Annotated in this window: 47 protein-coding genes and 2 tRNA genes (1 of these 49 running past the window's edge); 26 read left to right on the top strand and 23 right to left on the bottom strand. The window is 46.3% G+C overall.

All coding sequences use genetic code 11. From position 1 onward, the window contains the following. From B3157_RS08565 to B3157_RS08550, 4 genes are all read left to right on the top strand, one after another. Positions 1–1,118 carry the end of a PolC-type DNA polymerase III gene (locus B3157_RS08565; protein ID WP_292590111.1) on the top strand. The gene continues 3,121 nt to the left of window position 1, outside the view, so only the last 1,118 of its 4,239 coding nucleotides appear in the window; its start codon lies beyond the left edge, outside the window; it ends in the stop codon at positions 1,116–1,118. 8 nt (positions 1,119–1,126) lie between these two features. After that, positions 1,127–2,173 (top strand): hypothetical protein, encoded by a 1,047-nt coding sequence (locus B3157_RS08560; RefSeq protein WP_292590109.1) that lies wholly within the window; start codon positions 1,127–1,129, stop codon positions 2,171–2,173. 99 nt (positions 2,174–2,272) lie between these two features. Continuing rightward, positions 2,273–3,619 (top strand): ATP-binding cassette domain-containing protein, encoded by a 1,347-nt coding sequence (locus B3157_RS08555; RefSeq protein ID WP_214061429.1) that lies wholly within the window; start codon positions 2,273–2,275, stop codon positions 3,617–3,619. Then, entirely contained in the window at positions 3,610–4,611 is a 1,002-nt protein-coding gene (locus tag B3157_RS08550) for an alpha/beta hydrolase (RefSeq protein ID WP_292590108.1), read from the top strand. The genes B3157_RS08555 and B3157_RS08550 overlap by 10 nt, the downstream gene beginning before the upstream one ends. A gap of 289 nt (positions 4,612–4,900) precedes the next feature. On the opposite strand, the gene B3157_RS08545 is transcribed toward B3157_RS08550, so the two are convergent. Further along, positions 4,901–7,672, bottom strand: coding sequence for an HD domain-containing phosphohydrolase (locus tag B3157_RS08545; protein WP_292590107.1), 2,772 nt, complete (start codon positions 7,670–7,672; stop codon positions 4,901–4,903). 158 nt (positions 7,673–7,830) lie between these two features. On the opposite strand from B3157_RS08545, the gene B3157_RS08540 reads away from it, so the two are divergent. Next, positions 7,831–9,027 (top strand): alpha/beta hydrolase family protein, encoded by a 1,197-nt coding sequence (locus B3157_RS08540; RefSeq protein ID WP_214061425.1) that lies wholly within the window; start codon positions 7,831–7,833, stop codon positions 9,025–9,027. Between the two features lie 166 nt (positions 9,028–9,193). Here the strand turns inward: B3157_RS08540 and B3157_RS08535 are convergent, their stop codons facing one another. From B3157_RS08535 to B3157_RS08510, 6 genes are all read right to left on the bottom strand, one after another. Continuing rightward, the gene (locus B3157_RS08535) at positions 9,194–10,030 is read right to left on the bottom strand and encodes an MBL fold metallo-hydrolase (protein ID WP_292590106.1); all 837 of its coding nucleotides are present in this window, start codon (positions 10,028–10,030) and stop codon (positions 9,194–9,196) included. A 386-nt stretch (positions 10,031–10,416) separates the two neighbouring features. Next, the gene (locus B3157_RS08530; protein WP_292590105.1) at positions 10,417–11,982 is read right to left on the bottom strand and encodes a tetratricopeptide repeat-containing diguanylate cyclase; all 1,566 of its coding nucleotides are present in this window, start codon (positions 11,980–11,982) and stop codon (positions 10,417–10,419) included. A 14-nt stretch (positions 11,983–11,996) separates the two neighbouring features. Beyond that, positions 11,997–13,568, bottom strand: coding sequence for a tetratricopeptide repeat-containing diguanylate cyclase (locus tag B3157_RS08525; RefSeq protein ID WP_292590104.1), 1,572 nt, complete (start codon positions 13,566–13,568; stop codon positions 11,997–11,999). A gap of 94 nt (positions 13,569–13,662) precedes the next feature. Continuing rightward, entirely contained in the window at positions 13,663–14,004 is a 342-nt protein-coding gene (locus tag B3157_RS08520) for a DUF4258 domain-containing protein (RefSeq protein WP_214060304.1), read from the bottom strand. A 41-nt stretch (positions 14,005–14,045) separates the two neighbouring features. Then, entirely contained in the window at positions 14,046–16,556 is a 2,511-nt protein-coding gene (locus B3157_RS08515) for an alpha-amylase family glycosyl hydrolase (RefSeq protein ID WP_349680381.1), read from the bottom strand. A gap of 13 nt (positions 16,557–16,569) precedes the next feature. Next, positions 16,570–17,130 (bottom strand): 5' nucleotidase, NT5C type, encoded by a 561-nt coding sequence (locus B3157_RS08510; RefSeq protein ID WP_292590136.1) that lies wholly within the window; start codon positions 17,128–17,130, stop codon positions 16,570–16,572. 223 nt (positions 17,131–17,353) lie between these two features. Here B3157_RS08510 and B3157_RS08505 point away from each other — a divergent pair, with 223 nt between their 5' ends. The 7 genes from B3157_RS08505 (at position 17,354) to B3157_RS08475 (ending at position 22,700) form a co-directional block, all read left to right on the top strand. Next, positions 17,354–18,022 (top strand): ABC transporter ATP-binding protein, encoded by a 669-nt coding sequence (locus B3157_RS08505; RefSeq protein ID WP_292590102.1) that lies wholly within the window; start codon positions 17,354–17,356, stop codon positions 18,020–18,022. Beyond that, entirely contained in the window at positions 18,015–20,189 is a 2,175-nt protein-coding gene (locus B3157_RS08500; protein ID WP_292590101.1) for an ABC transporter permease, read from the top strand. The genes B3157_RS08505 and B3157_RS08500 overlap by 8 nt, the downstream gene beginning before the upstream one ends. An 8-nt stretch (positions 20,190–20,197) precedes the next feature. Further along, the gene (locus tag B3157_RS08495; RefSeq protein ID WP_292590100.1) at positions 20,198–21,193 is read left to right on the top strand and encodes a P1 family peptidase; all 996 of its coding nucleotides are present in this window, start codon (positions 20,198–20,200) and stop codon (positions 21,191–21,193) included. Between the two features lie 79 nt (positions 21,194–21,272). Further along, a complete protein-coding gene (locus B3157_RS08490; RefSeq protein ID WP_292590099.1) occupies positions 21,273–21,524 on the top strand; it encodes a hypothetical protein in 252 nt (83 codons plus the stop codon). Then, the gene (locus B3157_RS08485) at positions 21,484–22,068 is read left to right on the top strand and encodes a PAS domain-containing protein (protein WP_292590098.1); all 585 of its coding nucleotides are present in this window, start codon (positions 21,484–21,486) and stop codon (positions 22,066–22,068) included. Before B3157_RS08490 ends, B3157_RS08485 begins: the two co-directional genes overlap by 41 nt. 99 nt (positions 22,069–22,167) lie before the next feature. After that, on the top strand, positions 22,168–22,449 hold the full coding sequence (locus B3157_RS08480; RefSeq protein WP_292590097.1) for an HD-GYP domain-containing protein: 282 nt from the start codon (positions 22,168–22,170) through the stop codon (positions 22,447–22,449). Then, positions 22,446–22,700 carry an HD-GYP domain-containing protein gene (locus B3157_RS08475; RefSeq protein ID WP_292590096.1) on the top strand — a complete coding sequence of 85 codons (255 nt, stop codon included), beginning with the start codon at positions 22,446–22,448 and terminating at the stop codon, positions 22,698–22,700. The genes B3157_RS08480 and B3157_RS08475 overlap by 4 nt, the downstream gene beginning before the upstream one ends. Position 22,701: 1 nt before the next feature. On the opposite strand, the gene B3157_RS08470 is transcribed toward B3157_RS08475, so the two are convergent. The 4 genes from B3157_RS08470 to B3157_RS08455 form a co-directional block, all read right to left on the bottom strand. Further along, positions 22,702–23,058 (bottom strand): hypothetical protein, encoded by a 357-nt coding sequence (locus tag B3157_RS08470; protein ID WP_214060222.1) that lies wholly within the window; start codon positions 23,056–23,058, stop codon positions 22,702–22,704. Between the two features lie 27 nt (positions 23,059–23,085). After that, complete coding sequence (locus tag B3157_RS08465) at positions 23,086–24,123, bottom strand: L-threonylcarbamoyladenylate synthase (RefSeq protein ID WP_292590095.1); 1,038 nt, start codon at positions 24,121–24,123, stop codon at positions 23,086–23,088. Between the two features lie 14 nt (positions 24,124–24,137). Continuing rightward, positions 24,138–24,377 (bottom strand): DUF2905 domain-containing protein, encoded by a 240-nt coding sequence (locus tag B3157_RS08460; RefSeq protein WP_214060224.1) that lies wholly within the window; start codon positions 24,375–24,377, stop codon positions 24,138–24,140. A gap of 266 nt (positions 24,378–24,643) precedes the next feature. After that, positions 24,644–25,111 (bottom strand): GNAT family N-acetyltransferase, encoded by a 468-nt coding sequence (locus B3157_RS08455; protein ID WP_214060225.1) that lies wholly within the window; start codon positions 25,109–25,111, stop codon positions 24,644–24,646. Between the two features lie 431 nt (positions 25,112–25,542). Here B3157_RS08455 and B3157_RS08450 point away from each other — a divergent pair. Together B3157_RS08450 and B3157_RS08445 are read left to right on the top strand one after the other, a co-directional pair. Continuing rightward, positions 25,543–25,632: transfer RNA gene (locus B3157_RS08450), tRNA-Ser, on the top strand. A 15-nt stretch (positions 25,633–25,647) separates the two neighbouring features. Further along, a tRNA-Arg gene (locus B3157_RS08445) sits at positions 25,648–25,724 on the top strand. An 11-nt stretch (positions 25,725–25,735) separates the two neighbouring features. Here B3157_RS08445 and B3157_RS08440 read toward each other — a convergent pair. The 10 genes from B3157_RS08440 to B3157_RS08395 form a co-directional block, all read right to left on the bottom strand. Further along, a complete protein-coding gene (locus B3157_RS08440) occupies positions 25,736–26,458 on the bottom strand; it encodes a PH domain-containing protein (RefSeq protein WP_214060552.1) in 723 nt (240 codons plus the stop codon). Continuing rightward, entirely contained in the window at positions 26,448–29,372 is a 2,925-nt protein-coding gene (locus B3157_RS08435; protein WP_292590093.1) for a UvrD-helicase domain-containing protein, read from the bottom strand. The genes B3157_RS08440 and B3157_RS08435 overlap by 11 nt, the downstream gene beginning before the upstream one ends. Then, positions 29,353–32,430, bottom strand: a complete 3,078-nt coding sequence (locus tag B3157_RS08430; RefSeq protein WP_292590092.1) for a PD-(D/E)XK nuclease family protein — start codon at positions 32,428–32,430, stop codon at positions 29,353–29,355. Before B3157_RS08430 ends, B3157_RS08435 begins: the two co-directional genes overlap by 20 nt. 238 nt (positions 32,431–32,668) lie before the next feature. After that, positions 32,669–33,790: a hypothetical protein gene (locus tag B3157_RS08425; RefSeq protein ID WP_292590091.1), complete on the bottom strand. Its 1,122-nt coding sequence runs from the start codon at positions 33,788–33,790 to the stop codon at positions 32,669–32,671. A gap of 31 nt (positions 33,791–33,821) precedes the next feature. After that, on the bottom strand, positions 33,822–35,069 hold the full coding sequence (locus B3157_RS08420) for an MFS transporter (RefSeq protein WP_292590090.1): 1,248 nt from the start codon (positions 35,067–35,069) through the stop codon (positions 33,822–33,824). A gap of 209 nt (positions 35,070–35,278) precedes the next feature. After that, on the bottom strand, positions 35,279–36,643 hold the full coding sequence (locus tag B3157_RS08415; protein ID WP_292590089.1) for a TRAP transporter large permease subunit: 1,365 nt from the start codon (positions 36,641–36,643) through the stop codon (positions 35,279–35,281). 10 nt (positions 36,644–36,653) lie between these two features. Then, positions 36,654–37,721, bottom strand: coding sequence for a succinylglutamate desuccinylase/aspartoacylase family protein (locus B3157_RS08410; protein ID WP_292590088.1), 1,068 nt, complete (start codon positions 37,719–37,721; stop codon positions 36,654–36,656). A 56-nt stretch (positions 37,722–37,777) separates the two neighbouring features. Next, entirely contained in the window at positions 37,778–38,344 is a 567-nt protein-coding gene (locus B3157_RS08405; protein WP_214078848.1) for a DUF6305 family protein, read from the bottom strand. 22 nt (positions 38,345–38,366) lie between these two features. Beyond that, the gene (gene ggt / locus B3157_RS08400) at positions 38,367–40,106 is read right to left on the bottom strand and encodes a gamma-glutamyltransferase (RefSeq protein ID WP_292590087.1); all 1,740 of its coding nucleotides are present in this window, start codon (positions 40,104–40,106) and stop codon (positions 38,367–38,369) included. 32 nt (positions 40,107–40,138) lie between these two features. Then, positions 40,139–41,260: a succinylglutamate desuccinylase/aspartoacylase domain-containing protein gene (locus tag B3157_RS08395; RefSeq protein ID WP_292590086.1), complete on the bottom strand. Its 1,122-nt coding sequence runs from the start codon at positions 41,258–41,260 to the stop codon at positions 40,139–40,141. A gap of 412 nt (positions 41,261–41,672) precedes the next feature. Between B3157_RS08395 and B3157_RS08390 the strand changes: the two genes are divergently transcribed. Further along, positions 41,673–42,614 (top strand): hypothetical protein, encoded by a 942-nt coding sequence (locus B3157_RS08390; RefSeq protein WP_292590085.1) that lies wholly within the window; start codon positions 41,673–41,675, stop codon positions 42,612–42,614. A 7-nt stretch (positions 42,615–42,621) separates the two neighbouring features. On the opposite strand, the gene B3157_RS08385 is transcribed toward B3157_RS08390, so the two are convergent. Continuing rightward, a complete protein-coding gene (locus tag B3157_RS08385) occupies positions 42,622–43,890 on the bottom strand; it encodes a fasciclin domain-containing protein (RefSeq protein WP_292590084.1) in 1,269 nt (422 codons plus the stop codon). A gap of 525 nt (positions 43,891–44,415) precedes the next feature. On the opposite strand from B3157_RS08385, the gene B3157_RS08380 reads away from it, so the two are divergent. From B3157_RS08380 to B3157_RS08360, 5 genes are all read left to right on the top strand, one after another. Continuing rightward, positions 44,416–46,182: an ATPase gene (locus B3157_RS08380; RefSeq protein ID WP_292590083.1), complete on the top strand. Its 1,767-nt coding sequence runs from the start codon at positions 44,416–44,418 to the stop codon at positions 46,180–46,182. 103 nt (positions 46,183–46,285) lie between these two features. Next, the gene (locus B3157_RS08375; protein WP_414674290.1) at positions 46,286–47,179 is read left to right on the top strand and encodes an ABC transporter ATP-binding protein; all 894 of its coding nucleotides are present in this window, start codon (positions 46,286–46,288) and stop codon (positions 47,177–47,179) included. Between the two features lie 10 nt (positions 47,180–47,189). Then, positions 47,190–48,353: an ABC transporter permease gene (locus B3157_RS08370; RefSeq protein ID WP_292590081.1), complete on the top strand. Its 1,164-nt coding sequence runs from the start codon at positions 47,190–47,192 to the stop codon at positions 48,351–48,353. Beyond that, positions 48,346–49,410 (top strand): ABC transporter permease, encoded by a 1,065-nt coding sequence (locus tag B3157_RS08365; RefSeq protein ID WP_292590080.1) that lies wholly within the window; start codon positions 48,346–48,348, stop codon positions 49,408–49,410. The genes B3157_RS08370 and B3157_RS08365 overlap by 8 nt, the downstream gene beginning before the upstream one ends. 79 nt (positions 49,411–49,489) lie before the next feature. Next, positions 49,490–50,683 (top strand): FprA family A-type flavoprotein, encoded by a 1,194-nt coding sequence (locus B3157_RS08360; protein ID WP_292590079.1) that lies wholly within the window; start codon positions 49,490–49,492, stop codon positions 50,681–50,683. A gap of 135 nt (positions 50,684–50,818) precedes the next feature. Here the strand turns inward: B3157_RS08360 and B3157_RS08355 are convergent, their stop codons facing one another. Beyond that, entirely contained in the window at positions 50,819–51,802 is a 984-nt protein-coding gene (locus B3157_RS08355; protein WP_292590078.1) for an acyl-CoA dehydratase activase, read from the bottom strand. Positions 51,803–51,996: 194 nt separating this feature from the next. On the opposite strand from B3157_RS08355, the gene B3157_RS12935 reads away from it, so the two are divergent. The 6 genes from B3157_RS12935 to B3157_RS08325 all read left to right on the top strand — a co-directional run bounded on the left by B3157_RS12935 (position 51,997) and on the right by B3157_RS08325 (position 57,378). Beyond that, on the top strand, positions 51,997–52,344 hold the full coding sequence (locus B3157_RS12935; protein ID WP_292590077.1) for a hypothetical protein: 348 nt from the start codon (positions 51,997–51,999) through the stop codon (positions 52,342–52,344). Positions 52,345–52,498: 154 nt separating this feature from the next. Beyond that, positions 52,499–53,383 carry a DUF4382 domain-containing protein gene (locus B3157_RS08345; protein WP_292590076.1) on the top strand — a complete coding sequence of 295 codons (885 nt, stop codon included), beginning with the start codon at positions 52,499–52,501 and terminating at the stop codon, positions 53,381–53,383. A gap of 122 nt (positions 53,384–53,505) precedes the next feature. After that, positions 53,506–54,180 carry a hypothetical protein gene (locus tag B3157_RS08340; protein WP_292590075.1) on the top strand — a complete coding sequence of 225 codons (675 nt, stop codon included), beginning with the start codon at positions 53,506–53,508 and terminating at the stop codon, positions 54,178–54,180. A gap of 6 nt (positions 54,181–54,186) precedes the next feature. Beyond that, positions 54,187–54,873, top strand: a complete 687-nt coding sequence (locus tag B3157_RS08335; protein ID WP_292590074.1) for a response regulator transcription factor — start codon at positions 54,187–54,189, stop codon at positions 54,871–54,873. Beyond that, entirely contained in the window at positions 54,863–56,146 is a 1,284-nt protein-coding gene (locus B3157_RS08330; RefSeq protein ID WP_292590073.1) for a histidine kinase dimerization/phospho-acceptor domain-containing protein, read from the top strand. Before B3157_RS08335 ends, B3157_RS08330 begins: the two co-directional genes overlap by 11 nt. A gap of 110 nt (positions 56,147–56,256) precedes the next feature. Continuing rightward, on the top strand, positions 56,257–57,378 hold the full coding sequence (locus tag B3157_RS08325; RefSeq protein ID WP_292590072.1) for an aminotransferase class I/II-fold pyridoxal phosphate-dependent enzyme: 1,122 nt from the start codon (positions 56,257–56,259) through the stop codon (positions 57,376–57,378). Positions 57,379–57,671: the final 293 nt, after the last annotated feature.

The raw sequence follows: 57,671 nt of genomic DNA, 5'->3' as shown, positions 1-57,671 counted from the left end.
CCGCAAACGATACAAAGAGTTCAACGCTGACAACTCACTTCGCATATGAGGTAATTCATGATGATCTGGTTAAGATAGACGCTCTCGGCCATGACGATCCTACGTTTATCAGGATGCTGAAGGACATAACTGGAGTTGATCCAGAAAGCATTCCAATGGATGATACTGAGACTCTGGCGATCTTCTCTTCACTAAAACCTCTGGGAGTGAAATACCACGAGCTTGGAACCGACATGGGCACCCTGGGAATCCCCGAGTTCGGCACGACTTTTGTTCGGAGCATGCTTGCAGATACAAGACCCTCAAGCTTCGGCGAACTGGTAAGAATATCGGGTCTTTCCCATGGAACTGATGTGTGGTTGAATAACGCTAAGGACATAATTACTTCGAAACAAGCCTCACTATCTCATGTTATAGCCTGTCGCGACGATATAATGAACTACCTGATTGCTAGGGGAATGGATCCAAAGGAGGCCTTCAAGATCATGGAAAAGGTCAGAAAGGGAAAGGGTCTCAACAGGGACGATGAAGATAAAGTGAGATCAAGTGGCGCTCCCGAATGGTTCATCAACTCATGCAAGAAGATCAAGTATCTCTTTCCAAGAGCCCATGCCGCTGCATATGTTAGCATGGGATACAGAGTGGCGTATTTCAAAGTACACTATCCCCTCGCCTTCTACAGCACCTATTTTTCAATTAAGGGTGGAGAGTTCGACATAGATATTTGTACATCGGACGTCAATACGATCAAGAAAGAGATTATCAGACTTAGAGGTGATCAAGAAAGGAACGTCAAAGACAGGGCAAAAGAGACTCTCCTGGAGGTAGTGATGGAAATGTTACTCAGGGGATTTGGCTTCTTGAACGTCGACTTGATGAAATCGCATCCAACGAGATTCTTGATTGAAGGGAGATCGCTCAGAATACCTTTCAATAGGCTCCAAAACATGGGAGACAAGGCGGCGAGGTCTATTGAGCAGGAGAGAGAAAAAAGAGTATTCTCTTCAGTGGAGGATCTGATAAGAAGAACTGCTCTGAACAAGACCAGCGTTGAAATGCTCAGAAAGCACGGCGCTCTGAAGGGTCTTGCCGAGAAAGAACAGATCAGGCTGTTCTGAGGGAAGAAATGAATTTCCAGTTGGCTTCTTCCGATTTTGCAAAGTTGATCGATCTCTTTGGAAGAGTTTCGGGGTCCGTTGAGCCTTCTTTCCGCTATTTCCAGATCTATTACAGGAGGGGATTGAAGTTCTTCGCGACCGATGGTTGTATGAAGCTTGAGTTTTCTTCCGGGCTTTCAATCACGCCTTTCACCGGAGTCTTCTCGATACCGATTGACTACGCCAGGGTTCTCAAGAGCTCTGACGAGGAGTCAAACATAATCTTCTCCTCAGACGGAGACAACATTGAAATCAGAACAGATTCAGAAGTGCTCACATTGCAGAAGGCTCGAGGCGAGAACATTCCTTCGATGGAGAGGAAGTTCGAGTACTCCTCTCGCTTTCTTTTGAAGGAATTCAATGAATCTCTGAATTTCATATCTGCAGCTTCACAGGAAGGAGATACTATCGAGATTTTTTCTAAAGGAAATGATACTGTACTCGCTGCTTCTGCAGGTAGAGCAATCCTTATCTCGATGCTTAAAAACGAACCAAGAACAGACTTTCATTTTTCTTTACAGTACGTGACCACCAGGCATCTTGTTAAGTCTTTGGAGTTGTTGTCGACGAAAGAGCTCGATGCGGGTACAGGTATTTCCGAGCTCGGATTAAAGGCGGGACCTCTGCTTTTCTCCATATGCACCGACGAGACTGGTTTTCCCGTACCGCCTGCGTTTCTTTTCAAAGAAGTCGAAGGAGGAGTCGGGGTACAGAAGAGGGCTCTTCTGTCGGCTTTGAGAAAGATTGTCAGACTTTCCAAACAAGGCTTCTCCATTCTGATGATCTCAGATAAGAAAAGGATCAGATTCTTTCTGAAAGCAGGGAGTCTTCGATATGAGTGTGAGATCGGGAAATTTGACGGTGAGGAGTTTGCCGTCCAAGTCGACCCCAGGAAGCTCCAGTCTGTTCTTTCGAGAATGAGTAACTCTACGATTTACCTTTTGATAAGAGACGATTACCTTCTAATGGTTGACAAGAAGAGCAGGATGCATCTGTTTGTTCCCGTCATAAAGTGAAGAGCAGAGTTCTCATCTGGTAGTATATAACTGTGCAATAATCTTCGAGGGTCTTGGAAGAAGTGGGCGGAGATAATTTCTAGTTGGAGCTGAAGTCCTATGAGAGTTATCGAGGCGAGAGGGATAGAAAAGTCATACGGAGGAAAGAAAGTTCTTAAAGCCGTCGATTTAGATCTAGATAGTGGTCAGCTTACAGTTTTAGGCGGACTGAACGGTTCTGGGAAGTCGACGATCATTAAGATTCTTAGTGGTGACATAAGCCCGGATAATGGTGAGATTGTTTTCGATGGGAAGCGGGTTGAGCTGCGGTCTATAGTCGATGCCAGACACATCGGTATTAGTGCAGTATATCAGGAATACATGCTTGTTCCAGACCTTACGATTGCAGAGAACATCTTCCTCGGAAGTGGAAAGTTTTCAATCAGCAGAAAGAAAATGAATCAAGAGAGTTCTAGACTACTTAAGGAAGTCGGCCTGGAGTATGAACCTTCTGCAAAAGTCTCATCACTTTCAGCAGATGACCAATCCTTGCTTGAGTTTGCGATTGCAGCATTCTCAGAACCAAAAGTCTTATTGATTGACGATCTCTTCTCCGTGCTGAACAGCTCGTACAAGGAAAGACTGCTCAAAATGATAAACGATGTCAAGAATAGGGGAGCATCGGTCCTTGTTGCAACCCCAGATCCCGAAATAATGCAGAAGGCGGATAGACTGTTTTTCATAGAGAATTCGACAGTTGTAGATCTCCCGGTTCCGCTCGACAGAGGGGAGATACTTCGGAGGATCGGGGCTTCAAACGATCGCTCGATTCCTCCTTCTGAAGGAGAACCGCTGATCGAAATCGGGAATGTCGCTGGTACTGGTAAGGATCTGGAAATCAGTAGGGGCGAGCTCCTCCATGTTTTTTGTGGTAGCTCTGAGATTATTAGGGAACTCACCCGGGCAATTACGCGGCAGGATCCGTTTTCTGAAAATGCGGTTCCGATATTCAGAGAGGCCAAGAGCTTCTTTGAAAGATTTGGTTCCAGAGGACCTTCTTCAGATGCAGAGAAGTATTTCTCAGCAACCTTGAAGAACAGCGGACTCGTTTCTCAAGTAATGCTGAAGAAAGCACGCAGCTTCATATCAACCAAAAAGCTTAGAAGAAGCTACATTCTAAACAAAGAGAGTGTAGTGTCCGTGAAGAGCTTTCTTGCAGGTCTTGAAGAGATAGACGGCTTTGCCGGAATCGTAAGTGATGAGGACGTTAAGCTCTCCCATTTGAGGTTTGAGGCCTGTGATCTCTACGTATTTGTCAGACCTCTGCTTGGCCTGGATCCGGTTTCAATTGATGCTCTTGTCAGAGTGCTGCGGGACATTTCCGTGAATTCTAAAGCGGCGCTTGTGCTAACCGATGAGATGGAAAGCCTGAGTTTCTGTACAAGGGGTATGATAGTATGCAGATGAACCCCGATTTCTCATACGAGAAGAAGAAGATAGAGTTTTCCAGTGGTTATATATTCAAAGGCAAACACTATCGTTGTTCTATCATAAAGTATCCTTCTCTGTACAAGAACTGCACGAAGGGAACCGAAAACGTCGAGGTATATCATTTTTCCCCAAGAGAACGTGCCGTTGGCTCGATATTAATACTTCACGGATTGGGCACTGTCAATATCCCATTCCTCTTCTGGATGGGAAGCCATTTGGCAAGTGCCGGTCTGCAAGCCTCCGTGATGATACTTCCGGGAAATTATACGAGAACGGCAAGTGGTTCTACCAGCGGAAAGGACTTCTTTTCGCCAGATCTACGAAGGTTGACGCTATTCTGGGAACAGGCCGTCGTGGATACTATGACAACCATCGACTTGCTCCAGCAAGAAAATATCTGGTGGGACAACAACTGTCTTTTTGGATATTGTCTTGGAGGTATGGTCTCCACAATAGTAAGTGCAATTGACAAAAGAATTAACAACTTGATTCTAATGACTGTCGGCGGCAACATCGCCAGGATAATGTGGCAGTCCCCCGTGCTGAAATCTGTTCGCCGGTCGCTGAGAAGCGGTTCGGGTGAAGAAGGGTATTTGAACGATGAGAAGAGACTGAACGAGAGATTCAAAGAAGACTCTCTGGCAGTCAAGAAAATGAAGAGTGCCTCCGAGCTGCTAGAATCCGACCTCCACCCCCTGTTCAAGATAGATCCTCTTGCTTACGCGCGGTTTAACGATAGCAATAAGGTGACCATGATCGAGGCGCTTTTTGACAAGACTCTTCCGATACAGACGAGAAAACAGTTGTGGGAGGCCTTCGACCGACCGAAAAGATATATAGTGCCTACTGGGCATGTTTCCTGGTTCCCTCTTGAGTACGCTTTGGGTAAGTACATTCTTAAGAAACTGGGGATAAAAGAGGCAAGAAGAAAGATGAGACTTCTGGAGAGCACAAAACCTACTGAATGATCGCGAGCCGCAGAAAGTGCTTTCAACTGTTTTATAGCCGATCCATATACAGAGTAGAAAGCCGACGTAGTGGTTAGGGCGGAGGAGACAAGAAGATCCTTTAGCGCTGGGCCCGCTTCAGATGAAAGCTCTTGGTTGTTCAGAAAATTGAATGATCTGTCACCTTGTCTAGGAACGAAGAAAAGATTCTCGCTCCAAAACGAAGAATCTCTTTTCTTACTGCAACCCGTACCCGCGACCTCGAGCCTACGAGGCTTATCGAGAACTAACCTCGCTCAAATGAACGACGTTATACGTTCAAGAAACTGACGAAGGAATCAACCAGCCCTGGATCGAACTGCTTCCCAGCACATCTGCGCAGCTCTTCTATTGCCTCTTCAGAGGATACCGGGTGCTTGTACGGCCTTCCGCTTGTCATAACGTCGTAAGCGTCTATTATTGACATCATTCTTGCCAGAAGCGGAATTGATTCGCCAACCAGTCCTCGGGGATACCCTGAGCCGTCCCACCATTCATGATGACTTAAGATCTCATCCGCGATTCCCACCAGCTCTGGCGAAGAGAGGGCTATTCTAAATCCGGCTTCGGGATGGGACTTGATTTTCTTCCATTCTTCAGAGGTCAGACTGCCCGCTTTAGTTAGTATCTCCTCAGGAACTGCTATCTTTCCAATATCGTGCAGAGCACCAAGGAGCAGAAGATTATCGAGTTCGGCTTCAGACAATCCGATGAACTTCCCGAAATCCCTGCTGAGAGTCTTGACCCTTTCCGTATGTTCTTCCGTCTCATAACTCTTGTTAAGCAGACTCTTCTCTAGCACCTTGACCGTTCTGCTTCTCATGGATATGTTGTTCAGGAGTTTGTCTCTATACATTCTTTCTTCAGCGGAGATAAGAGCTTCGCGAAAATCCTGATCAGCATCGAATTTCGTTCCGATTCCAAAGGAGACGCTTATAGGAAGACTGAAGCCCGTTATCCGATTCAAGGCTTTCCTGATTCTGCCAACAAGAGATTCTGCAGACTGCGTATCTGTTTGAGGAAGCAGCATTATAAACTCATCTCCTCCCCATCTGGCGATTATGTCGTCGGATCTCATGGAGGATTTCAGGCAGTCTGCGACAGTCTTCAGTAGTCTATCACCTTCTAGATGACCGAAGGCATCGTTTACGATTTTCAGTCCGTTCACATCTCCCATCACGATGCTTATAGGCATTTGCCGTTCTACATTGAGTCTCTCGACCTCCTCTTCGAAGAATGATCTGTTGTATAAGGAGGTAAGTGGGTCATGGAAGGTGACATAGTGAATCTCCTTATCTGAACGAATTCTATAGATCGCTTCAACTGCATGAGCCATAAGAATCTCGACTAGCTTTACCTCTTCTTGTTTCATTGGAGAGTCATGGTACGAGACGAGAACTCCTATACTCTTCATCGGGACCGCCAAGATCGATTGCTCGCAGTCGGTTATGACTTTGCAGAGTGAACTGTTACTTATAAAGGTAGTATTCCCGTTTTCTATAGAGTCTCTCAAAATGCCGCTCCTGAATAGGTAGCCCTGCATCGATGCCACCTCGCCCTTCGTCTCAAGGGTGACGATTTCCTGATTGTAGAGGAGATAGAGACCGAACATTTCCATCCCGAGGATATTGGCCGACGCATCAATGATCGAGTGGAAGATCGTGTCCTCTTCGTTTGATTTCTCCATCTTCAAAGCGATATCGTGAAGCTTAGAGACCTTCTCCTTTGTTCTTTCCAGCTCGTCTTTCACGAGTTTTTCATCGGTGATATCTCTTACCGCTCCTCGGATGCCTCTTACTCTGGAGGAATCTTTCGAGTAACTTGGCTTCGAGTACTCGCTCACCCATCTAAGCGCGCCGTCTTTCCTTACAATACGATATTCTATTCTCTCTTCATTTCCAGATCTCACGCTTTCAAAATGCCCTTTGTAGCAATCAAGGTCCTCAGGATGAATAACTGATTCCCAGTCCAGTTCTTGAAGGTCGGGTGAATCAAGACTGTGCCCGCTTATCCTTTCAAAGGCTTCGCTTCTCCAGACTTCGTGGTCTTCCCCGTCATTTGAGAAGTCAATTTCGTAGTAGTAATCTGAGATAGTCTCTGACATTGATTTATATCTCTGTACAGATAGGGAGAGCTGAGTCTCAACTGATTTTTCTTCCGCGAGTTTCGCGCTCAAAAATGCCGTCTTCTCTCTTACCTCTTTCCTCAAAGCCCTGTTCCACAGATACTTTCCGACCAGCACCAAGAGCATGATCAGAGCAGCGGGAAGGGCGAATAAAAGGAAACTCTGCCACGGACTGTTACTTGCATTTGCATCAATGGCTCCAAACCATTTGTTGTAAATCTGTCGGTATTCTCCTGTCGAAGAAATTATCGCCAAACCTTCGTTACGTAAAGACAGTAACTCTACATCTCCTTCTTTCACTGCGAAGCAGTATTCTAGCCTTACAAAAGGATCCTCCGACACCAAGATATTCTTTAGAGAAAGTTCCTTAATCAAATACAAACCCTGTATCTTACCGAGTAGTACTGCATCGACCTGTCCCTCATTGAGCATCCGGAGTGCAATTTCGGGATACTCGACTCTCACAATCTCACTTCCAGCTACCTCACTAGAGACAAGCTCGTCCATTAAGTCGCCCTTCTGAACGGCAACTCTCAGTTCCCTGAGATCATTGAGAGAAGAATATTTGCCAGTCTTCCTATTAGAGAAAATAGAGCCATGAAGTATTATGTGCGGATTAGAGAAATCGACAAGTATATCTCTCTCTTCCGAGTAGCACATTCCAAGCAGACCGTCAATTTTGCCGTCCTCCAGAGCGGCTCTTGCGCTCGTCCAGACTCTTAGCTCTATCTCAACGTCAAAATCGAGAGCACTAGATATTGCCCTAAGGACATCGATGTTGAATCCCACCGGAGCTCCGCGGTCATTAGCATATTCAAAAGGTGGATAATCGGTGTCTCCACCAAATTTGTACCTTACTTCAGCAAAGAGGGTAAGAAACAAAAGAATGAAAAAGACGGTTGACAATGATCTTCTCATAGTACTCCCCCGGAAGAAAATAGCCTTCCTCAAGACCAACTATAACATTGCAAAACTGAAAACAAACTCAGATTACAGATAGTTTCTTGAAGGTAGTCGATCATTCGAGCGCACGATATTCCGATCAATTTTGTATATAATTGGGTAGAGGTGATATTATGAGTAGAACTCGTGGAACCATAGATATAGCGCTGATTATTGGAGCAATCGCTATTACTGCAATCGGAATTCTCGCTTATTTATTTCCTACAACCAAAGTACCCGACCCTGGTGGAAAGTACGAAGTCGGACTTAAGATAATTGAGTTGAGCGATGAAACAAGACTCGATCCATTCTCGGATGCAAAAATGTCCAGAAGATTGATAATAGACATCTGGTATCCCTCCGACGATACCTCGGGAAGCAGAAGAAGCCCGTGGTTCAGGAATCACTCGGTTTTTGTGAACAGCCTTGCTGAAAATTACGATCTTCCTCCCATATTGTTTCAACACTTGCGTGCCGTTAAGACCAATTCCTTCTTAGATGCCGTACCTTCTGCTGATGCCAGGAATCTACCAGCGGTGATTCTCTCGCCGGGAACTCCGGCTATCGTACCGCTGTATTTTGCTTTTGCTGAGTATTTGGCGAGCAGAGGTATAGTCGTGATTGGGATTGAGCATCCATACGGAGCATCCGTTGTTGAATTTTCCGATGGTACCCAGTTCCATTTCAATAGAGACAGAGTCATGGAACTCCCCGGAGCCGAGACATTTGAGGAGGGAGTAAGACTTTCGATGAAACTTATGGCAGAGGACTTATCGTTTGTTATCGATAAGCTCGTCGAACTGAACAAAAGCAACCATGTTCTGGCCGGCGTCTTTGATACCGAAAGAGTGATTGCTTTTGGTCATTCAGGTGGGGGAGGAGTTGTTCATTTTGCTTCTCTTTACGATGAAAGAATAAAAGCTCTGTTGACTTTTGATCCCGCACTTTTTGTTATGAACGAGCGGGAGATAAGCAAAGGTATAGAAGTACCAGCGTTGATCATGGAGACCGATGAGTGGAAGGAACGCGAGGAATCAGGAAGAATAGCCGATTTGATTAACTCAAGCAGCGTTCCGCCTTATCATATAATAATCCCTGATGCTAAGCATCCCGATTTTGCGATGCTTGATCAAATCTCACCCCTTGCTAACTTCTTGGATTTTACGGGTGTCTTCATGAAGGATGGCGGAGAGTACTATCTATACAGTGTGATGCATGGCTTCATTGATTATGTGTTTGGAAATAGAAGTAAAGAGGAGTTCTATTCTGATCTTCTGCAAAGGGAAGATGTTAGATTGTTCGAGGGTGTAGATGAAATCCTCAAGCGCTAGACTTGTCTTAGGCATTTAGAAATCGACGTATGAAATCATACAGAGTCGGTGAGCACTAACGGCGACGGTAATTTGCTCAAGCCCAAAAATAACTGACGGGTGCTAAGACTTCTCCTGACAGGATTTGGTTAGGCGACGATAATTCCGCAATAAATGAACTGTCGCATTATATGTCTAGCAGTAGTCCGTCGTGTGCTACTACAACCTTATAGCGGTTGTAGAACTCTTCAAGTTCCTTCTTGGGCGGGTTTGGATAGTGTGAAAAGTGATGGGCGACTACCAGAGTGTTGTCATCTATAATTTTAAACTCCCTCATTCTGTTCTTTGTGGAGATTACTTGCTCTGCAGTGTGGTGATATGGAAAGAGCACTTCTTTCATGAATCCCAAAGTCGAATCAACAACTGCAATATCTATCGGACTATCAATTAGGTCTTTAAGACGGCCGAATGAAGAGTCTTCGATTGGGCCGGTATCGGTCGCATAAAGGAATGATTTCCCACCTTTCTTGAGCAGGAATATAAACGGTTGCTCGTCTTCTTTAACTTTGTGTACTGCAGGCACAGGGATTACGGTACAATCGTTAACCTCGATTTCTTCATAAGGTTCCGCCTGGAGAAGGACGGTTTTCTCGGGGTCAAAGTAGACTGAATTGGAAATGAGAGAGAGGACGGTAGAATTGGCGAGAACGCTCATTCGAGGAAGTCTGTCATAAGAGGCGTTGTATCTGTTCATTCTATAGCCGAAGTTTGGAAGGTACAGATGATCAGAGTGGGAGTGGGTTATTAAGAGAGTTTTTACATCAAAAAGAGAAACCTCTGCCTTCTGAGCCCCAGACATGATATTCGGCCCGAAATCGATGAGCAGATCGTCGTCAACATATACGGAAGCCGTAAGCCTGAAGCTTTCATTTCCTGCCAGCCTCGCCTTTCTGCAGTTTTCACAGTCGCAGAAGACATTTGGATGGCCCTCGTAAGCTGCGGTGCCAAGGAACAGGACTCTCATTTCTCCTCCTCTACAGCGGTACTTTGTGTCCTAGGATGGGATTGCTTTACTACGACAGATAATGAAGCTCAATCTATTCACTTTCTTCCCGAGTCTGTTGAGGATTATCCCCCAATTCTTCATTAATATCGACGTAGATAACCGGTTTTCCTTTGCCAGTGAGTATTGGATAGCTCTGTCAGTGTATTCTATTCTCTTATCGAGCTCATCCACGTAGATGCGGTCGCTTCACTGTTTCCAATCACATCGTTAGCATCGTCAGGATAGGCCCAGTTCCGTGTAGCGGTTCATCGCCTTCAAAGAGCATTCCATAGAAACTCTGTACTCTCTAAGAATCCCATCGACCGATCTTTCGTCTTTCATTGTGCATCTCCCGGATGCAAGCCTTACTGATATTGGATTTTGTTCTTGCCCATTCTCTTTGCCTCGTACATCAATCTGTCTGTCTTCAGCAATAACTCACGAGAGTGTTCCTGGTTCCACTCGGCAACACCGGCACTAAAGGTTATCTTCAATTCTTCTGATGTGTTCACTGACTCAAGTATTCTGGTTGCCGTAGATAAGGCCCCTTCGAGACCGGTTGAAGGCAGTAAGATGACAAATTCCTCTCCGCCGTATCTGAAAACATAGTCGATACTCCTTGTTTTGGAAGCGATAAGTGAAGAAAAGGCCTCAAGTATCTCGTCTCCCTTCTGATGCCCGAAAGTGTCATTGAATTGCTTGAAATCGTCAATGTCAATCATTATTACGGAGAGACTCCCGCCGTACATTTTTGCTCTATTGATTTCGTATTCAAGTACTTCAAACATCTTCTTCTGGTTCATAAGACCGGTCAACGGATCTGTCTCGGTTCTCTCCTTCAAAAGTCGATTTGCCAATTCCAGTTGGTTTTGCACCTCTATTAGTTCTTTGTTCTTCGCAATCATTAACCTGTTAGCTTCGTCAATTTCATGGTTCTTCTCCGTCATCTCCTCTATTTCCTTGAGCTTCTGTACGGTAGCAAAGGTCGCTCCCAGCTTTGCAATCACTCTGGCTTCTTCTTCCCTGAATACCTCGGAATTTAGTCTTGCTATCTCCCTGTATTTTTCCAAAGCTCCATCAACATCTCCCTTTGCCTCCTGGATTTTGGAGACGGCCTTTAGCCTGTGAAGGATGTCCGATTTGTTTCCCTTCGATCTGTGATATTCGAGTGAATGTTCAAGGGCTTCCAGAGCAGAGTCTAGATCTCCCGTCGCCTCGTAATACTCTGCTTCGTAGCGGCATATATCTGCAAGAGAGTAATCATCGCAGTTTTCACTTGCTATCTTACGGGCCTTCCTTAGGAGATCAATTGCTTCGCTCTTTCTTCCGGTATAAAGGAAGATATCGGCAAGATTCATATAGCTATTGGGCAGATCTCCCTTAAGAAAGTTCTTCTCCTTGATTTCAATTGCCTTTTGGATAAACGGCACACCTGAACCGTCCTCCGTGATGTTTTCAATAGCAATTCCCTTGTTATTTAGATACTTGGCAAGTGATAGCTCGTCGTTATTCTTTTTGGCAAGGCAAACCGCCTTCTCAGAATATTCTACTGATGTCTCGAAATCTCCCATTTTCAAGTAGACACCGGAGATGTTGTTGTAGACCATCGACAGTAACTTTTCTTCTCCCAATTCATTGAAGATAGCAATTGCATCGGAAGCATATTCAAGGGCCTTTGAAAACTCACCTGATTGACAACTGATTCTAATCATACCATTGTATGCAAGACCCATCTCGCGACTGGTTAGTCCGCTAAATTTCTCCAGTTCCCTGCTTACGGTCTCAAAGGCGATGAGAGTCTCTCCCGAGCTTGTCAAAGCTTGCTGGAACTTCCTGAGAAGCGCCAGCTTTTCCTCTACACAAGACTCATCTTTTGAAAGATACTCCTCGTAATAATCAGTGTAGCTCTTCTCGTGATCTTTCTGACTCATTTCATCCACCTTTCTCAAATAGCTGCTTCACTTATCTCAAGCCTGCCTTTTCCTTTTGCTTTTGCCTCATAGAGCAATTTGTCCACAATGGAAATGAATTCGTCCGAGGACTCCCCTTTCCACTGCCTTGCACCCGCACTGAAATAGACCTCAATATCAAGCTTCTCCTGAAGGGATCTCTTCATTCTCGAGTAGAATTCCGATGCCTTTTCCACATCTGCGCAAGGTAGGAGGATTAGGAACTCTTCGCCTCCGTATCTGAAGGCAAAGTCGTTCTTTCTGATAGATGACCTTATAGATTCTCCGATGTCGGCAAGAAGTTCATCGCCTTTCAAATGGCCGAAAGAATCATTAACGGACTTGAAATCATCTAGATCAAGCATTATCATAGTCAGGGGAGTTTCGTATCTCTCTGCTCTCGAAATCTCACTGTCCAGCACTGATTTCATCTTCCTTTGATTCAACAGCCCGGTCAATGGGTCGGTTTCCGCCTGCTTTTCCAGAAGCTTATTAATTTCCTCCAGCTTGGCTTTCATTTCCTGGAGTTCGTTGTTTTTCTCCGATATCTCTTCATTGACCGTTCTAAGTCTCTTGTTTTGCTCTGCCAGGTCGTTGATTTCCCTGAGTTTTTCCCTCGCCTCGAATGATGATTCCAGCTGGGCTATCGACCTTGCCTGTTCTTCCTTGAAAATACTCCGGCTCAATTCCGTTATCTGTTTGAACATGTTCAAGGCCTCTTTTGAGTTTCCCATCAACTCATACACTGAAGAGATATCGTTCAATACTCCAAGCAATTCAGTCTTGTTTCCATTTTCTTGATGGTATTCCCTGACTTCCTCAAGCAGGCTGATTGCCGAGGTGAAATCTCCCTCGCCTTTCAAGAAACGGGCTTCGTATTTCATCGTCTCTACAATAACGTGTTGGTCTTCGTTTTCTTCACCCAATGATTTCGCTCTGGACAAAAGCTCTCTGGCATCGGTCTTTCTCCCCGATTCGTAGTACAGCTCGGCAAGATTGAGATAACTATTCAGTAGCTCAGTCTTCATATTGAGCCTTTCCTTTATCTCTATTGCCTCTTCAAAGTATGGAATCCCCGATTCTTCATACTCTCCATTTTCCGTGATAATTGCGATATTGTTTAAACAGCATGCAACGTTAATCTCGTCCCCATTCTCTCTTGCTATCTCCAAAGCTCTGTTCACATTGGCCAGAGCTTTGCCAAAATCATTCATCTTCAAGTAAAGTCCGGACGTGTTTATGAGAACTCTCGTATACAATTCCTTTTCGCCTTTTTCAGCACAGATAGCCTGTGCTCTACGCGAATATTCAACTGCCTGTGAAAATTCACCGACAAGCGCGCTCAGTTTCACCATTGTGTTCAGCAAACCTGCCATTTCCAGAGAATCGAAGTGATCGAACTTCTTGATTTCTCTATCGATTATTTGGTGGGCAGCAAGGGTCTTCCCCTGATCACTGAGGATCGAAACTGCTTCCTTCAAGAAGACCAGCCTCTTGGGGACTTCCTCCTCGGGCAAAGACATGTATTCTCTTAACAATTCAACAACTCTATCTTTCTTTTCTTCCATCTTGTCCCCGCTTTCTGAGAGGGTCTTAGGCTATAAGATATCTTCATAAGAAACCTGAACATATGGCTCGGTTAATGAATCACGAATTTCTTTGTCAATCATCTAGTAGCGATTCCTCACGCTCGCCACTATTCCAATATACCGTGACAACTTCGAAGTTAGAGAGTCTCTTTTCGAGTATCACGGTGATTTCGTCGTCCGTTACTTTCAGTCTGTTGTAATTGGCAATTTCCACCCTGCGACCCTCTTCGAGAATGCGCTTTATTCTCTCCGGTTCAATTCCTCTTTCATCCATTCTTGAAACGGCATGCTGACTAAATGAGATCTCGGTGCTCTCTTGTATGTCCTCTCCATTATCTTCATCTTCCTGACTCATCGACCTTATTAGAGAAGCAGCGACTATCACGGCCAGAATCACAACAAGCAAAAAAAGCATAATCTCCTCCCGAAGCTGTTTCTAGGCCTCTCTCTATCCTCCTATTCTATCCTTATAAGGATGTCATCCATAATATAAGGGTCTTCTTTGCTTCCGCCTCCAAAATGGTAGCTCTTTGGTTCAGGATAGATGTCTCGATATACCGCTTCGATTCCATCGAAGTCCCAAGTAGTTACGTAGATGTTGAACTCCTCAAAACTCTCTGGTCTTCCGACCGTCTCGCCGGGAATCCTGAGAATTACTTCGTTATTCATTCTATTCGTTTGTACCAGTGGAGTGAGGGATATGGGAGTTCCAAACGACTTCGGGCCACTACCTTCAGAAGAATACGCAACTATTGACCAGCCATTTGCGAAGATAAAGTAATCCCAGTCCAGTCCGTCAGGCATAGTCGCGTTTAGGAACGGCAGGTCGGTTGATCCCTTTCTGTTGGGATCATCTACGAATATTTGGAAGGTAACATGGTCAAATCCGTTCTGTGGTCCCCATGAGTCGGTTAGATCTTTGATTCTAATCCCCAGAACCATCGAAGCTCCTATCTGCTTGACTTCAACCTCTAGCAGGTCCATCTGGTTCTTGAAAGTGATGTCTGTAGGATATTTGTACCTGCATTCCGGACCGCAGTCATCTCCTTCGGGATCTGAAATCGAAGCCAGAAGCAATTCCGGAATATCGAGAATCACTCGGTAATCATCGCTGTAGATCGATTCTCTTCTTGTATCACCGTAGACTTTGAATAGAATTGAATGGATTCCCGGGTCAAACTTCGAAATGTCCCATTCGTAAGACCACTCTCCGCTGACTATTTCGATGTCTTCTGCCTCTTCAATTCTCATGTCGAATATTATCCGCGCGGAGGAGGCTCCCGAAGCTGTTCCTGTCACAGTATAAGTTGAGTCGATCCTCTGAAAATCCTCGAGGTTCGCGTTAAACTTGATTTCAGGTGTCTCAACTTCACGAGTTTCTTCGGAAGCGATTCCCACGTAGACGGAGCGTGGGTTCATGGTCATCACGAGTTTCCCGCCTTGTTCGACAGGATAGCTTTTGGAGAGCGAATTGAAAGTGTAAATCGGCTTGATTAACTGACCCACTCCAAGGCCGGTATCCAAATTAGCTAGAATCCTACGTTCTCCCGAAGTATTCATTAAAACAAAGATCTTCTCTTCGTTATGTTCAATGCTGTAGACAAAGATCCCAGGCCCATTGGGGTCGGTTTTTAGCACTTTGACCTCCCCATACCTCAGCGCAGGGTATTCCTGTCGCAGCATTGCGAGTTCGCTTATATATCTGTAGAGCTCAGATTGAGAATCGAAGTGGTCGATTTCACCAGACTCAAAACCTCCGGCGAACATCGCTGCCCTAGTTTCTACAAAGCCTTGCTCAGTGCCGTAATAGATCACCGGGATGCCGGGAATCGTGAAAATGAAGGCCAGAGCCTGTTTAAGATTTGCCAATCCTGACCCTTTCAAGAATCGTTCCATGTCGTGATTATCGATGAAAGTCAATAGCCTGGTTTGATCGAAGTGGCTCTGCCGCGCCTCAAGTCTGTATCCGATATTCGCTGTTGGTTTCCCTTCTTTGAATACACTTCTCAGTTCAATGTTCAGCGGAAAATCCAGCATGGAATTCATTCCTGCTTCGAAAAACTCTTTTATAACCATTTCCCCAGCATCGTCGAAGGGGTCGCTTCTAACCCAGGCCTCGCCAAATGTTATGAATTCAGGTTTGCCGTTCTTCACGGCAGCTTCGTAGATACCTTCTTCACCATTCAGAAACTCGTCCCAGAATTCTAGAGGAACGTAGATTACTGTATCGATCCTCAATCCATCAATATCGGCCTCTTCGATCCAGAAAGTGAAAGAATCCTTAAGTGCTGAGATTACCACAGGATTTTCCGTGTTGAGATCGTCCAGACCGGACATCTGGTAGTTCAGCTTCTGATAAGGGTCATTGAAGTCATAGATATCGGGAGTCCAGTGATAAATACTCTCATCCTTATGATTATTGAAATCGTTTAGTGAGAAGGGGTGCTGTTCGGGAGAAGAGGTCGGGACGCTTTCGGAGTTGAGTTCGAACTGTCCATCTACGAAACGAAAATAGTCACCCACATGATTGGGAACGATATCCTGTATTACCAGCAAGCCCTTATCGTGGGCGGCTTCAACGAGTCTCTTGTAGAGTGCAACGTCACCGAAATGCTCATCAATCATCCTGAAATCTCTGGCCCAGTATCCATGATAACCACCGTAATTCACCCATGGATTCCACCATTGATTGGCCACCGGTGGGGTTATCCAAATTGCCGTTGCGCCCAATCCCTTTATGTAGTCTAGCCTCTCGATTATCCCGGCGAGATCTCCGCCGTTGTATCGCGAGTTGTCGGTACCGGCTTCTCCATATCCCATGTCGTCATTGGATAGATCTCCGTTTGAAAAACGGTCGATCATGATGAAGTAAATGACTTGATCTTCCCATGTTGTTGCTGTAAAGATGCTTCCAGTTAAGAAGACTGAAAGAAGAAGAGCAAGAAGTATCTTTTTCAAACCTCTCACCTCCGGTTTTCTACTAGATCAAAACACTGTCCAGAAACTCTCCCAGGTTCTTCACCCTGAGTCTGTGATCGATGTGTCTGTTGTAAGGCCAATCCATTATGTATGTATTGATTCCGTGATCGAGCAGATTCTCTACGTGATGAGGTGCATCGTCTACTGCATAATCGATGCCAAGAACCTTGCAAAGCTCACCCTTTCTGGAGCTTACAATTACCGATACCGGTTCGCCGATTTTCTTCTGAATCCATCTCTGAGACTGCAGCTGAACACTTCTTCCTTTTGTAGGAAAACGCGAAGTTATGAAGTAGAATTCGTGGCAGCCCTGGGCGACAAGACTACCCAGCCGCTTCAGTTCCTTTGGACTTGCATATGGAGGAAGAAACTCGTAGAAGTTCGGAGTATTTCTAATTCTCTCCCACACCCTTTCTTCCATATCGAGAGTGAGATTGGGCACGCTTTTCCAAAAGTCCCATACCTTGACCTCAACATCCATTGGCACTTCTTCAAACATTTCATTCGCGATCTTCAGGAATGCAAGATTGAAGTTCGATAGGATGTCATCAATATCTATCATTATCTTCACGGTTCACCTCCGTATAGAAGAGTATATATCATATTATTATCTCTCAAGGGGAAGTCTCTTAACTGAATTCTTGTAACTGAATTCTTGAGTGGTCACAATTATGATTGAGCCCGATTTGGTCTCGTCAATTTAAAAAAGCCTGATTCGCCAGGTTTTCCACTGCGAAGTGTTTGTGGGATAATCAGAGTAGGTCTTCTCAAAGGGAGGAAGTAGGATGTTCGAATTGAAAGAAGTCGCATTAATATATGAGACGAAGAAGCAGGCTCTGGCGGCGCTCAAATCGACTGACCTCAAGATAGAGAAGGGAGAAGAAGTTGGGATATTCGGCCCTTCGGGTTCTGGGAAGTCATCGCTTCTCTTCATTATGAGCACACTAAAGGAGCCAAGTCGCGGAGAAGTCAAATACGAAGGCAAGGAGCTTACGGCTCTTACTCCTTCCGCAAAAGCCGAACTTCGGCGCAAAGAGTTCGGCTTTGTGTTTCAAGAACACTTCTTGATAAACCATCTGACTGTCAGGGAGAATATTCTGCTCCCCCTGAAAGAAAAGCGAGGAGCAAGAAAGAGGCTCGAAGAAATCACTACTGCGCTTGGATTGAACCAACTTCTCAAGCGATTCCCGTATGAGCTCTCGCTTGGGCAGAGTCAGAGGGTAGCAGTGGCAAGAGCATTGATAGCCGGTCCGAAGGTTGTTTTCGCCGATGAACCGACCGCTTCCCTGGATAACGAAAATGGTAGCAGGGTAATAGAGCTCTTGAAGTCTTATTGCTCGAAGTCTGGTGCGACTCTGATACTTGTTTCTCATTCGTCTGAGATTATAGGTAATTTCAGAAGAAAACTCAAAGTGGAGAATGGCCAGGTCTATGAGGTTGGTGTGAATGCTTAAATACATGTGGCTATATCTCAGAAGAAGACCGGGCAGAATACTGGTCTTCATATTCGTTGTCGCTCTTGGTGTATCAATGAGCCTTGTAATTAGCTCAATCTTTCTTTCCTTCGGAGAGACGAGAAGCAGGATAGCAAAGATCAATGAGAGCTGGATTACGGTACAGTATCTCTCTGAAAGTGGAAGAGATGAATCGATTGACAATAGTCTTACCGAGATTTTCGAAGACGTATTTGGTCTTTCAGATGTTATCCCGGTAGATATCGCCTATCTCGGCTACAACCTTTTCGGAAGTGCAAGAGCCAATTTCCCTGTTTATGGAATCAAGCAGACGGAGATATCTCGAATGTTGCGGGAGAGCAATGCCTACATCTCAGAAGGGACGGTATTTTCCCCAGGGACAAATGAAATTATTGTCTCCGATTCATTTCTAAGAGCCTCAGGAGTAGATCTGAAAAATGTCTATGAGGAGATCTCCGAAATGTCGAGCGTAGGTCTATATACAGTGGTCGCATCTCTGGAAGGACCATCGGTGTTTGGACTGGGGCCGTCGGGGATTTCGAGGGGCAGGGGATCATTTGGCTTCCTTGTATTCGCTGAGGATGGTTTCCTAATGGCAGTTGAAAACGAGCTGAGATCAAGGATCATCGGAGAAGAGCTTTCAGTTTCGATCGAAGGACCTGTTTCTTCCCGGGAGACCCTTGAAAGGCAGTACGCAACCTACTATTTGGGAGTCTTCTTGACAAATCTCTTTGTCTCTCTGGTCTTCATAATAGCTCTTACAATGCTTAATTCGGTAAGCATTCGTGAAAGAAGGAAGGAGTATGCTATCCTTACTGCCATAGGTCATTCTCCCGCGAGTTTGAAGGTAAGACTCTTTCTGGAGTCGCTTTATCAGGGAATTGCTGGCTGGATCCTTGGCCTCCTTGCAGGTGGAGCCGTTCTTTCACTATTCGAAGATCGCTTTTTCACGCCCAATGGACTTTATATAGGCGACAGCGCCGTCTCATCTATTTGCACGTTATTTATACCGTTCACTACGATTGTTCTATCTCAGATACTTATAGGAAGACATCTGAGAAGAGATCTCGTCGGTCTTCTGAAGAGTTCTGAAGAAAGAGTCGGTCTGCTCAAGAAGAGATTCAGGAATATCGGTTTGCCCTGGCTCCAATTTCCTCTGAGAAGCGATGGTTACAGATCTCTTTTTGTTAACATCATCGCGTTTGCCGCGCTGGTGACTGTTTTTGGTTCACTTCTATCTTCGTTGACGGGCACTGTTCGAGACAGCGGCTGGTTATTCGATCGTCGTTCCTATATTCAGACCTCGGAATTGGAGGAGTTCACGCTTCCCGAAGAAATTTCATTGAAGTCGACGTCTGTCCTTCCTGCCGATCTTCTCGAGCTGGATGTGAAGCTTATGTTCGGCGCTACGAAACTCTTCATTCCAGTTGTGTCTGCTGAGCATTCGAGACTTCTATCGATTCTTGGCGAAAATCCCGTGGCCGGTACGCTATATGTTAGCAAGGGTCTTTTCGACTTGATTGTCAATGGTTCTGTCAGGGGGTTGGATTACTCCTCGATGGAGGTTCTTCCTAATCTAGAAAGTCTCGCTGGTGTCTTAGTGCAAGACAGAATAGAATCTGCCGGTCTCCTGGTATTATACGACGACCGTAATCTTGCAGGTGAAATAAGAAGTTTCGCCTCCGAGGCCGGTCAGGTGGAATTGGTCGACAGGAAGACTTTCGAGTTGAAGATCCGTGCCGAGACGCAGTTCATGGAGTTGATTTCGTCGATAATCATCTATCTTCAGTTAATCGTCGTCATAATAATCGGCCTGGTTACTGTTACAAGGGTGACCTTGGCGAGACGGAGCGAGATATCTATCAGGAACATTTTGGGACAGAGCAGAGACGAGATCGGTCTTCTCTTTTTCGGAGAACTGTCATTAGTGCTTTTCCTAGGCGCAGCAACTGGCTATCTTCTGACAACGATCTGCTGGCAGATTTTTAGATTGGTCTTTCTTCGGGGACTGTACATTTCCTCGATAGTGGTTCCTGAGACGCTTTTCAGAATCTCTGTAATGACCGTTATTGTTTTGCTGGCCGGAGTAATCACGGCAAGATTCTTGATTTCGAAACAAGATCCAATATCAATTATCGAAAGATAGGTGAAGAGATGAGATATAGAGAGCTCGCTTACCCAGGAGACGATTACGAAACGGGGCCTTTGAACAAGATCACCGATCTTGAGGGAATACGAGTCGGGCATTACACTTTGACTGAGGATTCACCGAGATGTCTTCGAACGGGAATAAGCGTCATAAGGATTCCTTACGTATATGAACGGCCCGTCCCGGCAGCTTCCAGCGTCTTCAACGGTTATGGAAAGTCGATGGGTCTTATTCAGATAGAAGAACTCGGGACGATCGAAAGCGATATCTTTCTGACCAACACACTTTCAATTGGAGCCGTACATCAAGGTGCGGTAAGGCTCGCCCTCCAGAGTAATCCTGAATTGTCGTCGCTAAACGTAGTCGTCATGGAGTGCAACGATGGCTTTCTAAATGAAATTCGAGCTCTTGCGATAAAAGAAGAGATGGTTACCGATGCGGTCGGGGACGCGAAAAAGAATTTCCAGCTCGGCAGCTGTGGCGCGGGGACCGGGATGGTTTGCTTTGGTTATAAGGGCGGGATCGGTTCGTCTTCAAGAATCGTCGAGTTCGGAGGCAGGAAATACACCTTGGGGGTTTTCGTTCTTTCAAATTTTGGAAGATCGTCCGACCTTAGAATTCCTTCTCTGGAATTGCGTCCCAAGCTACAGGATCCCGATCGTGAGAAAGGATCGCTCATCATGATCCTGGGAACAGATCTGCCTTTGATGCCACATCAGCTGAAGAGAGTAACGCGCCACATGAATCTTGCTATTGGGCTACTGGGAGCTCCAGGGCACCACGGAAGTGGAGACATTTCACTTGCTTTCACTACATCCAGAGAGTACAGTCTGTCCGAGCAGAGCTTAATGAACGAAGGGAACACGCAGAGCGAAATATTCAGGGCAGCTGTCTGGGCGTGCGCAGAAGCCATAGTCGATTCGATGCTCTGCTCGGGTGCTATGACCGGATTCAAAGGGTCTGTAGACTCTTTAAGAAGCGCGATGCAATCAGACCTCTGATCAAATAGAGTCCTGCCGGTGATTTTGTAGACACTCTAAGAACGATTTGATCGGAGCATCTACTAATTTGGAGACGAAAATGGGCGATTCGAATTCCAGACAGGATTTCAAGGAAGACTCCCGGTCATGTTATGACTGCAGTTCCAGTATCGACACTGCCAGCTACATTGATCTCTTTTCTCTGGCAAGAAACGGCATTCTGCTCTGCGGTGTATCGAAAGGCGGGAGCTGTACCATCCTCAATGCGAATCCCGCCGCGCTCAGAAAAGAACGTCTTTCAAGAGATGAGCTTGTCGCAGAGGAGTTCGAGGGCTATTCCTGGCGCTGCTGATTTCGGAATCATAGATTTGATAAGGGAAGTCAATATCACAGGTGTTCCCCGTCACATTAGTCCGAATCGCCACTCGGATTCGAGAACGGATATCTTGAGAGACATGGCGGTTTACAGACCGAACGAAGGCGTTATTGCAGTCGTTTATGATGATGTCAGCGATTCGGTAAAGGTTTGCACGAAGCTGGAAGAGAGCAAACCAGAGCTTGGCAGATTGGTTTCTAATCTTCCCGGAATCGCTTTCAGATGCAAAAACGACAGAGAGTGGACCATGGAAGTAGTCAGCAGAGGGATCATGGAGCTCACTGGTTACCGGCCAGAGGAGATTATTGGAAACAAGGAACTGCCTTACTCGGATTTGATATACACCGAAGATAGGGAAATGGTGTGGGAACAAATCCAGGAGTCTTTTACAGCAGGCGATCACTACGAGATGGAGTACAGGATAGTGACCAGGTCGGGTCAGCTCAAGTACGTTCTTGAAAGGGGAAAGGTAGTTGCCGGCGAAAGTGGGGGCGAAGTGTTCGTCGAAGGCTTCATCTAAGACGTTACAGATCTTAGGGTAGCGAGAAGAGAGGCCGAGGAGAGTAAGAAAAAACTCGAGGCTACCTTAACAAGCACAATTAATGCGCTTCCCAGAATTGTGGAGATAAGAGATCCCCACACTTCGGGGCATCAGAGAAAAGTGGGGCTTCTTGCAGTCTCGATTTCCAGGAGAATGGGACTTAAGGATAGACTTTGCGAGAACATAAGGACATGCGGTCTTCTCCACGATATCGGGAAACTCTGGATCCCCTCCGAGATTCTAAGCAAGCCTGGGAGACTTAATCATATAGAGTTTGAAATGATCACGGAGCACTCTCGACTTGGATATGAAGTTCTAAAGGAAATTGAGTTTGATTTTCCGATCACGCCGACTACGTGATACAACACCATGAGAGGCTAAACGGTTCTGGATACCCTAACGGGCTGAAAGGAGAGGAGATACTCCTGCCGGCAACAATGATCGCTGTGGCAGATGTCGTCAAAGCAATATCGTCGCACAGACCCTACAGGCCGGCACTTGGAACAGAGGTGGCAATAGAAGAGATCACTTCCGGAGCAGGTACCCTTTACGATCGTTCGGTTACGAGGGCTTGTGTCGATTTGCTGGAAGATGGATTCACTTTCGAGTAGATCATGGAGAGGGTATCGCCTCGATGATATTTCTCTTCATGCCAAGAATGGGTATTCTTCTTCCAGTTACAAGCGCCTGATAGGTCCTTCCGACTTCAAGCATCTTGAAGACCTTTGAAGCAGCATAGAATCCCTGGCTTTCGGCGTTTTGGATCACGAATTCCTCTCCAGTATCTGCCGTCACTCTATAATCGGATTTTCCGGCTTCGGAATTGTCGACTTTCTCGACCACGGTTATTTCGATCATCGTCACGGCCCTGTCGCCCCAGGTAAAAACGAGGTAGAAAGCCAGTGCAACGATAACCGTTCCCAGTAGGACGAATATCTCTCCCGAAAGATTCTTGAGTCTTTTTTTCAAACTAGCCACTCTCCCCGAGTCTGAATTCTAAGTCCTTTCAATTTTCCAAGCCGCCTTCCTCAGCCTGTTCATGATTGCAAGTCCCACACCTGTTTCAGGGAAAGGCTCGGCAATGATCTGAGAGTATTCCATGTTCTCTTTATTTCTCAGTTCTTTGAAGAGGTTCGAGGCAACCTCAAGGAGGTTGTCTCTCGAACCGAGAACGACCTTCTTGACCTGAACGGGATAATAGTCCTTCATCTCTTCAGAACAAAGAACGAGAGACTTCTTTCTTCCAGCCACTATTCCCACCTTTGCGACAATCATTCCGGTCTCTCCTTCGACGAGTATCAATGGAATGTCTGGAGAATAATGTCTGTATTTCAAACCCGGCGACATTGGATCACCAAGATACTCTTTTCTGCCAGAAACAAAATCCGGAACAAGAAGATCTGGAAGGACTCCCTTCAGTTGATCGGGGTCGATCGGGCCCGGTCTCAATAGGGAGGGTCTTCCTCTTGAGAGATCAATAATCGTAGATTCCAGTCCGAAAACCGTCGAACCCGAAAGGATTGTGCAGCATACTCTTTCGTCCATGTCTTCGATCACGTGTTCTTCCATTGTGGGGCTTGGTCTGCCTGAGAGGTTTGCGCTGGGCGCTGCGATAGGAACACCCGAGAGTCGTATCAGTTCTTGGGCCACCCGGTGGGAAGGAAATCTGACGGCCACACTCTTCAGCCCCGCAGTAACGGAGTCAGGTATTTCCTTGCTTTTCTCGAAGATCAGCGTCACCGGCCCTGGCCAGACAAGATCCATTAGAGCCGAAAAACTTTCGACATCTTGTGATACGATTTGTTTCAACATTTCCATGGTAGAAATGTGAACTATCAGTGGATTGTCCTGGGGCCTGCCTTTTGCCTCAAAAATCTTCATGATGGCCGTCTCATCAAAGGTATTCGCGCCCAATCCATAAACAGTCTCCGTAGGAAAAACGACAAGTTCGCCTTTCCTGATTAGTTCTGCAGCCTTCTTCAGAATTGCTTCATCGGGGTTCTCGGAATTCACCCGTAAATAGACAGTATCCATTCTTCCTCCGTCGGTTAAAGAAACCTTCTAATTACTCTCCAGAGCCAAAGGGCTCCCGTAATTATAACACTCACTATTAGTCCGGAAGTGATCGGGAGCCACAATTCGAAATTACTTAGGTTTATGTGAATATCTCCAGGAAGTCTTCCAAAATTCAGACCGACTCTTCGCAGCAGAAATAGAACAAGCGCGACCGTTATACAGACAAGCCCAATTCTGATCAACAGTTTCTCAAGATACTCCAGAAGAATCACCTCTTTGCCTTCCAGATAGATTATAGACCCTTTTCCGGCTAGGCAAATTGAGCGTCTGTGAAGTCAATACCATCCCATAACACGAAAGATGTTGTAGTGCCTTCAAAAAGCCAGAAAGTGAAAATACGCCGCAGGCTATCACGGTAAACCTCACATGAGCGCTCTACGGTGGGAAGATGACCGTAAGCTCTAGAAAACCAAATGAGATCCAGAGTTATTGAAAGCCTAAGCGATTCGACTCTAGAGCGGCAACCTGTTTGCGCAGTTCATTCCGATTCGTTCAATCTGAGCATGAAGTCGGCCGCATCGGTTCTTTCTTGCCATCCCTGCTTTGAGTAGAATCCTCGGCGATAAGACTCTCTCGACCTTATGTTTATCAGCCTTATCCTGCAGCAGCCTCTCTTTTTGGATTCATTTACCGCGCCTCTCAGGAGCTCTCCTCCGATGCCCTTTCCCCGCCAGGGTGTTTTCACAAACAACTCTCCAACATAACCTTCGGCGCCACCCATGAACAGATAAGGCATAAAATGCACGCTGGCGTATCCTGTCAACTCCTCTTTCTCTTCTGCAACGAGAATGAGGTGATCGTCTTTCTCCACACTCCACTGAACCATCTTTTCAATGCTCTTCAAGTATGTTTCCTCTTCAAAACCCTTGTTCTTGAACCATCCGATATCGATGATGATATCCTTGAGACCAGCAACATCTCTTGGTTCAACTTCTCTTATCGTCAATTCGTTCACACTCCTTCATCATTGTTAGCTCAAGGCGATTATTGCATTGAACATTGATCAATAGCAATCACTTCATCCTCGGTCCCGAAAACAGCCTTCCTTAATGATAACCGGTCGCTGCCGAATAGAGACATCACTGACTCATCAGGCGAAAAAGCTCATTGGATAAAACCCCTGCTATGATTGTGCCTTTACATCGAAAGATGCGACTACATTCTTGCCAGCTTTTTTCTGAACCGAAGCTGGCCCGATCCCTTCAAGCAAATGATCCTCAGGTGGAAAAAGAGAACCGCTCATTTCAGTAATTCAAACTCAAAGAAATGAGATAGGAGAGTTGGGAAACGCTTAACCAGTGTCCTTTGAAGAGGTTTTCAAGACTTACGTTGCATTGACACCGCAACCTCACCGTGATAGAATGAACTCTGTAGGGTGGAGAGATGGCCGAGAGGCCGAAGGCGCGTGCCTGCTAAGCACGTGAGGGTTTATACCCTCCGAGGGTTCGAATCCCTCTCTCTCCGCCATTGTATTGTTTATGGGTGCCCGTAGCTCAGCTGGATAGAGCGCTAGACTGCGGATCTGGAGGCCGGGCGTTCAAATCGCCCCGGGCACGCCATTAATCTTTCTTTATAAAACCATTTCCTTTAATTTTTCCATCACATCTTTCGGTTTCGATATGCCATATATGCAGTTTGCTGGGTTTGCAACAAACTCTTTCTCAGTGCTGACGCTTCCCACAAAGGCTCCCCCACGAAGGTTCTGAGTTCCTGCATCGGTCGTAAAGCCTCCCATTACCCCTCTATCTCCCGAACCCATTCCAGACGAGGTTACAGGAATCACGTGACCAACTCCCATTATGAGTTCGAAGAAGTTTCTCTTTAGCATGACGTTTGTAATGTGTCTGGCGACAATCATATGAGAGTTTGCGCTGAACATTCCGTGGGTAATCTCCACTCCGGCATCGCTGAACTCGTACTTGAAAGATTTCCTGTAGATCTCCACGAACACGACACCGAGCAGCCCCGCTACCGTGAAAAGAAGTACCGGCCCGTTGTCGAACAACGGTTTGAGATCATTGTAGGTCTTCTCGGGGAAAACGTACCTTATCAACCAGCCGGCAGCATTCAAGAGCGCCGGCCAGAAGAACCAGCCGAATCTCCTTCGGGAGAAAGCCAGTAGAATTCCTGGAACTACTGTCAAGGCTATCCAGATTGCTATAAGAAAAAGGCGATTGTTTCCGTCTATGCCCGACAGGTCAAAGTTCAGATAGAATATGATTCCTAGAAAGAAATAGTAAGGATAGATGAAGTACCTGATCATAAAAGAGCGACGTGTTGGTTTAAGGTTCATTCGTATCGCCTCCGGCTTTTGAGATCATTTGAAGAAGTTCCGTCTCAAAGCTTACTTGATCTTCAAGTACAATCTTCTCTGCCTTTCCGTCTTTAAGAAAGAGCAGTTTAGCTTCAACGGGGGACAAGAGATCTCTGAGAATGTAGAGGTAGAACCGCATCTGGAATCGGTACTTTTCGATGAATCCGGGACTCCAGTTCGCGTATTTGAAATCTACAATCCTCCACTTTCCGTCCTTCAAGTATAGTTTATCAACAATTCCGATCAAAACATACTTCCCGAACCCATGTTGAAAGTGGAATTCGCTTAACACTCTTTCAGAATCTTCAATTTCCTTGATGATTTGATGTTGGACCAGTCCTGAGAGAACTCTCTTCACTTCAATCAGATCATCGTCGCTGAAGCTAACCCTGTCAACAGAGACCGGTCTTCCTCCGTCGATGATCGATTTCAGAGTTAGGGGAAGTCCTTGAACACTTTTCATCCCCAGCGGTTCCAGGATGCTGTGGGCCAGTAACCCGATATTTGCCTTTCGCTTCACGAGGTCCGGACTTCCGGCATCTAATGCAGTTTCGAACTCGGCCTCGTAGTCAGAAGTTATGAAGGTCGCCGAGAGGTATTTGACGTAAGAAGAATCGGCAACCGGCATTACCGAAGCGATTTCCGGCAAAGAGAATTCAGTTCTGGAGGATCTGTCCTCAAGGGAAGCAAATTCCCCTGGAGAGAACGGTTCGGCTATTTCCTTCAAGAAACTGTTTATCTCGCCGCTTTCCGGCTCTAGCAGAGATCCTGAAAGCAAGATTGACCATGGGCGTGAAGAGTCTCCTTTTCCGTTTAAACTAAGAATAAGCATTTCACGCGCCCTCGATAAGGCAACATAAAGTGTCCGCTTCTCTTCTTCCAGTTCCTTTTCCTCTTCCTGTCTCGCCAGTCGTCCAATTCGGCCCTCTTCATCTTTGTCAGGCTTACTCTTCGTAATGAGAAATCCCTTCTCATCAAAGAAGAGCCGCTTACTGGAGTTTCTTTTTTTCCAGTACATGTCGCCAATTACGACAATAGGAAACTCCAATCCCTTCGACTTGTGAACAGTAAGTATCTTGACGCTATCCGACTCTTCTGTCTCGAGAGTGGCTTCAGATTCATCACTTGAATCAACAAACGCCCTTATGTTTGAGGAAAGCTCGCGGAGGGAACTACCCATTCTATCAAGGTCCTGGGCCAGCTCAATCAGCTTCTTCACGTTGGCAATCATTCTCTCGCCGGACTTAAGTGTTGCCAGTTTCGCCAGATACTCTGTTTCATCAACAAATCTCTGGAGAATATCGCTCGGGGAGAGCACATGTTTGAGCTTCCCAAATTTATCGAGCAGCTCCTTCAACTGAACGAATATTCCATCGTTGCTTTCCTGCAGAACGAAATACAGCGGAGCACGACTCATGCCTTGTCTAACCCTCAGAGAGAGCATTTCATCAAGTGTAGCTCCAAAGGCCGGTGATAGCAAGAATGACGCGAGATTGTTATCATTCAAGGGATCGACGAGGAGATCAAGCCAGGATAGGGGACCGGTGACCTCCGGCCTTTCGTAGAAGTTTCTGCTGCCGACGGTATAGAAGGGAATATTCATTTCTTCGAGAGCTGCTTCGTAACTCGTAACTCTGGAAAATGTTCTCAGGAGTATAGCAATATCTCCAGGAGTTACTTGACGCTTTAGGCATCCTCCTGACTTGTTTCTGAAAACAATTTCCTCTTCGAGAAGCGCCCTTATAGTCTTTGCCACTCCCTTTGAGTCGTCTGAGGTCTCACTGCCAATTATTCTCACTCTTGAGGAGTTAGTGTCAATTTCGTAAGGGATCGATTCGACGTCTTCCCCATAAACTGAACGAAAGAATTGACCTTCAGTGTTCTCTTGCATCACTCTCTTGAAAAATCTGTTCTGGAATGAGACAAGGTCGGGATGTGAGCGTCTATTGATCCGGAGATTCTTGACAGCTGCTCCGCTTCTCTTGAAGGTATCCATTGTCTTGTTGAAGACCGAGACGTCTGCTCCCCTGAAACGGTATATGGATTGCTTTGCATCTCCTACGAAGAAGACATTGTTCTTGCCATCGGCCTTAAGTAGTCTGATTATCTCGTTTTGAAGCTCATCTGTATCCTGAAATTCGTCAACAAAGATGTATCTAAACCGATTGCTGTACTTCTGCTGCACATCAGGCATTTTCAGCAGAAGATCTCTCGTTCTGGTCAGGAGTTGATCGAAGTCCAGGAGGCCGGAACCCGTAGTTCTCATTTCGTAATCAGACAGAACTGCCCTGTAAGATTCCGCGAATGCCTTCGAACCGTCGATGATTATTTCGGCATCCGAGCCCAGATCTCTGCCTGAACACTCAACGGGAGAGGGGTTAAGATAGAATGAGTGCCTCTCCCTCGACAATGCATCTTTCATCAATCTAAACGCCCTATCGAGTCCCATCAGCCGAATGAGCGGCTCAATAGATTCCAGGTTCTCTTCGAAGTAAGTCCTGACAACCTTTTCCTCAAGTGAAGATCTCCTCATTCCGTTGATAATCTGAAATCCCGGATCTATGCCCGCGAAGAGGGCGCACTCCCTCAGTATCCTTTCGCAGAAAGAGTGAATGGTGGAGATCCAGGCGTATGAGAGCTTGCTTCTCAAGAACTTCCACTTCCCCGGTTCACCGTGAGAGATCCTGAGATCAAATTCGCTTATTACGCGGTCCTTCATTTCTCTTGCAGCCTTATTCGTGAAGGTAATTGCAACCACGTTGTGGACATCAAGCTGCTCGCCAAGCCTGAATGCTCTTTCAAATACTCCGACATACTCCTTAACCAGTGTATATGTCTTCCCCGTACCGGCAGAAGCGGTGACAAACATGTCGCTATTCACTATCTGATCCACCTTCCCTCCAGGTGATCGCTCTCTTGACAGCTGCGAATTTGCAGTTGTAGCACTGGTTTGAAGAACGGATGAACGAGGGTGGAAATCTCCCCGAATAGATTCCTTCGGTTATCTTCCGGAGCCATTCAAAAAGCTCAGACTCCCTAACGATTCTTTCTGTTTTTCTCTTGTTCGCAAACTCCCAGGACTTCTCTTCGTCTGAAGAAATCGTTCTAAAGGCAGATTTGTTAACTACTCTTCCTATCAGTGTCTTGAAAACCCCCCCTGCAACATAGTATCCTTTCTCTTTAAAGAGTTTGTCTGCAACGATAGAATACAGGAGAAGCTGCTTTTCGTCACCGCTGTCGCCTCTTTTGTAGTCTATGAGATACATTGCGCGGCTCGATTCATCGAGATCAAGTCGATCGATTTTGCCTCTCAAGAAGAAATCAGACTGCAGTTCTACCGGTTTCGTATCTCCAATTCCGAAGGCTTTCTCGAAAGCGAAAGGAACGAAATCCCCCTGCATGAAGTTCGGTTTCTTGGATTCTCTTTCAGTAATGTAGTCCCTGAGAATCTCTTTAAGCCTTTCGAATTCAAACCTAAAGACTACCTCGCTATCGTGCATCAGGTGTCTGGAGATATTCTCGGAAAGAGAGCTCTGCCAGTCCTTGGTCTTTCCGGAAAAGAAATCTCTAAGAACGGAATGGAAAATGTTTCCCTCATCGAGGGCTGTTAGCTCAAAAATCCTTTCCAAAGAGATATCGAGACCTACAACGTAGGAAAGAAAGAATGAAAATGGGCAATCGTCGTAGGACTTCAGACGCGAGAATGAGAAGACCTTGCCGACGATCCTGCCTAGGTCTCCTGCATTTTCGACAGACCAGCTCAACTCCCTTCCAAACTGGGTAAGGACTGAATCGAGCGGTTTCAGTGGCCCGAATTCCTTAAGATCGTTCCATGCTTCGCTTCTGAACAGTCTTGCTGCCGCAATCTTCAGCTCTGATTCACTCATCGATGATCCCAGTTCCGGAATATATCCGAATCTTCTGCCGGCCCTTCTCCCTTCCCGGAGGATTTCACACCCCGAACTCTCCAAAACGCTCTTCAGGTAAGGAGATGGAAGAATTGGTTCACCGTCAACCGTTGACTCGGGAAGAGTAAACCTTACAGACTCAAGTGCCGAACTTACTGATATGTGGAGATTCAGTCTCTGGTGCATCTCCTCATCCAGAAGAAGATCCCTGGGCTTGATCTCCCCAAATTGGGTGAAACTGTACAATGGATTCAAACTGACATGGGGATATGCACCGTCCACGAAGCCGGCAAACAGCTTGATCTTCTTCTTCGAAAAGCGCGAATTTATAAGCGATTGCACTTCGACTCTGTTTGCTTTGCTCCTCGAAAGAGGGAATTTGTCATGCCTGAGCACAACCATTAGATACCTGTAGTACTCTTGCGGAGAGATCAACTCCTTGCCCATGAACTTGAGGAGTTTCTCCAGATCTGTAAGAGTGTGATCGAAGAGCCTTCTAACTGCCGCGAATTCCTGCTCCTGCAAGTCATTCTGATACTCATCAAAAGTATCTGTCAGTGAGAGTTCCTTCTCCCAGCCAATCAACATTTCACGATAACTTCCCACCGACCTCTTTCTCAAGCTTCTGAAAGGTTCAAGAACGCTGAAAATCTTCTCAATTGCGGGCAGAAGATCGCCTTCAATACGTTCAACGATTCCGGCAAGCTCTTCCGCAGCGCTCAGTTCAAGCTCATCCTCGGCCAGTGAGATTATGGCCTCGCGCCTCGCTTCAATGTGATGAACAAGCCTTCCAAGGTGTTCTTGCCACGAGAGTCTTCTCTTTTGGAGCGACAGCCTGAGACCTGCCCTCTCGTATATTATTCTAGACATTGAAGATACGTACTCAAGAAATTTCGAATCTATTTCTCCTCCATAACCGGAGTCGCCCATTGCGATGATCTTCTCAGGCGGGAAACCCAGAACAGCAGTCTCTAGAGGAAGAATCAACCTTCTGATCGAGAGAGAGGAGTAAAGCTGCTCATCACCTTCAATTCTGCAGGGAACCCCATACTCGCGGAGCTTTCCCGAGAGCAGTTTTCTGTAAGCGAAGAAGTCCGAAGCGACAACTGAAATGTCGCCCGGTTCGTGCCCCGATATGAGCAAGGATTTCACAAACCTCGATATTCCCTCAATCTCCGCAAAGATATCGGGGTAAACGACTATATCGACCGATGCGCAGGCTTGCTTTCCGCTTGCGGATGAGAAAAGAGAGTCTTTGAAACTCTCGAATTCACTGGAAGGGGGAGTCTTCTCGAAAAAAATCCTTCTGATCTCAAGTTCGGGAAGATTCTCGGCTATTTCATCTACCGTTTCCACAATCGAATCGATATTCGAGAACAGGAACTCCTTTCCGGGCTCTTGGGGAACGGTGATGAAGACCTCGTCATAAGCTGGAATTACGGCCTTGAAGAAATGCTTAAGGGCGTGACTGAAGTCGTGGAACCCGTCGAGGAATAAGTACCTGCCGAACTCCCCGCATCTGAGATCCCTTTCGCAGTCATCGATTTGAGTGTAAGCATCGAAAGTGTCAAAAATTCCCTTCTTTGATAATCTGTTCTGAAGCTCGACATAGATTGACTCGAGAATCGCCGACACCTCATCGTCTTCAGAGAACATCTCTCCAAAACCACCGTTTTCCTTTACGTCGTGCACCATTTCAAGCAGATAATCGACGAATACCGGCGAATCGGCGAGTTCCTCTCTTCCGATTTGATCGAGAATATCCCCAATTTCCATTCTTATCAGATGGTTTCCCACATGGATCGATGCCGGATTAAGTGCGCTGAAAAGCTCGACGGCAAACTGATCCATCGCAAGAAATCTGGAAGCGGGAATCGTTCCAACTCTTGAAATAAAGCTTTCTCTGACATATCTGACATGATCTCCGGAAGGACCGACAAAAAAATAGGAAAACGGGTCTTCCCTGTGCGCTGCCTCTAGCTCTTGAAGCATTCTTTCCGTTTTTCCGGAGGCCGAAGGCCCGATGAAAAGCGTGATTCTCATATATATCCTCCCACTAGTAAGATTCTATCACCCGCGAAGGAGTACCGACAAAGAGAGACTGAATTCCTGGATTATTTTCGCAAAGAGATGCTCAGTTCAATCTTGAAGAAAATCAAATCGAGATTCCTTGAGGCAGATTAACTTCTTATTCGATCTGCCTGTTTATGCAGCTCTTGACTCCAGTAACGTGGAAAGGCTTAATGAGGAGTTTCGGGACCTTTGATGCAGGCAGCTCGTTTCAATAGTATTCGATTATCCTCTCAATTGCTGACAAGAGACTGAACTCATTGTTTTTCTCTTTATACAGCCGTTCTTCAATCCAGTTTCCTCTAGAATCGAAAGTGTATTCGATCCTGAGGTGGAGTTCTCCCGCAATGTATTCTCTGGAGGTAATCAAGCCGGTTGAATCATAACTGTATTCAGCGATCACCACTGTTTCTTCTCCGCAGAAGGCCTCAAGAAGAACAACCTCTCCCTCAGCATTTCTTGAAATGGTTGTCTTGAGGGAGCCCGAGTATTCTAGAGAGGCATAGAAGGGCTCCACAGGGAGTGATACCCAGACGGTCCCTTCCACCTCTTCTTCCATTTCACGCTTTTCGACAATTTCAAAGTACCCGTCCGATACTCTTCTTAGACTCTGAACGACTGATCCGCCTGAGAAAGTGTTGATTTTTCTATCGAAAATGAAATCCACATCGCTGATTATCGTTTCTTCGTTCAGAGGAAGCAGGTTGTTTATTGAAAAGATCTTCGAAAGACGAGAGTCGTCATATTCGTAAATTGTCCTCGAAGTAAGCTTGTTTTTTCCATCAAAAACCGATTCTTCCAGAACTCTACCGTCTTCGTCAAGAATGCGGTTGGTCTTTGAAAGAACCGCGCCGAGTTGATTTGTCCTCACTCTGTGTATCTCCCGACCTTCTCGTTCATAAGTGATCTCGACTCTCTCGACCAGTCTGTCTGGTCCCAGAAGCGGAGGCCAGTAGTCATAGGTCTTCTCTTCAATGACCCTGCCAGAAGAGTCATAGCTGAACTGTGTTTTGGAAGTGAAGTTTGCACTTGCGTTCCTGTAATATCGACTCTCCAGAACCAGGCCGGCGGTATCGTAGGTATATTCGACTCTGCTGTATTCCTTTCCATTCGTATGAAGTGCGGTAATAACCGGCCATCCTTGCTGAGAGAATACCTCGATTCGCTTCGTCTCTCTCTTCACTTGTGTCCATTCACCGTTCTTTTCGCCGTAAGAAACCTGAGTGACAATAACCCTCTCAATATCTCCCGCGACCCTCTCGGTCTCTGATGTGAAAACCATTGTGGTTACCAAAAGGAAGAATAAAATCATTGATATGAAGACCTTTCTCAAGACTAATCACCCCCAATGGACTTACTAGCGGTTAAGCTTTTTCGCTTTCAACATCTTTGACGTTTTTGGGAGGGTTAAGTTTAACGAAAGCGAAGAGACAGAGCATAGCTGCTCCGGCTATCGTAATTGCCGACCCCACTCCCAGTTTGTCGGCCATGAAGCCAATCAAGGGAGCGAATATCGCCATCAGCAGAGTCTTCAACTGTGATTCTACCGAGAGACCTGAAGCCATCGTTTTATGATCTATGTTATCGCTGATATAGCTAATGTTGATGGGGCGTCTGAAGTTCTCAAGGATGAACAAAAAGAAGAAGATGAGAACGGCCAAGACTTGCAGAGCGAAGATCTGAAAAATACCGCTAAATATGATTAGAACTGCACCGAAAATGTAGGTGTAATTTAGCGCTCTCGCTTCAGTTCCAAACTTGCCGCTTAGTTTTCCAGCGTTTTTGGATGCATAGCTAGTGGCAATGTAGATAACGAAGTAAACTACGCCTACGATTACGGACGTCCTCTGTTCTGCGCTGAAGGCTATCATTATTGGTAGTCCGAGAGCCAGGGCTTCAAGTATCGGCTGAAGATATTCCTTTACAACTTTAAAAAACGCATCGTAAAGAGAGGAATTCAGTACCCCTTTGAGAGCGTCTCCATTCCTAAAAATACCCAGGAAGGCTTTTATCGTTTCTCTTTTTTCTCCGGACCTCAACTCGCCGTCAAGTTCCTTGGGATAGAACATCAGGTTAATGAGGTTGGCGGCATAAGGCAGGACAGAAGCGAGGAATACTATCTTGTAGCTGCCCGAGTAGAATACCAGAAAGGCGGCTATTAAAGCATTGATCGCCGATCCCAACTGTGATGCCGCTCGAGTCGCTCCGTAGTAATGAACCTTCATGTCGGTCATCCCATTGATTCTCAAGTATTCCAGTATCATTGCTTTGTGGGTTCCGGTTCGGAAAGCTTCTCCAAATGCGAAGGCTATCATGGCTATCATATAGACATAAAAACTGGGAAAGAAGTAAAAGACAATGAACGACGAAAGATAGGACACCATCGACAGCACCATAGATAACCTTCTTCCGTACAAGTCGGCAATTATTCCGGTTGGCAGCTCAAGTAAATTCGTGGCTACCTCTCTCACGGAAATGAGAGTCCCTATCTGAAGAAAGGAAAGGCCCATCTCTCTGAAGAACAGTATCAAGAATGGATCAAAGAAACGAAGGTTCTTCAGAAAACCGTACGCAGCGAATCTGTAGAATTGACTGTCTCGTTTAATCTGCAACTACTACCCCTCCCGAAGAGTTTAGCTAGAGAAATTATACTCTGGAAAAACTCTCCGGGTAAGGAAGTTCTACTTAATAAGAAAGATTCTTAAGATTAGCGGGATGAGTATCATGGCGATCATGACCCACTCCCATTTCTTGGCAGTCTTGTAAGCCGAATATATTAAAACAGAAGCAAGATACACTGCAATTGCAATATATATGAATGTCACGACACTGGCATCTCCTTTCTCTTATCTACTAGAAGAAGCGCAGTCGCAACGATTACTAGACCAGCTATGAAAACTGGATAGAAGTACCAGCTGTTTGCGAATCTTCCTACCGCGTTTGAGTAGATTATAGTAATGGTAGCGAATATCATCGTAATGAAAAAGGCCGGCATCGAGCTCAGCCAGATCTTGAAATAGTTCTTCTCTCCGACTACATAAGCGGCGAATATGCCGGCAAGGGCGGTTGGCGGCACCATATCTCCAAGGCCGGCGAGCAGAGAGAGAGCCGAACAGACGACGATATCATTGTTGCCGAGAAAGGCAAGCAAGAAGGGAACTCCAAGCACTGAGGCAGAGCCATAAGAAGAAACAGCACCAAATGCCGGAATGCCAAGAGCGATTCCTGCCAACAGAGCTCCTTGCGGAAGGCCATTCAGGAAGCCCACAATGAGACCGCGTACGCCGTTCAGAGTCATGATCTGAATAAACATTCCCACACCTATTAGTATCGAAAGAATACCAAGAGAGTTCTGTATCGCCGATATCGAAATCTTAAGGAGATTGCCCTTTGCTCCCGTTATGGTCGCTACAATCGCGGAGAGCATGAAAATTAGAGGTAGACCGAGAGAGAATCCCCAACTAACGTTTTCCAGAACCATAAGTATTACCATAAGAATCAGCGGCAAGTAGACTGCAAAGCCCTTGATTGGTTCCCTCTCTCTAGTTTTCCTGAATTCCTCAAGATCGACCGGCTTTACCTGGCGGGCTCCGATAGTGAGCGAGGTGACAATTGCCAGGGGGAAGGTCATAAGGAGAAGAGGGGTGGTGAATCCGATATAAGGCATGTCGACGCCCTGACCGATGATCATTGCGGGCAAGTTTATCGGAGGTGCAATCATGCCATAGATTCCGCTCATTGCGATTATTGAACCAGCTCTTCGCTTGCTCAATCCGAGACTCTTCAGCACTGGGAAGGCAATCGCACCGGTAGTAAGAACTGTAGCCGTTGACGACCCGGTTATCATGCCGGCAATCATTATGAAAAAAGTGAGCAATACGAGAAGAAAGGTTGGTTTCTTGTGAAGGGCGATCGTCATGTTTCCTGCAATTGTATTTAGAAGGCCCGACACTTTGATTGACTCCATAAAAATCATAGCAGAGCCAATAACAAGTATGGTGTCTATGTAACCAAAACCACCTTCGACGAGATGCCTGAGAGGGAAAAACTCCCCGAAGGCGATCGAGCCCGCCAGCGCGGAGAACATCAATGAAACGGAAATAGGGATCTTAATAACTGCCAGACCCACAAACGTTATCAGCATTACTAAAAAATACCAGACTTCAGGCGTATAGATGACATTCACCCCCGGAAATTCAGTTCAAGTAAGAGAATATCCCGTTTTGCATTACTTCTTCATAAGACGGAAGATTTTCGAATTCAATCGTTTCACCTATCATCATTTCGTAAGCACCAAAAAGAGATCTTATTATCTGAAGCTGTAAACCTGCCCTGTGGCTCAAAGGATAGTCGGGATCGTTGATAACGTCGTATCTATCTCTCCATAAATCCTGTCCGGGATTAGGTGTCTCCGAAAGGAATGAAAGCGAACCAGTTGCGTCACGGATTTCAAGGTGACTTAGGCCTCTGAAGGCCCTGTTTGATTCTTCAAGCTTCATTGAAACGCCATAGAAGGCTTCTATTTCCATAATCGCTACTGCTCCGATTTCAAGAGCATCGGGATGACAAACCAGTGTGTAAGCCAGACTGCTGCCGGACCGCTCATTTCCTTTGCTGTCGAGATAGCTGTCAGGCGTTCCACTCTCATGCATGTCAAGATTGAAATCGACGTTCTCGGTTTTCACGAGCTGGATTATTGCGTAGGCAAGCTGCTGAGTAGGATTTCCGTCTGCAACTCCCGGATACTGCCTGTTCAAATTCCTGGATTCCGCCCCATCGTCGAGAGTGAAATCAGACTGAGCATGTTTGAAGATCTCAGGATCAGGAATGCCCTGATCAAGCGGATCGGTTCTTCTGTCGCCATACACCAAGAACCTTTTGCCGGACCTGCTTTCAATAGGTATAAAATGAGGTGCCTTTCCCGTCTCGTCAGCTATTGAAGCCGCGCTGATATTTGAAAAGGGAAGTACGATTACCCTGCCTTTCGTAACTGTAACATTCTCTATGAAGACTATCGCTGCGGTTGTGCCCGAAATCTCTCTAGCATGGGTTCCTCCCATTAGAAGAAAGGTCGGTCCTTCGATGCCGCTGTCCATGAAATACACGGGAGTATCCATATTCGTGTTTCGCAGCGGAGAGAAATAGTCAGATAACCAGCCGATGTCGGTGACACCGTATCCGGGACGCACATCCGGTCTGAAAAAACTTCCGAAGAGTGCAGAAGTTAGAAATAGAGCTACAATTAGAATTGCTTTTATTCTCATTAGTTTTCCTCCAAAGAAATAAGGGGCGCAAGAACGCGCCCCTTCCATTCATATTGCTATTTGCCGAAGTATTCGGCCAGTACGTCTTTCAGGTCAATTGTCTTCTCAAAAGTTGCCAGGGGAACTCCGGCCTCTTCGCTGAACGATGTGAAGAAACCGTCTAGATCGGCGTCTGATTTTACAAAGTATGCATCTGCAAAAGGTGCGAGTTCGGTGACTATTCTGTCGGAAGACGGACCCCTTCTCGATTCGCCTTCCAGATTGCAGATAACTACTTTCACACCGCTTTCTTCAGCCGCTTCGGCGAGTGATTTCACTCTCCGGATCTCTGCCTCGATATCTATGTTGGCAGCCCCAAGGCCTTTTCCGCTGGCTCCAACGACCAGCACGAGGGTCTTGAACTGAGAGATGTCCACGGTCTCTACGCTAAGAAGCTTTTCAAAAGTGTATTCCAGCTTGATCATCTTTGCAACCACTGTGAACTGAAGCGCACCGGGAGATTGCCCGGCCGAAGTAACTGCAACGGGTTCTTCAAGAATTAACTGCTCTTCGGTTCCCTCTGCAGCAAATCCTAAGAGTGCAAAAGAGACAATCAGTAGTGCCGTAATCAATAGCCTTTTCAAATCACATCATCCTTTCTATTTCTCAAAATTCCGGTGCGGAAGCAGATCCGCCTCTTCTTATGGAGCCGGCTCCTATCATCAAACCGTTTTCTTCAACAGAAACAAGATTCGGGCCGCCAAAGAAGAGATCGGGGTATGAATATACATTCAGTTGATGTCCAAGAACCTTTTCGAGGAAGTCAAGTGTAGTCTGTGGATAGCCTTCTTCAATTCTAAGATCATTGTAAGTTGCGTATCCAACGAACTTGGGCGTTCTTATTGCTTGGTCCACAGGCATGTTGAAGTCTATAAGGTCAACTGCCAGCTGAACCATCGTTGGAATAATTCTTCCGGCGCCCGGTGTGCCGATTACCCAGCGAACCTTTCCATCCTTCTGAATTATTGTCGGGCAGATTGTCGTTCTCGGTCTCATCCCACCTGTAAGGTTGATGACGTCTCCTTCTCTGTATGAGGAAGCGAAGTTGGCCATTTCATTGTTGAAAAAGAATCCTTTGAAGTAAAAGCTGGTTCCGAAGAAGCTCGAGATCGTCTGGGTCCAGGCTACGGCGTTTCCGTCTTTGTCAACAATAGAGAAATGGGTTGTCGATGGCGATTCTTCCACTCCGCTTTCATTAGCGGCTACCGACTCCAAGGCACCCAGAAGAACCTCTTCATAAGTTGATCCATCTGCAAATGGATAGGCGTCTCCCTGATAGTCGTAGTAGGAAGCTGGATCGAAGGCCTGTGACAGATTGATCGCCATGAATCTTGTTTTAGCATATTCTTTGCTCATGAAGGCTTCATAAGGAAGATCATAGAACTCCGGATCGCTTATGTAAGCTCTTCTGTCGACGTCTCCAAGAACCAGCGCCTGCTGAATAATGTGAACTGCCAGAGGATCGTCCCAGCTCATTGCGGGAAGATTGTAGTTCTCAAGAGTATTGAGAACGGCAATAAACTGAGGGCCTGAAACCGGCGGGTGCGGAACATAAAAATCGTATCCCCTGTAAGTCCCGTGAAGCGGCTCTCTAACGATAGCCCTGTACATCTCGAGATCCGATTTTCTCATAAAACCGCCATTCTCAATCATGAACTCTTCGATCTCATCTGCGAGACTTCCCGAATAGAATGTATCGATTCCTTCCTCTTTTATCCTTTCAAGAGTCTCTGCCAGCTGAGGATTCGTGAATGTAGATCCAACTTCCCAGACAAAGCCCTCGTTCAAGAAATCGAAGCCGTTTTCGAGAACAAGTTCGTATTTGTCTGAAGTTGTCTGGGCAAATGTTTCATCGACTATGAAACCATTTCTTGCAAGGTCTATTGCTGGCTGAATGAGATCTGCCAGAGGAAGTGTTGCTCCCAACAGCCAGGCTTCCTTTATTCCGGCAAGGACTCCGGGAACACAGGCTCCCTTTGGAGTGTAATTGGCTTTGCTTATCGTAAGTCCGAGCTCGGAAAGAGCTTCGTAAGAAGCTGCCATCGGAGCTGCACTCCTGAAGTCGATAGCGAATTTGCTTCCATCGGCCATTGTGATCACTGCATAGCCTTCTCCGCCCAAGCCGGATGCGTAGGGTTCGACAACGCCAAGAGCAAAACTTACTGCAATCGCAGCGTCAACAGCGTTGCCTCCCATCTCGAGAATCTTTGCGCCTACTTCAGCTGCGTATTTGTCAACCGCTGCCACCATTCCATTGCTTGAGGCAACAGTCGGAGCAGTCACGGTAGCAAACGAGGCCGTGAACGCAAAGACGATAAGTGTAACGAGCAATACTACTTTTTTCATTCTTTCCCCTCCAATCTAGAAATGTGTGTTTCTCATGAAACTGGATTAAGATAAGTCCCCAGACCATCAACCAGCCCCTCATAGGGCGGGATGTCCGAAAGAAGGATCATCCTCTCGGGAAACATCATGTTCCAGGAATCGACTAGAACTCTGATTGTTGCAACATGTCTCGCTACTCTGAGATCAAGAGGATAACCTGTTTCGTCATATGGAGCGAACAATTTCCCGTCTTTGGAAGCTTGCAAGTAGAACTTGTCGATCCCTTTTGTCACGAGATCTTCCGTTGTCTTTCCCCGCAGTCTTCCCTGCGAAGGATTTGATACTTCTAGAAGAACGACTTGAGCATCTGAATTATCCCCGATCTCTCTGTGAGTAAGCCCTCTGAGATTGATTGGAGACTCTTCAAGTCTGATGTCGATGCCTTCCATCTCAAGCATCATCTGAGTCATAATTGCCAGTTCTGCGGAATCCTGGTGAAAGACGATTGCATTGTTTACAGGATACTCTGGCGAAGACTCATGTAGATCGCAAACCAGATCTATTCCCTCTTCAAGCACAAGATTCATGATCGCGGCTGCCACCTTTTCGGTAGAATAACCGTCTTCTCGTCCGGGGAAGGTCCTGTTCAAGTTCGATACTTCTCCTCCTCCAAGCGTAGCGCCTGTCGGGTGCAGGTAAATAGTAGGATCAGGCCATTGAGAGATAGGATTAGTCCTTCGAGAGCCAAATCTGAATACTCTCTCAGTACCGTCCGGCAATTCTATAGAAAAGAACTGAGGAGCTCCCTCCATAGCATCGTTGTGGGTGAAGGCGCTATGGTTGGAACGTGGTATTACGTATATAGTGCCCGAGATCGCAGACACATTCTCGACGAAGACCACGGCCGCGAGAGTTCCCCCCGGTTCGTTCGGATGTGTTCCGCCCAAAAGGAGGAACTTACCGCCCTCTTCAGAACCCTTGATAATGTACACTTCCGTGTCCAGCATGGTTCCTCCAATCGATGGCAACCACTTGCTCAGCATTTTTATCTCGGTTACGCCATTTCCGGGAACGATAGATGGGTCCTCCCACATTGCCGTGAATGAAAAGGCCGAGAGAATCACGACAATCACAACAGAAGAAATGAATATCAAGAATTTGAAGTGTCTTTCCAAGTATACCAGTCCCTTCTGCCTCGAAGAAACCCAACTCCGTTTGCATTTCGCATATCTACAAGAACTCAGCAAAAAAAGCTCAAGTTAGAGGGTCGCTGAATTCAATCAGGTATCTGGGAGGCTTGTAAATGATGGTACGATATAATGATTATACTACTGAATTCTGTGCAAGGAGGACTTTGAAAAAATGTCAACCTTTTAGTAATTTCAAAGCAATAAAAGTCTATACATCCAAACAAATGCATGCAGTCTAATTTACTCACGTTATTATGGTCGAATAACTATCGGATTTCTCATTGAAGATCAAAGACTTGTGTTTGATGATCCTTTGACTCTTGACTTGCCGTTGGGGAGTTGATTTCGCTTAAGAACAGTGGTTCTGGGAGTTCTTGCGAATTATTCGGAGCTTGAGATGAGATGGCTAGGTTTTGCATCACTTGTATTTATGACCCTTCTTCTGTTTGTTCAAACAGCAGTTTCATCGCTGGATTTCGAGATTATCATGGTGCCATTTCTTTCGATAATCGTTGTCGGATTCGTATGGGAGGCTTTCAGAGAGTTGCCCCCCAAACGTTCATCTGACGTAAGCCTTATGGGATACGTGACCTCGGTGGTTTGGGTTAGCGCAGGCACATTGACGGCGTATTTTGTAAGCATTTATCTTGGGCTTGGAGCGATAGTGGCCGCAGCGCTCGTTGGTCTTGTAGGTGCTGCGCTAGTTAAGGACCACGCTGTTGAAATCTATTGCGGGGCTTTCGTTGGAATGGTCTCTCCCGATGTTCTTCACGACTTAGGACACATAGTTTTGGCAGGGGTGATCGCAGGAACACTATACTCCATCGCCAGGGACGTCTTTGAGGGTTATGGGGGAAAGCTTGGGGCAATAGCGTTCAGCAGCTGGATAATAGTTTCTACAAGCTCTAGATGTGAACTAATTGACGTACTGCTCGAATTTCGTCACTTCGGGATAAGTATAATGCTCTTCAGCCTGGCTTCAGCAGTACTGACGTATGTGTTGTCCATAAGACTGAAAAACGGTCCCGTCGTTGCATCCAGCCTGGTGAGTCTACTTGGAGGGTTGCTACTGCCTGCATTTGGAGCCGAAAACGCGGCAGAACTGGCGGCCGTTGTGATGGCTGCCTCCTTTGTCGGTATGTCATCCAGAGAGAAGTTAAGGAGCGAAAAGGCAGTTCTCTTCAGTGCGCTGATTATGGGGATAATGTTCATATATAGCGCGAATCATTTCGGAGGAGCCGGAGGAAAGCTAGGAACACTAGCCTTCGGCAGCGTTGTCGCATCCAGGGGGCTGCTTTCACTGGGGAGGAAGGTTCTGCACAGGAGAGCAGGTCTTTAGAACCAAACTACTTTATTATGACTGATTCAATTTCATGGATCACTCCGTCGCGACAAACGACATCTCTTCTTATTATTGGTACATCGTTAATGTAGATACGATCTCCCGCTTTTACATACAATGGCTTACCGTTTATAGCATAAAGGGACTGAGCGATTTTCAGCTCGGAATATAGATACTCGTTGGGTATGAAGTGAAAGGCCAACAGATCAACTAAGGTCTCTTCATCACTCGAAAGAGATCCGATTCTCTCTTCCAGTTCTAGAAGAGTCTTATCCGAGAGGGCAAGGACAGTCATGGGGCTCCGCGTATCTAGCATATCGCCCAGGTCCGCTTCTTCCAAAAGAGACAGCATGATATAGAATCCCGATGACTCCATAGTCTCTCTGATTGACGGAAGACTATTTCTAGTGATCGTTGGAAAAGTCACGTGATTCACGATGTGAATGATTCCGTTTTCTGCAACTATATTGCTTATGTTTACCAGTGTGCCATCTATATCAAGTCCCTGGTCCGTAACTCTCACGTTGATTAAATCTCCCTGGAGGGATCTCAGCGCATTCTCGTCAATCAGATCGTAAGTTGCATAGAATCCCCTTGCTACATGGTGCAGAAGAACTTCTCTCATCCATTCCGGTCTTTCAAAAAAAGACTCGCGTGTTTCCAGAGGAATTCTGGCGAAAGCAATATCACTTGGGGCGAAGATAGTAAGTGGATCTTCGGTCCTCAATCTATCAACGATTCCAGTCTTTTCAAGAGCAGATACAAACGTGTCAAGAATTCCTGTGTTTCTCATTACTTGGACTATGTCCGGTTCCTCTCTAGGAAATATCACCGCATTGATGATGTGGATGATACCGTTTGACGCCTCGATATTACTGACTAGGATTGATGCGCCGTCGACTCTTATTCCACCTCTTGCGTCGATTCCAAGGGTTTGACCGAGAAGCGTGTCGATCTCGGGTTTCTGAACGATAACTTGAGATGTCATTTTGCCGCTAACAATATGATATAGAAGAACTCTCTGTGAGTAAGAGGCATCAGCTGAAAGCTTCTCGCCAGTTGCAGGGGGAAGCTTAGCAAAAGCTCCGTTAATGGGTGCAAACAGAGTGAAAGGTCCTGGGCCTGATAGGAGAACGTCAAGCCCTGAGGACTCGACTTTTCTTGACAAATCACTAAGCTCTTCAGTTTCACGCAGCATCGAAAGAATATCGTTTTGCCCAAAAGCAATTAGCGATGAAATCACTATAAGAACAAGAAGCAAATTCCTTACCATCACCTCACCTCCTCGGACGAGGACCGAAGATTGTACCCATAAGAATTCTACAACGAAAGCCGAATTTCAATTATCGATTTCGGTGTAGTAAAAAAACGGGAGACGGGCAACATCGACCCGGCTCCCGGAGAAGAACTAAGCGAAGCTACTTCTTTGGTGTCTCTTTCTTGCCTTCTTTTTTTTCTTGTTTCTTGACTTCTTTCTTCTTGTCCGCCATACTGGACACCTCTTTTTCTCGCGGCTCATGGCCGCTTCATTAGAATTCTAGCACCCTTTCGTCCAAGTTGTTCTTGACAACAATCCTCCTACAGGCGATCAAGGGAGTCTGGAAGAGATTATGGGCAACTAAAGACGAAGAAGGCACGTTTTTTCCTTCACAGACGATTTTGAACTATCAACAAAAGAGAGTTCGAAAGACCTTCTTCAGGAATGGCGGCTTAGCTTGCCGCCACTTAATGAGCCATAATGAATTTAACTGGCCTGCAAGTATAATATACTTACGGCAGATTTAGGAGGCTAAGAGAGATGAGGAGCATTTTGATCAATGGGGAAGTTGCTTATAACGCTTCTTCGCAGATACTCAACAGCGATACTTTTAGAGAGATACTTGCAGAACTCATAAGAGATTCCGAAGAAAAGAAGAACTCGCTTCTTTCATTGTTCGAGCCGTTTCTGAAGAATACAGATACAGTAGATACCTCCATAAAGTACGATATCGAGGGGATTATAGAGCTTCTTCTTGCACTTACGATCGATCCGATTGAGAAGATTGATGGTTCACCGTATTATTCCTTCCCAAAGATGAGCAACAAGAAAGAACTTCTTGTAAGGTTTGTCGAGAGCTTGTTTTCTCTGTGGAGAAACAAGCACAGATTCATAGTCAAGAGAGATGAGTACACCCCGAATCGTTTCGATAGAATTTTCAAGCAGATGGTTCTTGTAAGAACCAACACAGACCTGAAGGGTTTGGTACTCAGCCTGTACAGGCAGATACTGATAAATGTTTCCGATGTCAGACTAAAGATCTTGAGACAGGAACCAGGTGGTGCTCAGGTGGGATTCATTGTTGATCGCCCTGAAGTAGATGAGAGAGTTAGGGTGGACGGAGCCGACTTTCTGTACGACATGGCATGCGTCTGGAGTATAGTCTTCGAGCCGCCGGTAATCTTCTATACCAGGTCAAACAAAAGACAGGGATTGTTTAAGGTCTATGACAAGCCCGTTCTGAGAAGACTGGATATTTCTTCGGGAAAAGACTGGTTCTTGTTTCCCATTCACGTAGGCTCCAAACTTGTCTTCGTGGTGGTAAACAAAGAGTACTTGGCTCTGGCTGCCGGTCTGGGGAATCTATTCGAGCTCGCGAGTTTCGATATCGTCAAGCACAAGAAGCCCGATGGCATATACGTTTTGGGATTTGACAACTCTTTCTTCGAAGAGAGAGGGGACTTCAACGGAGTTATTTACAGAGAAGACGATGGCACTTATGTGGGAGTAGTCGGAGACGATCCCACGATAGACTATTTCGGCTACATGAAAAAAATGATACTCACAATTCACAATTTGCTTGTGATCGATGAAGGCAGGCTTCCGATTCATGGAGCTCTGGCTCACATAAAACTGAGAAACGGAAAAAAGGCCAATGTAATGCTGATTGGCGACAGCGGAGCCGGTAAGTCCGAAACCCTCGACGCTTTGAACAGGCTTTCTTCGGAAGTATCCGAGGTAAACATCTTGATCGATGACATGGGATCTCTCGACATAACTTCATCCGGTTCCGTGGTCGCATACGGTACTGAGACGGGAGCCTTTGTACGTCTTGATGATCTTCAGCCTGGGTATGCCTATTCAACGATGGATCGAAGCATATTCATGAACCCTAACGAGATTAATGCCAGGGTGATTGTCCCCTATTCCAACTATACGGAGATCATTAAGCCGACAAAGATTGATTATTTCCTCTATGCAAACAACTTCGACGAGAACACTGAGGACGACCTTCGCATTTTCAGTGATCCTTCCGAAGCGGCGGAGGTCTTTTCGAGCGGTGCGAGGATGGCCAAAGGGACTACATCCGAGAAGGGTCTGACTTACAGTTACTTCGCGAATCCTTTTGGAGCAATTCAAAGGCGAGATAAACATGAGGTAATAGCCGATCGTTATTTAAAAGCCATGATAGAAGCGGGGGTAACGGTTGGCGAGGTCAGGACGAGGTTAGGAATACCGGGATTCGAGATGGACGGGCCTCTGAGGGCCGCTAAGGCTATGTTGAAGGCTATAGACGAGCAGGACTGAGATAGAGCTGACGCCTGTTTCAGCTGGTAGAATCTATAAGTATTGGCAAGACTGACGTTTCGATAGGGTGGTGAAAGAAGTGTCGAAAACCGTAATTGAAGTGATGAATCTCCGGAAATATTATGGCGACACGAAGGCAGTTGACGGAATAGAATTCGATCTCAGAGAGGGAGAAGTACTTGCCATTCTAGGTCCCAACGGCGCCGGCAAGACCACAACTGTGGAGATGCTTGAGGGGCTGAGGAAGCCAGACGGAGGAACGATTGAGTATTTTGAAGAGAAGTTGCCTCCTTCCAGCGAAAGGGTGAAGGAGGAGATCGGTGTTCAGCTCCAGTCGTCGAGTTTTTTTGAATATCTCTCTGTCAAAGAGACTCTTGACCTTTTCAGAGGTCTTTACCGGAAGAGTATTCCATCAAGAGATCTGATCAAAGAGGTCTCGCTGGAAGATAAAGCGAAAACCTACACAAAGAATCTCTCGGGAGGTCAGCTCCAGAGGTTGGCAGTTGCAGTGGCTCTTGTAAATGATCCAAGAGTAGTGTTTCTGGATGAGCCCACCACCGGACTGGACCCTCAGGCAAGGAGAATGTTGTGGGAGACGATATTGGCCCTTAAGAAGAAGGAAAAGACGGTAATCCTTACGACTCATTACATGGAAGAGGCAGAACGACTGGCCGATAGAATAATCATAATGGATTACGGAAAGATAATCGCTAGAGGGACTTTGGATGAGCTCATTGACTCTATCGATGCGGAAAATATCGTCACTTTTAGTGTTCAGGGAGAGGATCCCGTACCTATGGAATTTCTGGATATGGAAGGTCTTCAACATGTTGAGAATCGCGAGTATTCGGTGACAACGAGGGATGTAGAGAGAATTCTAGGTCGGCTTTTCGAGAGATCGAAGAGATTTGGCCTTCTCCTGGACGACGTTACGATTCGAAAGCCCAATCTGGAGGACGTCTTTATCACCCTTACCGGCAGAAAACTGAGGGACTGAGGTGGATTTCATGAGCAGATTGTGGAATTTCACGTCAGGGCTTTTCAAGAGCGAAATCAGAGAGTTCCAGGTGATGTTCTGGAGTTTTATATTTCCGTTGATTCTCTACTTCATCCTGACGTCGGTTTTCGGGTCCTTTTACGGGGGCGATACGCAGGGAGTGAGTTTCAGAGTGGGGATTGTGAGGGAGGAGAATCTTGCGGGATTTGGAGAGATTATCGACGAAGTCATTGAAGGGATCTCCTCGGAGAGCGGTCCGTTTGTCAAGAAGGAGTACGAGTCAATCGACGATGCTCTAGATGATCTTAGGGAGGGAAGGCAGGATATCGTGCTCGTTATTCCCGCCGGAACCAACTCCAAGATGACAAGCGCGTTGGCGCTAAAGATGGGCGAGGTGCCCCTTCGAGTTCACTATATCAGCGGCAAGGAATCGTCCTCGATCGCTTCGAGCATTATGGAGGAAGTAATAAACGAAGTGAATCTCGAGATCGAACGGCGGGGCGGAGGAGATTTCCTAGACATTGTGACGGAGACAAGGGTTATCTCCACAATTGAAAAAGAGCCCTTTGACTACAAAGAGTACATCTTTCCGGGGGTTGCTTTGATGATGATTCTTTCGGTAGCACTTTTGAACAGCCCCATTGGTCTAATTCAGTACAGAGAGTCCGGGGTGAATAAGAAACTCTACACAACGCCCTTGAGATCTCTTGAATACTTTGCTGGCCACTTCGTCAAATTGATAATAACTATGCTTATCTCGCTGGTGCTTCTGTACCTTATGGCCACTTTTGTCTACAGGGTGGGCGGTTCAATCTTCGATATCAGGTTTATCCTGACTCTGCTCTTTTCAATGATTGTTACGGTATCTTTTGGTCTAATGATAGCTTCCTTCTCGAAAAAGCTCTCAACAGTTTCCGTTCTCGGGCAGACTCTGTACCAGATAATGATGTTTCTCGGGGGCCTTTACTTCCCCGTATTTGATCTCCCATGGGGGATCCGTTGGTTGGTCTATGCATTACCGACCACCTATCTTGTCGAGCTCAGTAGAAGGGTAATGGGTTACCAATTCGCGCCGCTTTCGGTGGGCTGGCTGATAGTGGTACCTCTAATCTGGACTACATTCTCACTGCTCGTTTTTGCCGCGAATTTCAAGAAGGTGATGGGCTATGAGTAGAAACAAGTTGAAAGCTGTCTTCATCGCCTTTGCAAAGGAAGCGTTCAGAAACAAGCTCGAAATCTTTTTCACGTTGTTCTTCCCGATGATATTCCTGCTGCTCTTCGGTTTCTTTTTCGGCGGCTCAAGTGATTATCAAAAACCCTCCGTAGGCCTTTATCAGACCGGAAGTTACGATATTTCTCCGGTAATTGAGGAGACGGGGGCATGGAGTCTAAGCCTCTTTGACGATGAGACGAGCCTGGAAGAAAAGATAAAAAGCGGAGATATCTTGCTGGGAGTTACATTCGATGGTGAGAAAATCTCCTATCTGTACCGTGAGGGTGATGTTGGTCAGCTGAGTACAATAGAAATGGCCAGGGCAAGTATCTCGGCGGCCGTTGAGAAGAAAATCAACAATGTGAAGTCTCTGATTGTTGTTGAGAACATCCCCGAGACAGCTGGAAGAGTTCGCGCAACCGATGCCGATTATACGATGTCTGGCGTCGTAGCGATCTCTCTCCTTTCGGCCGGGATGTTTTCAGTGATAAGCGTCTTCGGAAGGTACAGAAAGAGGGGAGTTCTAGATAGATTCAAGATCACTCCGCTCAAACCCATGACTTTCATTCTTGGAAGCACTCTGACTAGATTCCTGGTTAGCCTTGTATCGATACTCCTAATCATGATTGTGAGCAGGTTGCTGTTCAGGACTACCTTCCAGACAGATTGGTTGCTATTCCTTATCTCAATAATCTCCTCCACTTTGGGGATGATGGCACTTGGACTCTTCCTGACGCTTATTTTCAGAAATCCGGAGACGGCAGAAACTGCTGCAAGTATTCTGATGGTTATAATGGGCTTCCTGGCTGGCATATATTTCCCTCTCTCCTTTTTGCCCGATTATCTGAGAATAGTGTCCGAGTTTCTTCCTGTAAAGTATGTGGCAGAACTTATTAGGCATTCCCTTGGAATAGAGTTGGTCTCTACAGCGTACTTTGTCACAACTAATGTTGTGCTATCCTTCAGTGGAGTATTGCTTCTTTACTTCACCGGAAAGCGTTATTTGAGAGCTTCTTGAGAAAGGGCGTATAATCTGTTTTTCGAGAAGACATGATAAAACCGTGTTGATATAATGAATCTGAAGGGAGGCTTTTTGAGTGAGTGATACTGTAAGAATTGCTGAAGGGATACACTGGATAGGAGTGAATGACTTTGAGACTCATCTTTTCGAGGCGCTATGGCCGCTTCCAAGAGGAGTGTCCTACAACTCATATATCTTGATAGATGATAAGGTCGTCCTTATAGATACAGTGAAGGGTGCATTCTTCTCTGCTTTTCTCGATAAGATCAAGTCTCTGCTACCTGAGGGGAAGAAAGTTGATTATCTTGTCGTCAATCATATGGAGCCAGATCACTCCGGTTCGATTAAGGTTTTGAGAGAGGCCTTTCCTGACCTAAAGGTGATCGGAAATGAAAAGACGATAGAAATGCTCCATGCATTCTATGATGTCACAGATAATTTGATCGCAGTCAAGGATGGTGAGGAGCTCGAAATTGGTTCAAAAACTCTGCGGTTCTACATGACACCAATGGTTCACTGGCCAGAAACCATGATGACATATGAAGAATCCTCTGGAGCCCTCTTCTCCGGAGATGCCTTTGGAGGTTTCGGCACACTTAACGGAGGGATTTTCGACGACGAAGTTGATGTAGATTTCTTTGAGGATGAAGTTCTCAGATATTTCTCAAACATTGTCGGCAGATACAGCTCTATGGTTCAAAAGGCGTTTGAGAAACTATCGGGTGTAGATATAAAGATCATCTGCGCCACTCATGGGCCGGTTTGGAGAAAGAACCCTTCAAGGATTCTCGATCTTTACGATCGCTGGAGCAGACAGGAGACAGAGGAAGGGGTCGTTCTGGTATACGGTTCAATGTACGGTAATACGCAGAAAATGATGGAAGCTGTCTCTTCAGGTCTTGTTAAGGGTGGTGTTGACAAGATCAGGGTTCACAACATATCGACGACGCACATATCTTTCATTATCAGAGATATCTGGAGGTTCAGAGGGCTGGTAATGGGAAGTTGCACTTACAACATGGAGCTGTTCCCGCCGATGAAGCAGTTAGTAAGTGCGATAGAAAACAGGATGATGAAGAATCACAAGATAGGTGTTTTCGGTTCCTATACCTGGAGCGGTGGAGCCCTGAAAGAGCTTCAGCAGTTCGCTTCGAAATCAAAGTGCGATCAAGTGGGACCCGTGATAGAAGCAAAAAGCTGTCCAACGCAAGAGGATCTCGACAAGTGTGTTGAACTGGGTCTGAACATGGCAGCGGCGATAAGGTCATAAACTAGGGCCTGTCTCTTCTGCAAAATCAATTGGTAAGCATTTTGCGAGAATTGTGATCGGCACAGATAATTGAGAGATCTAATTCAACTGAATAGCTCATTTATGAAGATTTCAGAAGGAACGACAAGGAGCCTCTCAAGTGGTAGAGGCTCTTTTCTTTCTTCTCAGCTGCTCTTGCCATTTGCCGCACCGGTCGCCCCAAACTGCTACTATTTTTCCGTCGGCTTTCGCGTTGATTACTTCGCGGCTGTTCGAACAACCGTTGCAGGTGAAACTTGAAGGGCGGAAGTCGAGATTCAAGTAGTCGAAGCCCTTGAAGGACGTCTCTTCAGGCTTTCTCTCGATCTCCTCGCGCGCAAGAATCACGCCGCCAATGGCTCCCATGACTTCGTAGTTACTCGGCACAATTACTTCATGTCCGACTGCCTCTTCAAATGCCTTCTTTATTCCCTTGTTGGCTGCAATTCCCCCTTGAAAGACGAAAGGTGGTTCGAGCTTCTTTCCTCTTCCGAGATTGTTTGTGTAGTTCCTGACAAGTGCTTTGCACAAACCCCATATAATGTCGGACTTAGAGAAACCGTACTGTTGTTTCGCTATCATATCGGACTCTGCAAATACTGTGCATCGCCCTGCTATCCTAACTTCTGTCGTAGCCTGAAGGGCGAGATCGCCAAACCTCTCTATGGGGACTCCGAGCCTTTCTGACTGATGATCAAGGAAGGAACCGGTTCCTGCCGCACATACAGTGTTCATGGCAAAGTCGGTTACCACACCTTCTCTTATCGGTATTATTTTCGAATCCTGGCCTCCTATCTCAAAGATCGTCCTCACTTCTTTGACTTCTCTTAATGCGCCCACTCCGTGAGCGGTAATCTCGTTCTTAACAATATCTGCCCCAAGGAGGACGGCTGCTAGCTGCCTGCCACTGCCGGCGGTTCCATTGCCAAGGACGGCGAGATCGTTGTGTTCTTCCCTCAGCCTTGAGAAACCAAACCTAACGGCGTCCATAGGTTGACCGTTGGTTCTGACGTAATACTTGAAAACTATATCGCCGCTTTCGGAAAGCACCACCATGTTGGTACTCACCGAACCGACATCTACTCCAGCAAGAATCTCCACAGAAATCTTCACTTGTTTGCGGCAATGCGTTTGCGCTTAGAGTTTCTAATAAGATCGACAAAAGCCTCTATTCTCGTCAAACTGGAGACTCCAAGTTTACCGGCAATTGGATGAATCAATCTTGGTGAAGAGATATCTTCAGTACTGCTTTGAATGTCCAGTGTGAGCAACTTCGACCTGACGGACGGGATTCCATGTTCTATCATGTCGGGCAGTCCCATGAACTTAGGGCAGAAGTACTTGCCCTTCTCAACTTAAACCATTCTGGGCACAAATACATAATCAACGCCCTGATCGACCAACCTGAGGACGTGACCGCTGTATATCTTGATCGGAACGCAGATCTCTGGAACAGAGACTTCGATGCCTCTGTCAATCGTCTTCTTGTCGGTCTTCTGCGTTGTAATTACCTCTATTCTCAGTTCTTCAAAGAGATGGACCCAGTAAATATAAGAGTGCTCCAGCTATTCCTATCCTCAACTTATCTCTTCCCCACCGACCCGTACCGACAGGGCGTGGCATTTGACCAATATCAAATATAGCCACCCGTTGTCGACTGGAACAACACTGGCAAAGTAAAAGCTTCTGATCAGGACCAGATTCGGACAGCTCCTGTGTGCGATGGTTTAATCTCTCTTTAATTACATAGGGGATAAGCTTGGTTCATAACAAAACGAAGAAGGGAGGTTAAAGAAAATGAAAAAGCTACTATTCTTGATTGTCTTGCTCTCCGCGTTTTTCTTCTCTGGGTGCGTGGATCTCACTTTTCCAGAGGCTGACAGGGGAACGGTGAGAGTTGTTCTTACCGATGCGGTAATCCCTATCGAAGAGATTGACTCTCTTATCGTAAGGATTGAAAGCATAAAGCTCTATGGATCCGAGGAGGTTCCTCCCGATGAATACGAGCCTATTGTGATTGTCGACGAGGCATTTGAAGTAGACATTCTTACTCTTGTGGGAGCGACTTTCAAACTGCCCGACACTACAGGAGTCGTCGGTGTATATAACCAGTTGCGGATAGAAGTGTCTGCGGCAACTATGACGGCCAATGAGATAGTCTATCCAGTCACCGTCAACTCTGGATCATTGAAGATCAACAATCTGGGTCTCGAGATTGACGAGGGTTCTGTGACTAATGTTGTTCTGGACTTTGACTTGTCGAAATCCCTGAAAATCAACGGCCGGTGGGAGGACATCGTCAGTGAGGCCGAGATCTCAGGCGAGAAGAAGAGCCACGAAGACAAGGTCCACATGACGCCCGTAATCCATGTGCGCCACGGAAGCCTCTTCGATGTAATGGGAGCTGCCTCTGCGGATCAGTTGCCTCTCCTTGCAGCGCTGTTTCCAGAAGGTGATGGCGAGGCGCTTACGACGTTTACCCATATAGACAATCCGATTTGGGAGGAAGGCGGATTCAGATTCTGCAAGGTTGGTCCCGGCGAATATAGGCTGGAGTTCTTCGACAATTACATGGATGAAGGTTTCTCGGTCGATGAAAGCGAATCCAGATACCAGTCCCTTTCAGTTACCGTTGTAGATAAAGACGTCGATCTTGGTACAATTGTCTTGGTTGAGAAATAGGTGCAGCATACAGTTAAGTCTCTTTCTGTCCTCAATGAGTTTGGGTTGATTAACTGGAAAGCGCTAGGGGATTCATCCGTTCAACACTGTCGATGGTTTGCGGAAGTGAAGGTGGAACTCATATGAAAAGAGTCATCTGTCTCGCCTACGCTGTTGCTTTGGTGTTTTCAGCCGCACTTTCGGTTGGTACTGTGCTTGAAAGCGAGCAGTCTTTGCTTGGTTACCTGGTTGGGGGCGGGGACTTTGAGCTATCACTCAGCATCACCTTAATTCAGAAGGTGCAGCGGATAGCTGCTGGTGAGATTCTCGCTATCTTTGTTCTTCCCGAAGGGTTGATAAGGGTTGTGACCGACTCCAGAGTAGTCACGCTCTCTTCAGACGGTGAGATTTCCGAAATAACGGAAGCTAGCGAGACCGGCATTTTATCAGAAGTAAAGATAATTGACGCCTTCTCTCTTGTTTCTCTGCAGTCAAGGGAGGAGGTTCGCGGTATCTTTCTGGTACAGGAAGAGAACGGTCACTTCTGGCATGTAATAACTGAGACGATGTCCTACAGGTTAGCAAGCAGTTTTGCTTCTACGCTGAGCGTAACGGCAAATGAGAAGGCGCTTGAAGAGGCAAGCGAGAGACTGCGGAAGTCCCTGGGCAAGAAAGAGGATTTGACTCCTTCGGAAAAGCCTGGCAAGCCCGATGATCCAGGTAAGCCCGACGATCCGGGCAAACCCGATGATCCTGGCAAGCCCGACGATCCCGGTCAGCCAGACACTCCTCCCGGCAAAGAAAACGGAAAGAATTGATGCTCGATGAAACTCTTGATAGTTGAAGATGAGAAAAGACTGCTCGATAATGTCGTCTCTTTTTTTGAGCGTTCCGGATTTCTTGTGGATGCCTCTCAGAATGCAGAAGAAGGACTGGATCTTGCCCTTGAGCGCAGCTATGATTGTATTGTCCTCGATGTTCTCCTGCCCGGCATGAACGGTTATGAATTCTGTCGCTTTCTGAGAGAAGAGATGAAGTCCGATGTCCCCATAATAATAATTACAGCACTGGGCGAAGTCGACAGCAGAATTGAAGGCCTTGAGATCGGAGCCGACGATTACGTTCCCAAACCGTTCGATCTGCGTGAGTTAGAGGCAAGAGTGAGGGCTCTTGTAAGACGGAATCAGCTGAAGATAGAGTCGATAGTACAAAGCGGTCCTCTCCGTTACGATTCGAGAAAGCAAGTCTTCACCTGCTCCGGGGGAAGACTGGACTTGACCTCGAGAGAGGTTTCAATCTTCGCACTGCTCTTCCGAAACCCGGGAACTGTCTTCTCCAGAGAAGAGATAACCGACAAGATCTGGGAAACAGGCTTTGAACCGCGCAGCAATATTGTTGATGTTTATATTAACTACATTAGAAGGAAACTTGAGTCGGCTGGGATGTATGACGTGATCGAAACGGTTCCGGGAAAGGGTTACAGATTCAGGGGTTTTGCAGATGACGGTTAGGGGAAAGATCTCACTTCTTTACCTCGCAACTTACGGCACCGTGGTGATTTCGCTAGGCCTGACGGTCTTTTTTGTCCTGAGGAATCTCGAATTTCGCAGGATAGATAATCTGCTCCTGTCATTTCATAACGATATAGTCAACACGTACAAATTCGCAGGTCAAGAAAACAGACTTCTGAACCTTGCGGGAAATGAGGACTTTGGATTCGCCATATACATAGAAGATGAACCGGTAGCGAGTTTTCGGGCTGAACCGGAACTGTTCAAAAAAGCTGAAGGAATCGGCACAAAAGGAGACCATCGATATAGAGCGACTGTCGAGCTGATCGAAGGAACCGAAGAGAGATTCGTGACTTTCTACAATCTAGGAAAGTCTGAAGAGTATCTGAAGTTTGTTCTGGCAGTAGTGGTCTTTTCCTCGTTATCTATCTTGTTAGCCGTAAGCCTCATTGGAACAATATTCACGAGAAAACTGATAAGACCTTTTGAAGAGGCCGGCAATCAAATGGAGCTAATCAGCAGAACGGGGCTGAAGGATGCCAGAATTTTGCTCAGAAAGAGTGGAGACGAAGTTTCAAAGCTTGAAAGTGAAATCAATAAGGCGCTGAGCAGAATCGAGCAGTTGATAAACGATGCGAAGCAGTTCTCTTCAAGAATCGCTCACGAATTGAGAACGCCCCTAGCAGTAATGAAATCGAATCTTCAGCTCTCTTTGACCGGCAGTTCCTCAAAAGAGAGTATGCGCGAAGCCTTGAGAGAAACTCTTGAGGAAGTGGAAAAGCTCATAAGACTCTCTGAAGAGTATCTGCTTCTGTCTCGCACAGAGATCACCGTACCAATTGAGAAGAGAGAGATAGATCTCTCCCGACTTGTACTGGAGACTACCGAGAAGATCATGATCCTTCATCCCGACAAAGAGATTGAAATAGAGATCATCCCAGATATAGTGATCAGTGCCTCCGGATACATGATCGAACACGTGGTAATGAATCTTCTTGACAATGCCTGCAAGTATTCTACGGACGATTCTATAAAGATCAAACTGACCCGTGAAGAGGAATTCTCTCTGTTATCTGTTTCCAACAAGGGGGAAGCCGTCGATTTCATGAGCCTTGATGAATCCGTAAAGGAAGTGCAGGCTCACGGATATGGTCTCGGGCTGAGAGTGGTCTTGTCAATTTTGCGTGCGCACAATCTCAGGCTCGATTACGAACATGAAGAGGGCATCAATAGATTCATGATCGAATTTCCCAGTGAGGCCTATTCCAAGTAGCATGAGACACGGCCTGGAAGCCGGCCGATTCGTTGTCTGCGTCCAGTCACAGGCTCGAGTTTGAAAGTAGTCTGGTAAGATCGAGTATCACTGACAGCCGGAGGAAGAAAATGAAGCTAAATGATTTCAAACTGGAAGTTTACTTTGAAAAGCACGAGTTCGACGCACCCTACCTTCTTGCCCAGTCGGACTGTGAAGCCATGACGATCGGCGAGTTGCTGAAAATGAACGGGGAACCCCTCTCGAAGTTCATGGATACGTGGCTTGGCTACACAGAAGTTCCCGGCAATCGCGATTTGAGGGCGCAAATTGCAGGGCTTTACTCGACCGTCGAAATGGAAGAGGTTATAGTTCACTCAGGCGCGGAAGAGGCGATCTTCAACTTCATGAATGTTTTTCTTCAGAAAGGCGACCATGTGATCTGCCAGTTTCCGGTTTATCAGTCCCTGTACGAAGTTGCCAATGCAATCGGATGTGAAGTGACCCGCTGGGAACTGAGAAGAAGTGGAGAAGAATGGAGCTTTGATTTAGATGAACTGAAGGATCTTGTTCGCCCGGAGACTAAATTACTAGTGATAAACAATCCTAATAACCCGACCGGGTACCTTGTTTCTAACAGAGACCTGATGAAGATCGCTTCCTTTACCGAAGAAAGGGGGATTTTCGTTTTTTCCGACGAGGTCTACAGAGGGCTTGAGCTTGATCAATCTATAGAAAAGCAGAAGTCCTTTGCGGACATTTCCGACAACTCTCTTGCGCTGGGTGTAATGTCGAAATCATACGGACTGGCCGGCTTGAGAATCGGCTGGGTTGTATCTCACAACAAAAGTGTCCTGAAATCAATGACTAGATTCAAACACTACACCACGATCTGCAACAGTGCGCCCTCGGAGTATCTTGCCTGGAAGGCGCTGTGTGTAGGAGATAAGATCCTAAAAAGGAACAGAGCGATAGTTGTTGAGAACTGGGATCGAGCCGCCCTCTTCTTCGAGAAGCACTCATCGGTATTCAGAGTTTCGAGACCGAAGGCCGGGCCAATTGCCTTTGTAAGGTTTCTTGGAGGAGACGTTGATCGCTTCTGCTCCGAGCTCCTTGATAATTCCGGAGTTCTGCTTCTTCCCGGATCGATGTATGATTACGAAGGCGGCTACTTCAGGATGGGATTCGGGCGAAAGAGCTTCGCTGAAGGGTTGAACCGGCTGGATGAGTTTCTGAATTCATCCAATATATGATTACTCTTTACGACGACTCACTGTAGTTGATATGTGAATAATAGATTCCGATCGACAAAACCAAAGGGATTGCAGATTCCCTGGCGAGATTTCTTAACCTTTCGTCAACAGCAAGACCAGTTGACTTTAACAATTTCTCGTGGTAAAATTATCATTGAAGACGCTTTCAGAGCGTCTTTTTCTTTTGTGATTGCAATTGAACCTTTGATCTCCGAACCGAGGAAGAAGAGCCACGAAGTGGCGGAGGGTGTCTGTTTCAGAGAAGACCATCGAGAGCACGAGATGAGGAGAGA

The organism is Mesotoga sp. UBA5557 (assembly GCF_002425715.1).
Taxonomy (GTDB): Bacteria; Thermotogota; Thermotogae; order Petrotogales; family Kosmotogaceae; genus Mesotoga.
This window is presented reverse-complemented; position numbering and strand designations above follow the sequence as displayed.

Coding starts and splice junctions, on each gene's coding strand:
- B3157_RS08385 (WP_292590084.1), bottom strand. CDS start 43,890: ATGGTAAGGAATTTGCTTCTTGTTCTTATAGTGATTTCATCGCTAATT.
- B3157_RS08345 (WP_292590076.1), top strand. CDS start 52,499: ATGAAAAAGCTACTATTCTTGATTGTCTTGCTCTCCGCGTTTTTCTTC.
- B3157_RS12935 (WP_292590077.1), top strand. CDS start 51,997: ATGTTCTATCATGTCGGGCAGTCCCATGAACTTAGGGCAGAAGTACTT.
- B3157_RS08545 (WP_292590107.1), bottom strand. CDS start 7,672: ATGAGAAGATCATTGTCAACCGTCTTTTTCATTCTTTTGTTTCTTACC.
- B3157_RS08340 (WP_292590075.1), top strand. CDS start 53,506: ATGAAAAGAGTCATCTGTCTCGCCTACGCTGTTGCTTTGGTGTTTTCA.
- B3157_RS08535 (WP_292590106.1), bottom strand. CDS start 10,030: ATGAGAGTCCTGTTCCTTGGCACCGCAGCTTACGAGGGCCATCCAAAT.
- B3157_RS08555 (WP_214061429.1), top strand. CDS start 2,273: ATGAGAGTTATCGAGGCGAGAGGGATAGAAAAGTCATACGGAGGAAAG.
- B3157_RS08490 (WP_292590099.1), top strand. CDS start 21,273: ATGGGCGATTCGAATTCCAGACAGGATTTCAAGGAAGACTCCCGGTCA.
- B3157_RS08410 (WP_292590088.1), bottom strand. CDS start 37,721: ATGAGAATAAAAGCAATTCTAATTGTAGCTCTATTTCTAACTTCTGCA.
- B3157_RS08325 (WP_292590072.1), top strand. CDS start 56,257: ATGAAGCTAAATGATTTCAAACTGGAAGTTTACTTTGAAAAGCACGAG.
- B3157_RS08560 (WP_292590109.1), top strand. CDS start 1,127: ATGAATTTCCAGTTGGCTTCTTCCGATTTTGCAAAGTTGATCGATCTC.
- B3157_RS08335 (WP_292590074.1), top strand. CDS start 54,187: ATGAAACTCTTGATAGTTGAAGATGAGAAAAGACTGCTCGATAATGTC.
- B3157_RS08375 (WP_414674290.1), top strand. CDS start 46,286: ATGAATCTCCGGAAATATTATGGCGACACGAAGGCAGTTGACGGAATA.
- B3157_RS08465 (WP_292590095.1), bottom strand. CDS start 24,123: ATGGATACTGTCTATTTACGGGTGAATTCCGAGAACCCCGATGAAGCA.
- B3157_RS08365 (WP_292590080.1), top strand. CDS start 48,346: ATGAGTAGAAACAAGTTGAAAGCTGTCTTCATCGCCTTTGCAAAGGAA.
- B3157_RS08330 (WP_292590073.1), top strand. CDS start 54,863: ATGACGGTTAGGGGAAAGATCTCACTTCTTTACCTCGCAACTTACGGC.
- B3157_RS08495 (WP_292590100.1), top strand. CDS start 20,198: ATGAGATATAGAGAGCTCGCTTACCCAGGAGACGATTACGAAACGGGG.
- B3157_RS08505 (WP_292590102.1), top strand. CDS start 17,354: ATGTTCGAATTGAAAGAAGTCGCATTAATATATGAGACGAAGAAGCAG.
- B3157_RS08525 (WP_292590104.1), bottom strand. CDS start 13,568: ATGGAAGAAAAGAAAGATAGAGTTGTTGAATTGTTAAGAGAATACATG.
- B3157_RS08370 (WP_292590081.1), top strand. CDS start 47,190: ATGAGCAGATTGTGGAATTTCACGTCAGGGCTTTTCAAGAGCGAAATC.
- B3157_RS08510 (WP_292590136.1), bottom strand. CDS start 17,130: ATGATAGATATTGATGACATCCTATCGAACTTCAATCTTGCATTCCTG.
- B3157_RS08380 (WP_292590083.1), top strand. CDS start 44,416: ATGAGGAGCATTTTGATCAATGGGGAAGTTGCTTATAACGCTTCTTCG.
- B3157_RS08500 (WP_292590101.1), top strand. CDS start 18,015: ATGCTTAAATACATGTGGCTATATCTCAGAAGAAGACCGGGCAGAATA.
- B3157_RS08430 (WP_292590092.1), bottom strand. CDS start 32,430: ATGAGAATCACGCTTTTCATCGGGCCTTCGGCCTCCGGAAAAACGGAA.
- B3157_RS08520 (WP_214060304.1), bottom strand. CDS start 14,004: ATGCTTTTTTTGCTTGTTGTGATTCTGGCCGTGATAGTCGCTGCTTCT.
- B3157_RS08530 (WP_292590105.1), bottom strand. CDS start 11,982: ATGAGTCAGAAAGATCACGAGAAGAGCTACACTGATTATTACGAGGAG.
- B3157_RS08540 (WP_214061425.1), top strand. CDS start 7,831: ATGAGTAGAACTCGTGGAACCATAGATATAGCGCTGATTATTGGAGCA.
- B3157_RS08390 (WP_292590085.1), top strand. CDS start 41,673: ATGAGATGGCTAGGTTTTGCATCACTTGTATTTATGACCCTTCTTCTG.
- B3157_RS08440 (WP_214060552.1), bottom strand. CDS start 26,458: ATGAACCTTAAACCAACACGTCGCTCTTTTATGATCAGGTACTTCATC.
- B3157_RS08550 (WP_292590108.1), top strand. CDS start 3,610: ATGCAGATGAACCCCGATTTCTCATACGAGAAGAAGAAGATAGAGTTT.
- ggt (WP_292590087.1), bottom strand. CDS start 40,106: ATGAAAAAAGTAGTATTGCTCGTTACACTTATCGTCTTTGCGTTCACG.